The 57,553-nt window shown below is 70.7% G+C and carries 43 protein-coding genes and 5 pseudogenes (1 of these 48 cut by a window edge); 24 read left to right on the top strand and 24 right to left on the bottom strand.

Translation table 11 applies throughout. The features are described from left to right. The 4 genes from B9S58_RS07405 to B9S58_RS07390 all read right to left on the bottom strand — a co-directional run. Positions 1-3,033, bottom strand: the 5' portion of a protein-coding gene (locus B9S58_RS07405; RefSeq protein ID WP_103531318.1) for an ABC transporter ATP-binding protein. Its footprint begins 699 nt before the window's first position; only the first 3,033 of its 3,732 coding nucleotides appear in the window; it begins with the start codon at positions 3,031-3,033; its stop codon lies beyond the left edge, outside the window. A 373-nt stretch (positions 3,034-3,406) separates the two neighbouring features. After that, positions 3,407-5,089, bottom strand: a complete 1,683-nt coding sequence (locus tag B9S58_RS07400; RefSeq protein WP_103531317.1) for a thiamine pyrophosphate-binding protein — start codon at positions 5,087-5,089, stop codon at positions 3,407-3,409. Beyond that, the gene (speB, locus tag B9S58_RS07395) at positions 5,086-6,075 is read right to left on the bottom strand and encodes an agmatinase (RefSeq protein ID WP_103531316.1); all 990 of its coding nucleotides are present in this window, start codon (positions 6,073-6,075) and stop codon (positions 5,086-5,088) included. Before speB ends, B9S58_RS07400 begins: the two co-directional genes overlap by 4 nt. A gap of 150 nt (positions 6,076-6,225) precedes the next feature. Further along, complete coding sequence (locus B9S58_RS07390; protein ID WP_103531315.1) at positions 6,226-7,719, bottom strand: sodium:solute symporter; 1,494 nt, start codon at positions 7,717-7,719, stop codon at positions 6,226-6,228. Between the two features lie 104 nt (positions 7,720-7,823). On the opposite strand from B9S58_RS07390, the gene B9S58_RS07385 reads away from it, so the two are divergent. Together B9S58_RS07385 and B9S58_RS07380 are read left to right on the top strand one after the other, a co-directional pair. Next, complete coding sequence (locus B9S58_RS07385) at positions 7,824-9,470, top strand: PucR family transcriptional regulator (RefSeq protein WP_181009220.1); 1,647 nt, start codon at positions 7,824-7,826, stop codon at positions 9,468-9,470. 299 nt (positions 9,471-9,769) lie between these two features. Then, positions 9,770-9,985: pseudogene (locus B9S58_RS07380) on the top strand (IS110 family transposase); the annotation flags it as partial. Between the two features lie 406 nt (positions 9,986-10,391). Here B9S58_RS07380 and B9S58_RS07375 read toward each other — a convergent pair. Continuing rightward, entirely contained in the window at positions 10,392-12,089 is a 1,698-nt protein-coding gene (locus B9S58_RS07375; protein WP_103531314.1) for a glycoside hydrolase family 6 protein, read from the bottom strand. Positions 12,090-12,882: 793 nt separating this feature from the next. Continuing rightward, positions 12,883-13,200 (bottom strand): hypothetical protein, encoded by a 318-nt coding sequence (locus B9S58_RS37445; protein ID WP_146063473.1) that lies wholly within the window; start codon positions 13,198-13,200, stop codon positions 12,883-12,885. A gap of 307 nt (positions 13,201-13,507) precedes the next feature. Here B9S58_RS37445 and B9S58_RS07365 point away from each other — a divergent pair, with 307 nt between their 5' ends. After that, entirely contained in the window at positions 13,508-14,782 is a 1,275-nt protein-coding gene (locus tag B9S58_RS07365) for an APC family permease (RefSeq protein WP_103531313.1), read from the top strand. Between the two features lie 102 nt (positions 14,783-14,884). Next, positions 14,885-15,208, top strand: coding sequence for a DoxX family protein (locus B9S58_RS38420; RefSeq protein WP_219818870.1), 324 nt, complete (start codon positions 14,885-14,887; stop codon positions 15,206-15,208). 193 nt (positions 15,209-15,401) lie between these two features. Here the strand turns inward: B9S58_RS38420 and B9S58_RS07355 are convergent, their stop codons facing one another. Both B9S58_RS07355 and B9S58_RS37850 read right to left on the bottom strand, forming a co-directional pair. Then, positions 15,402-15,707 carry a PadR family transcriptional regulator gene (locus B9S58_RS07355; RefSeq protein ID WP_103531312.1) on the bottom strand — a complete coding sequence of 102 codons (306 nt, stop codon included), beginning with the start codon at positions 15,705-15,707 and terminating at the stop codon, positions 15,402-15,404. A gap of 132 nt (positions 15,708-15,839) precedes the next feature. After that, positions 15,840-16,580 (bottom strand): Tn3 family transposase, encoded by a 741-nt coding sequence (locus B9S58_RS37850; protein ID WP_181009219.1) that lies wholly within the window; start codon positions 16,578-16,580, stop codon positions 15,840-15,842. Positions 16,581-16,992: 412 nt separating this feature from the next. On the opposite strand from B9S58_RS37850, the gene B9S58_RS07345 reads away from it, so the two are divergent. Both B9S58_RS07345 and B9S58_RS07340 read left to right on the top strand, forming a co-directional pair. Further along, a complete protein-coding gene (locus B9S58_RS07345) occupies positions 16,993-17,670 on the top strand; it encodes a response regulator transcription factor (RefSeq protein ID WP_103531311.1) in 678 nt (225 codons plus the stop codon). Further along, positions 17,667-18,992: a HAMP domain-containing sensor histidine kinase gene (locus B9S58_RS07340; RefSeq protein ID WP_103531310.1), complete on the top strand. Its 1,326-nt coding sequence runs from the start codon at positions 17,667-17,669 to the stop codon at positions 18,990-18,992. The genes B9S58_RS07345 and B9S58_RS07340 overlap by 4 nt, the downstream gene beginning before the upstream one ends. Positions 18,993-19,085: 93 nt before the next feature. On the opposite strand, the gene B9S58_RS37845 is transcribed toward B9S58_RS07340, so the two are convergent. Together B9S58_RS37845 and B9S58_RS07330 are read right to left on the bottom strand one after the other, a co-directional pair. Then, positions 19,086-19,334 carry a peptidoglycan-binding protein gene (locus B9S58_RS37845; RefSeq protein ID WP_181009218.1) on the bottom strand — a complete coding sequence of 83 codons (249 nt, stop codon included), beginning with the start codon at positions 19,332-19,334 and terminating at the stop codon, positions 19,086-19,088. 667 nt (positions 19,335-20,001) lie between these two features. Beyond that, positions 20,002-22,116: a cellulase family glycosylhydrolase gene (locus B9S58_RS07330; protein WP_181009217.1), complete on the bottom strand. Its 2,115-nt coding sequence runs from the start codon at positions 22,114-22,116 to the stop codon at positions 20,002-20,004. A gap of 578 nt (positions 22,117-22,694) precedes the next feature. Here B9S58_RS07330 and B9S58_RS07325 point away from each other — a divergent pair. From B9S58_RS07325 to B9S58_RS07300, 5 genes are all read left to right on the top strand, one after another. Continuing rightward, positions 22,695-23,609: a lytic polysaccharide monooxygenase gene (locus B9S58_RS07325; RefSeq protein WP_258044210.1), complete on the top strand. Its 915-nt coding sequence runs from the start codon at positions 22,695-22,697 to the stop codon at positions 23,607-23,609. A 563-nt stretch (positions 23,610-24,172) separates the two neighbouring features. Next, positions 24,173-24,406 (top strand): hypothetical protein, encoded by a 234-nt coding sequence (locus B9S58_RS07315; protein ID WP_103531308.1) that lies wholly within the window; start codon positions 24,173-24,175, stop codon positions 24,404-24,406. Positions 24,407-24,676: 270 nt separating this feature from the next. Further along, positions 24,677-25,237, top strand: a complete 561-nt coding sequence (locus B9S58_RS07310; RefSeq protein ID WP_258044209.1) for a hypothetical protein — start codon at positions 24,677-24,679, stop codon at positions 25,235-25,237. Positions 25,238-25,556: 319 nt separating this feature from the next. Next, positions 25,557-26,465 carry a trans-aconitate 2-methyltransferase gene (locus B9S58_RS07305; protein ID WP_103531307.1) on the top strand — a complete coding sequence of 303 codons (909 nt, stop codon included), beginning with the start codon at positions 25,557-25,559 and terminating at the stop codon, positions 26,463-26,465. A 156-nt stretch (positions 26,466-26,621) separates the two neighbouring features. Then, positions 26,622-27,539 carry an alpha/beta hydrolase gene (locus B9S58_RS07300; protein WP_103531306.1) on the top strand — a complete coding sequence of 306 codons (918 nt, stop codon included), beginning with the start codon at positions 26,622-26,624 and terminating at the stop codon, positions 27,537-27,539. On the opposite strand, the pseudogene B9S58_RS07295 reads toward B9S58_RS07300, so the two are convergent. Continuing rightward, positions 27,526-28,115: pseudogene (locus B9S58_RS07295) on the bottom strand (GNAT family N-acetyltransferase). The gene B9S58_RS07300 and the pseudogene B9S58_RS07295 sit on opposite strands and share 14 nt — an antisense overlap. 98 nt (positions 28,116-28,213) lie before the next feature. Here B9S58_RS07295 and B9S58_RS07290 point away from each other — a divergent pair. After that, positions 28,214-28,708, top strand: a complete 495-nt coding sequence (locus tag B9S58_RS07290) for a hypothetical protein (RefSeq protein WP_103531305.1) — start codon at positions 28,214-28,216, stop codon at positions 28,706-28,708. 163 nt (positions 28,709-28,871) lie between these two features. On the opposite strand, the gene B9S58_RS07285 is transcribed toward B9S58_RS07290, so the two are convergent. Next, positions 28,872-29,216, bottom strand: a complete 345-nt coding sequence (locus B9S58_RS07285) for a hypothetical protein (RefSeq protein ID WP_103531304.1) — start codon at positions 29,214-29,216, stop codon at positions 28,872-28,874. 133 nt (positions 29,217-29,349) lie between these two features. Here B9S58_RS07285 and B9S58_RS07280 point away from each other — a divergent pair, with 133 nt between their 5' ends. Beyond that, positions 29,350-30,213 carry a helix-turn-helix transcriptional regulator gene (locus tag B9S58_RS07280; protein ID WP_103531303.1) on the top strand — a complete coding sequence of 288 codons (864 nt, stop codon included), beginning with the start codon at positions 29,350-29,352 and terminating at the stop codon, positions 30,211-30,213. Further along, on the top strand, positions 30,143-30,364 hold the full coding sequence (locus B9S58_RS07275; RefSeq protein ID WP_103531302.1) for a DUF397 domain-containing protein: 222 nt from the start codon (positions 30,143-30,145) through the stop codon (positions 30,362-30,364). Before B9S58_RS07280 ends, B9S58_RS07275 begins: the two co-directional genes overlap by 71 nt. 48 nt (positions 30,365-30,412) lie before the next feature. Here B9S58_RS07275 and B9S58_RS07270 read toward each other — a convergent pair whose 3' ends face one another. The 4 genes from B9S58_RS07270 to B9S58_RS07255 form a co-directional block, all read right to left on the bottom strand. Then, positions 30,413-32,800: an excinuclease ABC subunit UvrA gene (locus tag B9S58_RS07270; RefSeq protein WP_103531301.1), complete on the bottom strand. Its 2,388-nt coding sequence runs from the start codon at positions 32,798-32,800 to the stop codon at positions 30,413-30,415. A gap of 111 nt (positions 32,801-32,911) precedes the next feature. Next, complete coding sequence (locus tag B9S58_RS07265) at positions 32,912-33,328, bottom strand: VOC family protein (protein WP_103531342.1); 417 nt, start codon at positions 33,326-33,328, stop codon at positions 32,912-32,914. Positions 33,329-33,338: 10 nt separating this feature from the next. Next, positions 33,339-33,758, bottom strand: a complete 420-nt coding sequence (locus tag B9S58_RS07260) for a helix-turn-helix transcriptional regulator (protein WP_103531300.1) — start codon at positions 33,756-33,758, stop codon at positions 33,339-33,341. Positions 33,759-33,809: 51 nt separating this feature from the next. After that, on the bottom strand, positions 33,810-34,151 hold the full coding sequence (locus B9S58_RS07255) for a DUF5713 family protein (protein ID WP_103531299.1): 342 nt from the start codon (positions 34,149-34,151) through the stop codon (positions 33,810-33,812). A 240-nt stretch (positions 34,152-34,391) separates the two neighbouring features. On the opposite strand from B9S58_RS07255, the gene B9S58_RS07250 reads away from it, so the two are divergent. The 3 genes and pseudogenes from B9S58_RS07250 to B9S58_RS07240 all read left to right on the top strand — a co-directional run bounded on the left by B9S58_RS07250 (position 34,392) and on the right by B9S58_RS07240 (position 37,503). Beyond that, positions 34,392-35,549 carry an acyl-CoA dehydrogenase family protein gene (locus tag B9S58_RS07250; protein WP_097932910.1) on the top strand — a complete coding sequence of 386 codons (1,158 nt, stop codon included), beginning with the start codon at positions 34,392-34,394 and terminating at the stop codon, positions 35,547-35,549. Between the two features lie 17 nt (positions 35,550-35,566). After that, positions 35,567-36,451 (top strand): acyl-CoA thioesterase II, encoded by an 885-nt coding sequence (locus B9S58_RS07245; protein WP_103531298.1) that lies wholly within the window; start codon positions 35,567-35,569, stop codon positions 36,449-36,451. A 78-nt stretch (positions 36,452-36,529) separates the two neighbouring features. Further along, a pseudogene (locus tag B9S58_RS07240) lies at positions 36,530-37,503 on the top strand (cation diffusion facilitator family transporter). A gap of 22 nt (positions 37,504-37,525) precedes the next feature. Here the strand turns inward: B9S58_RS07240 and B9S58_RS07235 are convergent. Together B9S58_RS07235 and B9S58_RS07230 are read right to left on the bottom strand one after the other, a co-directional pair. After that, a pseudogene (locus tag B9S58_RS07235) lies at positions 37,526-37,822 on the bottom strand (YdeI/OmpD-associated family protein); the annotation flags it as partial. Between the two features lie 104 nt (positions 37,823-37,926). After that, the gene (locus tag B9S58_RS07230) at positions 37,927-38,763 is read right to left on the bottom strand and encodes a phosphatase (RefSeq protein ID WP_103531296.1); all 837 of its coding nucleotides are present in this window, start codon (positions 38,761-38,763) and stop codon (positions 37,927-37,929) included. Positions 38,764-39,187: 424 nt separating this feature from the next. Between B9S58_RS07230 and B9S58_RS07225 the strand changes: the two genes are divergently transcribed. Both B9S58_RS07225 and B9S58_RS07220 read left to right on the top strand, forming a co-directional pair. After that, positions 39,188-40,885, top strand: coding sequence for a glycosyltransferase family 2 protein (locus B9S58_RS07225; protein ID WP_103531295.1), 1,698 nt, complete (start codon positions 39,188-39,190; stop codon positions 40,883-40,885). Between the two features lie 23 nt (positions 40,886-40,908). Beyond that, the gene (locus B9S58_RS07220; protein ID WP_103531294.1) at positions 40,909-43,935 is read left to right on the top strand and encodes an acyltransferase family protein; all 3,027 of its coding nucleotides are present in this window, start codon (positions 40,909-40,911) and stop codon (positions 43,933-43,935) included. An 18-nt stretch (positions 43,936-43,953) separates the two neighbouring features. Here the strand turns inward: B9S58_RS07220 and B9S58_RS07215 are convergent, their stop codons facing one another. From B9S58_RS07215 to B9S58_RS07205, 3 genes are all read right to left on the bottom strand, one after another. Then, positions 43,954-45,153, bottom strand: coding sequence for a DUF418 domain-containing protein (locus B9S58_RS07215; protein WP_103531293.1), 1,200 nt, complete (start codon positions 45,151-45,153; stop codon positions 43,954-43,956). Positions 45,154-45,267: 114 nt separating this feature from the next. After that, positions 45,268-45,933 (bottom strand): GPP34 family phosphoprotein, encoded by a 666-nt coding sequence (locus B9S58_RS07210; protein ID WP_103531292.1) that lies wholly within the window; start codon positions 45,931-45,933, stop codon positions 45,268-45,270. Positions 45,934-46,055: 122 nt separating this feature from the next. After that, positions 46,056-46,673, bottom strand: a complete 618-nt coding sequence (locus tag B9S58_RS07205; RefSeq protein ID WP_103531291.1) for a TetR/AcrR family transcriptional regulator — start codon at positions 46,671-46,673, stop codon at positions 46,056-46,058. Between the two features lie 122 nt (positions 46,674-46,795). On the opposite strand from B9S58_RS07205, the gene B9S58_RS07200 reads away from it, so the two are divergent. The 4 genes from B9S58_RS07200 to B9S58_RS07185 are packed head-to-tail and all read left to right on the top strand — an operon-like array spanning position 46,796 to position 52,529. Beyond that, complete coding sequence (locus B9S58_RS07200) at positions 46,796-48,418, top strand: carboxyl transferase domain-containing protein (protein WP_103531290.1); 1,623 nt, start codon at positions 46,796-46,798, stop codon at positions 48,416-48,418. Between the two features lie 7 nt (positions 48,419-48,425). After that, a complete protein-coding gene (locus tag B9S58_RS07195; protein ID WP_103531289.1) occupies positions 48,426-50,387 on the top strand; it encodes an acetyl-CoA carboxylase biotin carboxylase subunit in 1,962 nt (653 codons plus the stop codon). After that, on the top strand, positions 50,384-51,355 hold the full coding sequence (locus B9S58_RS07190) for a hydroxymethylglutaryl-CoA lyase (protein ID WP_103531288.1): 972 nt from the start codon (positions 50,384-50,386) through the stop codon (positions 51,353-51,355). Before B9S58_RS07195 ends, B9S58_RS07190 begins: the two co-directional genes overlap by 4 nt. A gap of 7 nt (positions 51,356-51,362) precedes the next feature. After that, entirely contained in the window at positions 51,363-52,529 is a 1,167-nt protein-coding gene (locus B9S58_RS07185; protein ID WP_103531287.1) for an acyl-CoA dehydrogenase family protein, read from the top strand. A gap of 120 nt (positions 52,530-52,649) precedes the next feature. On the opposite strand, the gene B9S58_RS07180 is transcribed toward B9S58_RS07185, so the two are convergent. The 3 genes from B9S58_RS07180 to B9S58_RS07170 form a co-directional block, all read right to left on the bottom strand. Beyond that, the gene (locus B9S58_RS07180; protein ID WP_146063472.1) at positions 52,650-53,690 is read right to left on the bottom strand and encodes a hypothetical protein; all 1,041 of its coding nucleotides are present in this window, start codon (positions 53,688-53,690) and stop codon (positions 52,650-52,652) included. A 14-nt stretch (positions 53,691-53,704) separates the two neighbouring features. After that, a complete protein-coding gene (locus B9S58_RS07175) occupies positions 53,705-56,053 on the bottom strand; it encodes a DUF6571 family protein (protein ID WP_103531285.1) in 2,349 nt (782 codons plus the stop codon). Positions 56,054-56,126: 73 nt separating this feature from the next. Further along, positions 56,127-56,579: a hypothetical protein gene (locus B9S58_RS07170; RefSeq protein ID WP_103531284.1), complete on the bottom strand. Its 453-nt coding sequence runs from the start codon at positions 56,577-56,579 to the stop codon at positions 56,127-56,129. Between the two features lie 131 nt (positions 56,580-56,710). On the opposite strand from B9S58_RS07170, the pseudogene B9S58_RS07165 reads away from it, so the two are divergent. Beyond that, a pseudogene (locus tag B9S58_RS07165) lies at positions 56,711-57,553 on the top strand (MFS transporter); the annotation flags it as partial.

The raw sequence follows: 57,553 nt of genomic DNA, 5'->3' as shown, positions 1-57,553 counted from the left end.
GAGGGCCTCCTCGTCGGAGCCGTACGCGAAGGAGACGTCCTCGAACGCGATCTCGCCGCGCAGCGAGAGCACGTCGAGCGGCTCTTCCGCGTCGGCGGTCGAGGTGGGCTCGCGCAGGAGCTCCTGGATGCGCCCCAGGGAGACGGTGGCCTGCTGGTAGCCGTCGAAGACCTGGGAGAGCTGCTGGACGGGGGCGAAGAACAGCTCGATGTAGAGGAGGTAGGCGACCAGGGCCCCGGTGGTCAGCGTGCCGTTGTCGATCCGGCCCGCGCCGACGATGATCACGGCGGCGGCGGCGACGGAGGCCAGCAGCTGGACGAACGGGAAGTAGACGGAGATCAGCCACTGGCCGCGCACCCGGGCCTGCCGGTAGTGGTCGCTGCGCTCGGCGAAGCGGGCGGCCCCGTCGTGCTCGCGGCCGAAGGCCTGGACGATGCGGAGGCCGGAGACGGACTCCTGGAGGTCGGCGTTGACGACGCTGATGCGGGTCCGGGCCAGTTCGTACGCCTTGACGCTGCTGCGCCGGAAGAAGACGGTGCCGATGATCAGCACGGGCAGGGTGGCGAAGACGACCAGGGCGAGCTGGACGTCCAGGACGAGCAGCGCGGCCATGATGCCGAAGAAGGTGACCACGGAGACGAACGCGGTGACGAGCCCGGTCTGGAGGAACGTGGAGAGCGCGTCCACGTCCGTCGTCATCCGGGTCATGATCCGGCCGGTCAGCTCGCGCTCGTAGTAGTCGAGGCCGAGGCGCTGGAGCTGGGCGAAGATCTTCAGGCGGAGCGAGTAGAGCACCCGCTCGCCGGTCCGGCCGGTCATCCGGATCTCGCCGGTCTGGGCCACCCACTGGACGAGCACGACGACGAGCGCGATCGCGGAGGCCGCCCACACCGCACCGGTCGAGAGCTGGGTGACGCCCTCGTCGATGCCGTGCCGGATCAGGACCGGCAGCAGCAGACCCATGCCGGCGTCGACGGCGACGAGGCCGAGGCTGATCAGCAGCGCCGCGCCGAAGCCGCGCAGCAGCCGGCGCAGCCCGTAGGAGTCCTCCGCGCGCACGGCGGCGGCCTCGTCGACCTCGGGGGTGTCCGTGGCGGGCGGCAGGGCCTCGACCTGGGCGAGCAGTTCGGGCGTCGCGGGCGTACCGGCGACGGTGGTGTCCCGCTCCTCCTCCTCGCGGATCCACAGCGCGGGGGTGATGCCGCGCTCCGCGTCGAACTCGGCGCCCAGCTCCTCCTGGAGGGCGCGGTCGGCCTCGGGGTCGGCCTCGGTGCGCGGCGGCCGGTGGCCGGGCGAGGTGCCGCCGAGCTCGTCGGGGTCGGTGAGCAGGCGGCGGTAGAGCGCGGAGGTGCGCTCCAGCTCCTCGTGGGTGCCGACCGCGGCGAGCTTCCCGCCGTCCAGGACGGCGATGCGGTCGGCTAGCTGGAGGGTGGAGCGGCGGTGGGCGATGAGCAGGGTGGTGCGGCCCGCCATGACCTGCTTGAGGGCCTCGTGGATCTCGTGCTCGACGCGGGCGTCGACGGCGGAGGTCGCGTCGTCGAGGAGGAGGAGCCGGGGGTCGGTGAGGATGGCGCGGGCGAGGGCGACGCGCTGACGCTGGCCGCCGGAGAGGGTGAGCCCGTGCTCGCCGACGGTGGTGTCGTACCCCTTCGGCAGGTCGGCGATGAACCGGTCGGCCTGGGCGGCGCGGCCGGCCTGCTCGATCTGCTCCTGGGTGGCGTCGGGGAAGCCGTAGGCGATGTTGGCGCGGACGGTGTCGGAGAACAGGAAGCTGTCCTCGGGGACGAGCCCGATGGCGGAGCGCAGGGACGCCTGGGTGAGCTCGCGGACGTCGTGGCCGCCGATGAGGACGGCCCCGTGGGACACGTCGTAGAAGCGGGGCAGCAAGAGCGAGACGGTGGACTTGCCGCTGCCGGACGCGCCGACGACGGCGACGGTCTCGCCGGGTTCGACGGTGAGCGAGAAGCCGTCCAGGACCGGCCGCACATCGTCGTAACCGAACCGTACGTCGTCGAACTCGATGCCCGCCGGGGCGTCGGCGGGCAGCTCCTTGGTGCCGTCCCGCATCGAGGGTTCGGTGTCGATGAGCTCCAGGACGCGTTCCACGCCGGCGCGGGCCTGCTGGCCGACGGTGAGGACCATGGCGAGCATCCGGACCGGGCCGACGAGCTGGGCGAGGTAGGTGGAGAAGGCGACGAACGTGCCGAGGGTGATCTCGCCCCGGGTGGCCAGCCAGCCGCCGAGGGCGAGCATGGCGACCTGGCCGAGGGCGGGCACGGCCTGGAGGGCGGGGGTGTAGCGGGAGTTCAGCCGGACGGTGCGCAGCCGCCCGGCGAACAGCCGGCGGCCGACCTCGCGGAGCTTGCCGGTCTCCTGGTCCTCCTGGCCGAAGCCCTTGACGACCCGGACCCCGGAAACGGCCCCGTCGACGACTCCGGCGACGGCGGCGGCCTGGCTCTGGGCGTACCAGGTGGCGGGGAAGAGACGGGTGCGGGAGCGGCGGGCGATGAACCAGAGGGCGGGGGCGACGGCGAGGGCGACGAGGGTCAGGGGCAGCGAGAGCCACGCCATGATCACCAGGGAGATGAGGAAGAGCAGCATGTTCCCGATGGTCATCGGGAGCATGAACAGCAGCCCCTGGATCAGCTGGAGATCGCTGGTGGCCCGGCCGACGACCTGCCCGGTGGACAGCTCGTCCTGACGCTTCCCGTCGAGCCGGGTGATCGTCGCGTACATGTCCGTACGCAGGTCGTGCTGAACGTCCAGGGCGAGCCGGCCGCCGTAGTACCGGCGGATGTAGGTCGCTATGTAGACGAGGACGGCCGCGCCGATGAGCAGCCCGGTCCAGACCGCGAGGGAACGGGTGTGGTCGGTGACCACGTCGTCGATGATCACCTTGGTGATGAGCGGTACGAGGGCCATGACGGCCATACCGGCGAGCGACGAGCCGAGGGCGAGCACGACGTTGCGCCGGTACCGCCACGCGTACCCGGTCAGCCGCCGGCCCCACCCCTGTTGCTCTGCGCCCGTCACGCGTTGCCTCCCGTTTCGGCCTGTCCGCCGGCCTGTCCGCTGATCCAGCTGTTCCACCTGGTCTACCGGAAGGCACCAACGCCCGGGGCGGCGGATTTCATCCCGCCGCGGCGAAGGGGGCGGCAACCGGGGCCGATGGCCGGGGGTGTGCGGGACCGGGGTCCTGGGACCGGTTCGGGCCCGGCCGGGTGGGCAGTCGTCCGCGCCACCGACCGGGGCCAGGGCCCGCCGCCGCGGTGGTCTTCCGGCAGCTGCCGGGCCTCCTGCCGCTCCGCCGGGAGCTGCCAGGGGAGATCCGGGACCCGGCGGAGCGGGCCCGGGTCCCCCGGCCCGGCCCGCCGCTACGGCCCCCGCCGCTACGGACGCACGGCGCTTACAGATGCGTCGGCTCGAACATCCGCAGCAGCGCCGGGAGCACCACGACGGACGGCCCGGGGGCAGCCAGTGCCTTGCTCAGATCCCCGGCGAGGGACTCCGGTGTCGTACGGACCGCGGGAACGCCGAAGGACTCGGCGAGCGCGACGAAGTCCGGGCGGGACAGCTCGGTGGCGGTGGCCTCGCCGAAGGCTCCCGTCATGTACTCGCGGAGGATGCCGTAGCCGCCGTCGTCGACGATCAGCCAGGTCAGCGGCAGGTCGTACTGGCGGGCGGTGGCCAGTTCCGCGATGGAGTACATCGCGCCCCCGTCGCCGGAGACCGCGAGCACGGGCTTCGTCGGATCGGCGGCGGCCGCGCCGATGGCCGCCGGGAAGCCGTAACCGAGGCCGCCCGCGCCCTGGGCGGAGTGCATGGTGTTGGGGCGGCGGGCGTCGAACGCGGACCAGGCCCAGTACGCCAGGATCGTCATGTCCCAGAAGCTGGGCGCGGCGTCGGGGAGCGCCTCGCGGACGGCGTCGAGGACCTGCTGCTCCAGGGTGAGTTCCTGGGCGTCGATCCGGACCCGTACCTTCTCCAGCACCGTGACTACGCGCTCCGCCGCCCCGGCGTCCTCGCGGGGCCCGACGGCCTCCAGGAGGTCGGCCAGCGCCTCGCGGGCGTCGGAGTGGATACCGAGGGCGGGGTGGTTGGACTCCAGCTTCCCGGCGTCAGCCTCGATCTGGATCACCCGGCCGCGCGGCCGGAAGGTGTGGTAGTTCGAAGAGAGTTCGCCGAGTCCCGAGCCGACGACGAGCAGGACGTCCGCGTCCTCCAGGAAGTCGGTGGTGTGCCGGTCCTCCAGCCAGGAGCGCAGCGACAGCGGGTGCTCCCAGGGGAAGGCACCCTTGCCGCCGAAGGTCGTCACGACGGGGGCGTCGATCTTCTCGGCCAGCGCGAGGAGTTTGCCGGAGGCGTCGGAACGGACGACTCCGCCGCCGGCGATGACCGCCGGGCGTTCGGCGTTCGACAGCAGGTGCGCGGCGGCGACCGTCAGCTCGGGGCGCGGGTAGAGCTCGCGCGGGGTGGCGTCCATGGCGCTGACGACCGGCAGGGTGGTCTCCGCCAGCAGCACGTCCTGCGGGATCTCCACCCAGACCGGCCCGTGTGGGGCGGTCAGCGCGGACTCCCAGGCGGCGGCGATCGCGGACGGGATCTGCGAGGCGGACCGCACGGTGTGGACGGACTTCACGATGTCGCGGACGGAGGCCTGCTGGTCGCGCAGCTCGTGGAGATAGCCGTGCCGCCCGCCGCCGAGCCCCGCCGCGGGGATCTGGCTGGAGATCGCGAGGACGGGCGCGGAGCCGGCGGCGGCCTCCTGGAGCGCGGCGAGCGAGGTGAGCGCGCCGGGCCCGGTGGAGAGCAGCAGGGGCGCCACCTCTCCGGTGATCCGGCCGTACGCGTCGGCGGCGAAGCCCGCGTTGTTCTCGACGCGGAGTCCGACGTACGAGAGGGAGGAGCGGCGCAGCGCGTCGAACATGCCCAGTGCGTGCTGTCCGGGCAGCCCGAAGACGGTGGTCGCGCCCAGCCCCTGGAGGGACTCGACGACGAGGTCGCCACCGTTGCGGCCGGGCGGCGGATTCAGTGCGGCGGCGGCCTGGGCGGCGGTGAGCCGCGGCCGGTCGTCGTGGTCGTGGCTCACTTGGCGTCCTCGGCTTCCTTTGCTTCCTTCTGCGCCGCGATCTGCCGGGACATGATCGTCGTCAGTTCGTACGCGGCGTGGGAGGCGGCCACGGAGGTGATCTCGGCGTGGTCGTACGCGGGGGCGACCTCGACCAGGTCGGCGGAGACCAGGTGGCAGGAGGAGAGTCCGCGCAGGATCTCCAGCAGCTCGCGGGAGGTGAGGCCGCCGGCCTCGGGGGTGCCGGTGCCGGGGGCGTGCGCCGGGTCCAGTACGTCGATGTCGATGGAGATGTAGAGCGGCCGGTCGCCGATCCGCTGGCGGAGCTGGTCGGCGATCTCGTCGACACCGCGCCGCATGACGTCGGCGGAGGTGACGATGCCGAAGCCCATCTTCTCGTCGTCGGTCAGGTCCTGCTTGCCGTAGAGCGGGCCGCGGGTGCCGACGTGGGAGAGGGCGGAGGTGTCGAGGATGCCCTCCTCGACGGCCCGGCGGAACGGGGTGCCGTGGGTGTACTCGGCGCCGAAGTAGGTGTCCCAGGTGTCCAGGTGCGCGTCGAAGTGGAGCAGGGCGACGGGCCCGTGCTTCTTGGCGACGGAGCGCAGGAGCGGCAGGGCGATGGTGTGGTCGCCGCCGAGGGTCATCAGGCGTGCGCCGGTGCCCAGCAGGTCGTCGGCCGCGCCCTCGATGGTCTCGACGGCCTCGTTGATGTTGAACGGGTTCGCCGCGATGTCCCCGGCGTCGGCGACCTGCGCGAGGGCGAACGGGGATGCGTCCTGGGCCGGGTTGTACGGGCGCAGCAGCCGGGACGCCTCACGGATGGCGTTGCCGCCGAAGCGGGCGCCGGGCCGGTAGGAGACCCCGGTGTCGAAGGGCACGCCGACGACGGCGACGTCGGTACGGCCGACCTCGTCGAGCCGGGGCAGCCGGGCGAACGTCGCGGGCCCGGCGTACCGCGGGACGCGGGAGGAGTCGATGGGGCCGCGCGGCGTATCGGTGCTGCTCATGGGGGGTGCCTTTCGTTCGATTACGTACGGTTCAAGTGTGCGGGCTTCTCAGTCCGGCCGGCGACGTTCAAGCCCGTGCGGCCGGGTCAAGCCCGTCCGGCGATTGAGGACCTCTTGAGGCCGGCCAGATCCAGCCCGGGGGTTGCGTCCTCAAACGCCGGACGGGCTGAGGTGATCCGGCGAGCCGGGGTGGGCCGGGGCCTCCGGGGCGGGCTCGCCGCGCCCCGTCAACCGTTCGCGCCACGCGGCCAGCACGGCCGCATCCGTCGGCGGCGTGGCCAGCGAGACGACGACGTACACGGCCAGCGACGCCAGCAGCCCGTAGTAGATCGGCTGATTGGCGAGGATCCCGTAGTGCCACATCAGCCCGATGACCGCGACACCCCCCACGGCCACCGCCGACAGCGCCCCGGCCGCCGTGCCGCGTCGCCACAGCAGCCCGCCGATGATCGGCACGAGCAGCCCGCCGACCAGCAGGTTGTAGGCCACGGTCAGCGCTTCCACCACATCGTTCAGTGCGATGGCGATCAGGATGACGGCGATGCCCATGATCAGGATGAACGCCCGGTTCCCCTTGACCTCGTCATGCGGCTCGTCACCGGCGCCGCGCCCGACGACCCCCCGCAACCGCGACCAGATGTCGTTGTTGGCGACGGTGGCGCAGGCGATCAGCGCCCCGGAGGACGTCGACATCACGGCGGCCAGCGCGGCGGCGAGCACGAGCCCGCGCACCCCCACCGGCAGTTCGTCCGTGACGATCGTCGCGAAGGCGGAGTCGGCACTGGCCAGGTCCGGGTACATCACCTTGGCGGCGGTGCCGATGACGGCCCCGGCGATGGCGTAGACGAGGCAGTACGTACCGGCGACCGTCCCGCCCCAGCGCGCCGTCGTGTCGCTGCGCGCGGTGAAGACGCGCTGCCAGATGTCCTGCCCGATGAGCATGCCGAAGGTGTAGATCAGGACGTAGGTGAAGACCGTCTCGCCGCCGATGCCGAGCGGGTCGAAGTACTCGGTCGGCAGCTGGGCCTTCATCTCGCTGAAGCCGCCCGCCTTGACGACGGCGACGGGCAGCAGGATCAGCAGGATTCCGATGGTCTTGACGACGAACTGGACCATGTCGGTCAGGGTGATCGACCACATGCCGCCGAGCGTCGAGTAGGCGACGACGATGGCGCCGCCGAGGACGATGGCGACGGTGCGGTTCACGTCGAAGAGGACGTCGAAGATGGTGGCGTACGCGATGGTGGAGGTGACCGCGAGCATCAGCGTGTAGGCCCACATGACGACGCCGGAGATGATCCCGGCCCGTCCGCCGTAGCGGAGGTCGAGCATCTCGGAGACGGTGTAGACCTTCAGACGGGCGATCCGCGCCGAGAAGAAGACGGAGAGCACGAGGAGCCCGAGGCCGATGGTGAAGACCATCCACGCGCCGGAGAGCCCGTACTGGTAGCCGAGGCCGACGCCCCCGATGGTGGAGGCGCCGCCGAGGACGATGGCGGCGATGGTGCCGGAGTACATGGCGGGCCCGAGACGGCGTCCGGCGACCAGGAACTCACTCTTGGACTTGGCGCGGCGCATGCCCCACCAGCCCATGGCCAGCATGCCGGCCAGGTAGACGACGATCACGGCGTAGTCGACAGCCATGGGCTTCCCTCCGTCTCGCGCAAACAGATGTAGGTGCGAGGAAGACGGTAGGTGGCCGAAAGCCGACGCTGAAGTGTACGTTTCCTCCACTCTCACGACCTCGAATGGATGAACCGTCCATGCCGATGCCTTCCGAGGGCAGCACACCGTCCTCCCCCTCCTCCGCACCCGGCCCGCCGACCCCGCCCATCCCGCTGGCGGAGCTGCTGGCGAGCAAGGACCTGGGCCTGCGCCGGATCGCGGGCCCGGCCGAGGCCGAGCTGCTCTGGGTGCACACCTCGGAGATGGCGGACCCGTATCCGTACCTCCTCGGCGGCGAGCTGCTGCTGAGCGCCGGAGTGCTGCTGACGGACCCGGACCACTACGTCGGCCGACTGGTGGAGGCGGGGGCGGCGGCGCTGGGGTTCGGGGTGCGCCCGGTGCACGAGACGGTGCCCGGGGTGCTGATCGAGGCGTGCGACCGGCGGGGCCTGCCGCTGCTGGAGGTGCCGCCGAAGACCCCGTTCACGGCGATCGCGCGGGCGGTGTGGCGGCTGATGGCTCAGGCGCGCCACCGCGAGCTGCGCCGGGTGACCCGCGCCCAGCAGGCCCTTGCGACGGCGGCGGCCCGCCCCGACCCCGTACCGGCGGTCCTGCACCAGCTCGCGGCGCAGCTCGGCGGCCGGGCGGTGCTGCTGACGGCACGGGGCGAGGAGGTCCACGCGGCGGGCCGCGATCCGGCCGAGGAGACCGACGCGGCGGGCCGCCCCCCGGAGACGACGGGGGCCCTGACCCGCCTGGCGCGTGTGGTGGCCCGCGAACGCCCCGCCTCCCCCGCATCGGCCACCGACACCCACGGCGGCACGCACCTGGCCGCCTACGCGCTGGGCGGCGCCGAGGGCCTGGTCCTGACGCTGGCGACCCGGCGACGGGAGTCCGGCGACCACACGGTGGCGGGCATCGCGGTGGTCCTGCTGTCGCTGCTGGCGGCCCCGCACCAGGGCGCGGACGCGGCGGGCCGTTCGGCGGCCCTGGTCCGCATGCTGCTGGGCGCCGACCCGGCCGAGGTGGCCCCGCTGCTCGGCGCCACCGGCCCCTGGACGGTCATCCACGCCCGCCGCACGGACGGCACCCCGGCGGACGCCCTGTCGGCCGGGTCCCTGGGCGCGTCGCTGGGCACGGCGCTGGTGGACGCGGGTCGCGGGGGCGGCGAGGCGGTACGGCTGCTGCTGCCGGGCGAAGCGGTACGGCGACAGCCGGGCGCGAAAGCGGAACGGCCGCTGCCGGAGGTCGGGGGAGAGCCGGTACGACGACAACCGGGCACGGCACCGAAGAGCGAGCCGGTACGGCCGCTGCCGGAGGCCGACAGGATCACCCCGCAGCCCGGCTGGACGCTCGGCGCGTCCGCCCCCACCCCCGTCACCGCGCTCGACGCCGCCGACGCCCTGGCCGCCCGCGCCCTGGCCCATGCGCAGGCGACCCGCGCCCCGCTGGCGGTGGACACCCCCGTGGGCGGCCTCGCCGCCCTGGTCCCGCCCGAACAGGCTGCGGCCCACGCCCGCGCCCTCCTCGCCCCGCTCACCGCACCGCTGGCCGACACCCTGCGCTGCTGGCTCTCCCTGCACGGCAACTGGGGCCGTACGGCGGTGGCGCTCGGCGTCCACCGCAACACCGTGCGCCAACGCATCGGGCGGTGCGGGGAGTTGCTGGACGCGGACCTGGCCGACATGGACGTACGGGCGGAGCTGTGGTTCGCGCTGCGGCAGGGGTGAGCAGCGGAGGAGCACCCCAGCGCGTGCCCCAGGGAGCCCGCCCACCGGTCTGCCGCAGTGACCCGACATCCCGCCTCAGCGCACCGGCGGCAGCCGGTTCTCCGAACCCGACGCACGTGACTTCGACGCGCCGGCTGCCGGGGGAGCGTCGCCCCCCTGCCCCTGCCGTAGCGGAAAGTCCCGCAACCCCTCGGCGAGGCTGCCCCGCGCCGCCCGCCGCCTCGGATCACGGCGGCCACGTGCTCCTGCGTCAGCGACGGGGCGTGCGGAGGTGAATGAACCGCCCCGGTTGAGTCGGTGGCGGAGACCGCCAGGCCAACCGTGCGCTGCACACAATTGTGCTGGTCCGCATGCGTCACGACCCGCGCACCCGGGACTACGTCGCACGGCGCACTCTGGAAGGACTCAAGACGAAGGACATCTTCAGATGCCTCAAGCGGTTCGTCGCGCGCGAGGTCTACCACCACCTCACCAGCGAGTTCAGCGGCGCAACCGACCCTTCTCCCACAGCTTGACGATCCATAGAAGCTTCAGAGTCAAGCTCAGCGTCCGGGTGATTCGTATGCCGGCTGTCACCGCGGTTTCCCGGCGAGGGAGTGCGGACATCGGCTGCCAGCATCCATGGTCCGGCGTCGAGCGGTCGCGGGCGGCGTGCCGGTCCCCGGAGAAGGCCATCGAGCCCCCGAGGGGACCACCGCCGCCACCCCGGACCCCGTCTCCGGTCGCAGCCATCCAGAGCAGCGACCGGAGACGGCACTTCGTACTCCCGCGCCAATCACCTGTCCGGTGCGCCGACATCGCTCCGGCGACACCGGCACCGTGGCTCGACCCACCACGAACCGAAGTGCGCGACCGGTGGAGGCGCTCACGAAGTCCCGGAAGATCGCCTCGGCGCCGGCTGGCCCCCGGCGGGCAGAAGTACTATGTCAGCGGCGGGTAGGAGTTTTGCATCAGCTCCTGGAACTGGGCGGAGAACCAGTGACCGGAGATCGGGGCGTCAGGGAACGCCCCCGACATGCTGTTCCCATTCCGGGGGTTGCCGTTGTACGTCGGGTCACACATCCGGTCGAAGCCCTTGCCCTCGTTGTTCGGGATGGCCTTGCTCGACCCGTCGGATTCACCCGGGGGCTTCATCCACACGTAGGCGTCAATGCCGGGTTCGGGGGATGCCTGGGGCCGCTCGCCGAGACCGGCGCCCTTCTGATTGCACCAGTTTCCGACGTGGATGCGGCGGTCGTAGCGGCCACCGTCGACGTAGGTATCCACCGACGTCTTGGCGCCGGGAGCGCTGGGCCTGGCCGAGCCGCCCCACCCGTTGCGGGAAGTATCGATCAGCATCCCGATCTTCGAGTCGAAGCCCGTAGACACGAGCTGCTGCCGGAACGCCTGGGTGAACGACAACTCGTCGACGTATCGGTTCCAGTCGACCCACTTCGACTGACGCACGGGCTTGCCGCTCACCTGTTCGTCGATGGAGAAGTGGTCCTCCGTCAGCGCACTGTAGTTGGCGGTGTTCGTGATAAACCCGTGTACGTCGGCCACGGTGGCGCCCTCAGCGGTCGCAGCCTGCTTGAACAGGTCTGCCGAGGCACCGAAGTTGTCGTCCCAGCCGATCCAGCCGTGATGGGCCGCGTCCACGTAGTTGTAGACGTTGGGTATGTCGCCGAGCTTGCTCAGGGCGTAGCCAACCCCCTTCACGTAGTTGCCATTGGCCTTCATCGTGTCGCATTCGGGCGTCGCGGTGGGCCGACTGCCCGTGTTGGTGATCAGGTTGGGAAGGGAGTCGATCTCGATCGTGGTCACGATGCGCAGGCCGACGTACTTGGGGTCGGCGAGGATGCCGGCGATCGGGTCGATGTACTCCGTCTTGTACCGGTCGATCTCGGTCGGGCCGAGTTCGCCGTTGGAGGCCAGGGCGGCACAGTCCCGACCGGGCAGGTTGTAGACGACGAGTTGGATGACGAGCTCTCCGTCACCCTTCTGCTTGACGGCGGCGTCGAGGTGGTCGCGCAGGCCCATGCCTCCGTCCACCCCTCCGATGGCGGCGATACGGTCCAGCCAGACTCCGGTGGGCTGGTCGGCGATGCGCTCACCACCCGGCTCGGCTGCGGCCTTCGCCGACCACTCGGGGTTCACGTAGACCTCGGCGCCGTCGTAGGGGTTGTCCAGCCGGCTGCCCGTGGGCGGATCCGTTGGGCCGCCGGAGTCGACGTTGCAGGTGACGCCGTCGAGGCTGAAGGTGCTAGGGATGTTGTTGCTACCGCTATAGCTCCCCTGGAAGCCGAAGCTTACCGAGCCACCGGTGCCGAGGTTGCCGTTGTAGGACTCGTTGGTGGCTGTGACATCAGCCCCCGACTGAACGACGTTGGCGTTCCAGCCGTTGACGACCCTCTCGCTGCCAGCATAGGACCACTTCACCGCCCAGGATGACTTCGGGGCCGTGTTGTTGGTGATCGTGACCGATGCGATGAAGCCGTTGTTCCAGTGGTCCTGCACCTGGTAGTCCACCGTGCAGGGGACGCCGGATGCGCCGGCGCCGCCGGGTACGGCGAACGCTGTCCCCGTGGCGCCGGCGACCAACGCCATAGCAGAGAGGAGTGCGGATTTCGTGCGGCTCATGAGTGGAGGTCTCCCATGGTTGGATTCGTGCTGTCGACCGAGCGGATGTGCGCCGAGCCCAAGTGCCCCGTGCGGCCCAGCCGCCAGTGGGGGCGCATGGGTGGTTAGCGCCTGGGGCGCAGCGTGGAAGCGCTCCCACATCGCAAGGTAGAGCACCGCGTACACCCGGAGCCAGAGAGTGTTCCCACCTCGATTGTTAACGCAGTGTCATGCCGGCAACACCGCTCCCTTCGGCGTTCCGGACGTCCGCCACGCGCCGATGCTCCACTCCCCCACCAGAGAAGCCATGGGTCCGCGCACAGCCGACTCCGCCTGGTCGACAGCGGACACGCCTGCTGACGGTTCGAAGAGCACAGGCCGTGGGCGGGAAACCATGCCGAGTGTTTACTGAGGCTGAACTCGTGGAGTTGTGGGGGCTGCCGGCTCGTGGGCCTTCGCTCCTGCATACTGAGCACACGAGACGTTTCTGAGGATCAGAGAGCGGACATCTCGTTGGGGTGTCGCCGAGATGCTGACCAAAGGGGCAATGAGTTGATGTTCGAGCCGTGATGGCCGCTCAGCTCTCCGGTTCAACCCCCGCGAGGATGCGCTAGACGGTGGCGCCCGAGGGTCGCTTGCCCTGGTTCTTGCCCGAGGCGATGACAAGCTCGCGGGCGATCTCGGGTACGGGCACACCGTTGACCCGCAGGCTGCGGGCGTAGTCGGCCGTGTCGTCGTCGACGACTCTCGGGCGCCCGCCGCGACAGCCACGCCCGCGGGCGGACGCCTGGCCTTCGAGAGACTCCTCCCGGATCTACTCCCGCTCGGACTCCGCCACACCGGCGAGGAACGCGAACAGGGCGGCGCCGTGCCCGGACGGGTCGTAGACGCCTTGGAGGGGACCGGTGAGCTGCCCTGCACAGCGCGTAGCCCACCCTCGTGGGCTACGCGATGACCTCGGGCACGGCAGCGTCGATGGCCAGGCCATCCCCCGTGCGCGGCCGGGACCGCGGTCGGCGGGGTTCTTCACCTCCAGCTCGGCATGGAGCTGGGGGACGATCGTGCAGCGCGGGGTGTGGTACTTCGGGGTGACCTTGCCGCCTCCGGTGCGGCAGGTGCTTCCGGCGGGCACCACAGGTGGGGAAGTCGAACTGCTCGACGGCCGCGGCCGGTTCGGCGGGCTGAGGAATCTCGCAGAACCTATCGCGAAGGGCCTTGTGTGAATGCCGTTTCGCGAGAGGTTGCGAGAACGAGGATCAGAGGCAAACAGGACACGATCCGGCAGGGATCTCCGGTCTCTCAGGGCTGTTCATTTCTGCGAGCACCAAGCGTGCATCCATGGCCCGGAGTGCGGGTCCGCGGCCGGATAGGGGCTCAGATATCGTCTCCCGATATCGGAGCACGAAACGTATGCGACTGTGCCGTCGAGGGAGTGGGCCATGAGCAAGCCATCGACCGCCGCCGGGGTGCCGGACGAGCTGAGCCGTCGGCTGGGAGTGCCGGATGCCGTGGTGATCGGCCTGGGGTCGATGATCGGCGCGGGGATCTTCGCCGCGCTCGCCCCGGCCGCACGGTCGGCCGGCTCCGGACTGCTGATCGGCCTGGTCCTTGCCGCGGTGGTCGCCTACTGCAATGCCACGTCCTCCGCCCGGCTCGCGGCCCGCTACCCCACGTCGGGCGGCACGTACGTGTACGGCCGGATGCGGCTCGGCGACTTCTGGGGCTACCTGGCGGGCTGGGCGTTCGTGGTGGGTAAGACCGCCTCCTGCGCGGCGATGGCCCTCACCGTCGGCTTGTACGTGTGGCCGGGCCAGGCCCATGCGGTCGCGGTCGCGGCGGTGGTGGCGCTGACCGCGATCAACTACACCGGGGTGCAGAAGTCCGCGTGGCTGACCCGGATCATCGTGGCGGTGGCCCTGGCGGTGCTCGCCGCCGTCGTGGTCGCCGCACTCACCTCCTCGGCCTCGGACACGACCCGGCTCGGCATCAGGGACGACGCGACCTTCTTCGGGGCGCTCCAGGCAGCGGGGCTGCTGTTCTTCGCCTTCGCCGGGTACGCGCGCATCGCGACCCTGGGCGAGGAGGTCCGCGACCCCGCCCGCACCATTCCCCGGGCCATCCCGGCCGCGCTGTGCATCACCCTGGTCATCTACGCCCTCGTCGCCGTCGCCGTTCTGACCGTCCTCGGCCCCAAGGGGCTGGCGGAGGCTGCCGCGCCGCTGTCGGACGCGGCCAGGGCCGCGGGCGCCGACTGGCTCGTCCCGGTCGTGCGCGTCGGTGCCGCCGTGGCCGCGCTCGGTTCGCTGCTGGCCCTGCTCCTCGGCGTCTCCCGCACCACGCTGGCCATGGCCCGCGACCGGCACCTGCCACACACCCTGGCGGCGGTGCACCCGAAGTTCAAGGTGCCGCACCGCGCCGAGCTTGTCGTCGGCGTGGTGGTGGCGGTGGTCGCGGCAACGGCCGATGTGCGCGGGGCGATCGGGTTCTCCTCCTTCGGTGTCCTCGTCTACTACGCCGTCGCCAACGCCTCCGCCTGGACCCTCTCCCTGGACGAGCGGCGCCCGGCGCGTGTCGTCCCGGCCGTTGGGCTGGGCGGCTGCCTCGTCCTGGCTTTCGCTCTCCCGGCGTCCTCGGTGATCTGGGGGACCGCGGTCCTGGCCCTCGGCGCCGCGGCCTACAGGGTGCGCCGCATGATGCCCACACACAGTTCCTAGGAAGACTCGCCCTCGTCGACCGGCCGGAATGCCGCTGGCGACCTCCTAACTCGCGGGACGATATCGAGAACCGATACGCCTTGCGACGGGAGGTGCACCCTCATGACGCAGCCCAGTACGTGGCAGGCGATGCCGACCGCCACCAGCGCGCCCGCGGCCACGGTCTCCATCCGCCTCTACATCCGCGCTGTCTTCTACTCCGAGGGCATCTTGACGTTCCTCCGCCCTGACGCGCAGGGTACCGGCAGGTTCGCCAAGGCCTGCATCCCCGCCCTCGGCTTCATCGCAGCCCTCGACGGCTTCTCCGAGATCGTCTGCGGCCTGCTCATCCTGGCGGGGCGGCTCACCCGGCTCGCTGCCGTCCCGACGATCGTGGACATGGCCGGTGCGCTGCTGATCACCAAGCTGCGGATCCTGGGGGGGTGACGCCCGGCTGTTCGCGGGCAAGTCAGGCTGGTGGGACTTCGCCCACGAATCGCGCACCGACATCGTCCAGCTGTGCGGCAGCCTCTCCTGCTGCTCGCTGGTGCTGGCGCCTACTCGCTCGACGCCCGCCTGGCCCGCACCACCCACGCCCAAGCCGCTGCGGCCGCCGCGGCGGCCCGATGACCCACCGGACCTACGGGGCTTCGTCGCCCAGGACCTCGCGGGCGAGCTCCTTCAGCGCCTGCCGGTCCTCGGCCAGGGCCTGCTTTCCGGCCTCGGTCGCCTCGTAGACGCGCCGGGTGCGGCCGTCGACCACCCGCTGCTCGGAGGTCAACAGGCCGTCGGCCTCCAGCCGGTGCAGCGTCGGATACAGGGTACCGGGGCTGATCTGGTAGCCGTGGGAGGCCAGTTCCTCGGTCATCCACGCGCCGTGGATCCCCTCCTCGGCCGCGTGATGCAGGATGTGCAGCCGCACCGCGCCCCGCTGAAACTCCCGCACCCTGGCCACCTCCGGCAGTGACGAAACCGATATCGGCATCCGATCCTACGCCGCACCAGACTTCGTCCGATGCCTCCCGCTACGGCTTCGAGCCCAGGTTCACCACGGCCACCTGATCTCTCGGTCTGTGGGCTACGCCTGCTGGAGGGGGCGCTTGGGCAGCGTGCGGGCGAGCGCGTCCCCGGCCTGCCGCTGGGTGCGTGCTGACCGTGGTGCACTCCCGCAGCCGGGCGTGAGTGGCGTACACGGTCTCGGAGACGGTCTGTTCGTCGTGGTGGGGGGAAGCGGGCCCCGAGGTACTCGATGACGCGGTCGAGGGAGTGCTCGCTGTTCCATCACGGGCTCGCTCGCAGATATCGGCATCTGATGTCGACCCGCGATAGTGAAGCCGACGGCCGGATCCTGGTCGCGGAACGGGGCGAAGACGAGGTCCAGCTTCGAGTCGTACGCCTCGGACTGGATGCCGAGTTCGTGTGTGGAGTATTCGCCGAACCGGTTGATGTGCTCGGTCGGGTACGGCGAGATGCGGGCCAGGTCATCCTGCTCGGTCGTCCAGCCCTCTTCCAGCAGTTGCCGCACGATCTCGGCGATGTCCAGGGCGTTGTGGAAGATCACCACGTTCGTGAGCAACACGTTGAACTTCATCGCCTTCTCCTGCTCGACCGGGTCGTTGTCCACGATGACCCCTCGGTTGCCGAAGCCGATCCACTGCGAGAAGCCGTTGAACGCTTCCTTGTTGTTCGTCGCTGCGGTCACCCGTCGGCGAAGCGCCGGATCACAGAGGTACCGCAGCAGCTGGACGGTGCGGATCACGCGGCCGACCTCGCGGAAGACGGCGTAGGTAGCGTTCTCCTTGGAGTCCGGCGCAGCCACTTGAACAGTGTGGACGAGGAGATCGCCCCCTCCCGTACAGAGGCCGCCACCTTCTCCAGCGCAATGCCGGCCGGCCGGTTCTTCGCCGCGGCCGCCTTGCTGATCGACCGCTCGACGATCCGCCGGACCGCCGGAGCTCAAGGCAGACGCGGTCGCCCTGTAGGAGTCGCCGCCGGAGAGCGATGACCAGCAGCCACCGATCCGGTATTCAGCCCCGAGACCCTGCGGAACTGGGTCCGGGCAGCCGGAGCACACCATCCCCGGGCACTGCGGACGCAGGAACCGGGCCAGCCGCCGGCCCCGCTGCAGGATGAGAACGTGGTTCTGCGAAAGACGGCCCGCGAGCACGTAGATGGCTGGGCGGTCGCCGCCACGGATCCTGTGGGGTGGCAGCCTGCCGTACGGTGATCGCATGACCACGGTTCTCATCGTCGAGGACGACATACTCGTCCGTGAAGCGCTCGCCCGTGCGCTGACCTATGCAGGCTACCGCGTGACCTCGGTGGGCACGGCGATGGAACTCATGCGCAGGCTCGTCCCACCCTTGCCGGGCCTGGTTGTTCTTGATCTGGGTCTGCCCGACCTCGATGGCGGCCAGGCGCTGAAGATGATGAGGGCCGTCAGCCGAATCCCGGTCATCATCGCCACGGCGCGCAGCGACGAGTCCGAGATCGTACAGCTGCTGCGCGATGGCGCTGACGACTACTTGGTCAAGCCGTTCTCCGGTGAACAGCTCGCTGCTCGGGTACTGGCGGTGCTGCGCCGTGCCGGCCAAGCTCCGCCCGACACCTTACGCGTGGGGGAGCTGTCCATAGACCTGAGGAGCCGCCTGGTGACACTGGGCACGGTGGCCGTCGGCCTCAATCGACGGGAGTTCGACCTTCTCGCCTACCTGGCCCAGCGCCAAGGGGCTGTGGTCACGCGCCGAGAACTTCTGAACGAGGTCTGGCGGGGCTGCGATGTGTACGACCGAACGATAGACGTGCACGTCTACTGGCTCAGGCGCAAACTGGCGCGGAGCGGGGGCGCGCGCGACTACGTGGAAACTGTCAGGGGTGTGGGGCTGAGACTCGTGGAGCCGACGGCATGACCCTGCGTGCGTGGCAGCTGGGCCTGTCCCTCGGAATTGCGCTGCTCACCACGCTCGCTTTCGCACTCCCCCTCGGATACGCCGCCCGGCAGCAGGCAGAGAACCGTGCCCAGCAGAGGGCGGAGCGCCGGGCTGCTGTGCTGGTGACGGTCCTTGCGGCCACCCGTGAGTCTCGCGCGGTGCGCACGGCGTGGCGCAGCACCGGGGAGGACGCGGTTTCGACGTGCGTCCGCCTGCCCGAGGGACCGGAAGTGGGGCACTGCCGTCTCGACGCCGAAGCAGCGCGTCGGGCCACTGCCGGTACCCGATCGGTTCGTATACGCGATGCGGCCGGCCGGGAGCTGCTCCTGCTGTCTCTGCGCACACCAGAGGGCCGTACGGCCTACGTGGAATCGCTCGTGCGGGAGGAGGAGAGGAGCCACCGTGTAGCCGCCGTATGGACCGTGCTTGCGGCCGCCGTCGCGTCGCTGACCCTGATCTCCGTTGTGAGCACGGATCACATGGCACGACGTCTGGTGCGCTCCTCCGCCGATCTTGTTCGTGCGGCCTCCACCGTGGGCCGGGGCGAGCTAGGGGTGCGCGTTCACATCGGCGGTCCGCAGGAGGTCCGCAAGGTCGCCTTGGCCTTCAACACGATGACCGACCGTATCGCCAGTCTGATGCAAGCGGAGCGGGAGTTCTCCGCAGACCTGTCGCACCGGCTTCGCACCCCGCTGACAGCTCTGACGCTGGAACTGGATCTGGTCCAGGAGCCCGTGGCGGGGCGCCTTCGGGCAGCGGTGAGCGCGCTCGACCAGCAGATCACCCATCTCATCGGCCGCACCCGTGAGGGAGGGCGTGACACTCCCAACGCAGCCGGACACCAAGCCGATCTCACCGCGGTCGTGGGGGCCCGCATGGCCTTCTGGGTGACTCTGGCACGGGCACAGGGCCGAAGGTGCGAGGTATCCGTGGGCCCGGTACCGCTTGCGGTTCGCGTGCCAGAGGAGGACCTTGCCTCCGCACTGGACGCGCTGCTGGGCAACGTCTTCCGCCACACCCCACCCGGCACCGGATGCGCCGTGTACGCCGGACTGCTCGACGGTGTCCCCACCTTGGCGGTCGAGGACTCGGGGCCGGGGTTCTCCGCCCCCGAGGCCGCCGCGGTCCGCGGCCACAGCGGGGCGATGTCGAGCGGCCTGGGCCTGGACATCGCGGCCAGGGCCGCCGTGGAGGCAGGAGGGCGGCTGGTGGTCGGGACGAGCCGTTGGGGCGGCGCACGGGTTGTTCTGCGGCTGGGCGACGCACGGTGCGACGGGCCCGGTCGTCGCGGGAGCCCGTGACCCGGCAGGGCACCCGGCCTCGCCGCTTTCAGGCTTCACGCGAGAACTCCCCGGCAGGAGTGGTCGTTCCAACTGCCGTGCCCAGTGGGCCGGTCAGGTCTCCGACTCCAGGGCGGCCCTGGTATCCGGTCCGTAGACTCCTGAGGGGTCCGTGCTGATGCCCCGCATGGCCTGGTAGTTCTGCACCGCCGCCTCGGTGGGCTGTCCGTAGGAGCCGTCCAGGGGCGCCGTTGTGATACCGACTGTCCTCAGCCGTCGCTGCAGTTCGAGAACAGCGCTGCCCTGATCGCCGGGAGCCAACACCACCGACGCGCTCGTCGGCTTCAGCGGTTGCGGTCCCATCGATACGGACGCGCTGACCGACGGCGTGCTGGGCGGTTCCCCCGCGCGGGACCGCGGAGAGGGGGGAGTCGACACCGGTGCCGGTGACTCGGCGACCGGTTCCTCCCGCTTCTGCGGCCCCTGTCCGGGCTCCGATTCGGGAGCTTCAGGTGTTCCGGATCGGCGAGCCTCGGAAGGGGGAGGCGACATGGAGGGACTGGAGGCGGCGCCCGGCGGCAGGAGATCCGCGGGCTGGTACGGCTCGACCGCGCGCGTGACCATGTGGAACAGGGCAGCCGTCAGCAGTCCGAGCAACGCGACCACGGCAGCGGCCCACAGCCGGTTGATGCTCCCGCGCCCTGCCTGAGCGGCTGGCCTTACGCGTCGGTGCCTTGGAATCGGAGCCTCCCCCTCAACGAATTTTCCCTGCGAGCACGTGACATGGACCGGTCGGTCCGCGGGGTGATCGCTCGGTCTCATGTCCTCTGCTGGCGCGGCGGTTCCGCGGAGCCGGGTCCGCCGAAGTCCATTCTCCGCCCAGAAGGGCATGTCGGTCCCCCGTGTCGATCTTGCCAGCGCACCCAGTTCCTCTTCCCCCGAGGGCACCCGGCTGGGAAGAGAGCAACCAGGCGGGGCGGCACGCCTCTCGATGGGGCCGGTACGAGGGCCGACCCCACCGAGTCAGGGCTCAGCGGGGCTCTTCGCCCCACGCGAGGCTTCCCGCGATGTAGGCGGTGACCCGTGGTGCCTCACTGTAGGGGCCCGAGTCTCCGCCACTGTGGTCGTCGGTCTCGTCGAAGTTCGACCAGTCGGCCTTGCTCGCCCTCAGCTGAATGTCTCCGGTGCCGCGGCCGGGCTCCAGTGATCCACCGGTGAAGGAGACCTCCAGATAGGAATTGGCGCCTTCGAGTGGCTCGCTCAACCGCACCACCCTCAGCCGCAGGCCGGAGCAGCCCAGGGCGGCGTAGTCGCACCACGCGTTGACGACCGGTCCACCGTCGCTCGTGAACCAATAGCGAGCGGTGATGCCGGAGAGATCGACCGGCTGATCGCTGCTGTTCACGATGCGCAGGTGGGGACGCAGGGCGTTGTCCCCCGGGGCTGCGTCGCCGCTGCGGTGCAGTACCGTCAGCTCGCCACTGGGTGTACCGGGCTCCTCGGTCCACACGGTGAGCGGTACCGACTGCGACGACACGTTCCCGGCCGCGTCACGGGCTCGTACCGTGTAACGGTAGTGCATTCCCGCGGCAAGGCCGCGATCGGTGTAGGAGGTCTCGCGCACCGGGCCTGCGACTCGCCGGCCGTCGCGGTAGACGTCATAGCCCGTGACACGGACGTTGTCGGAGGCGGCCTGCCAGGTCAGCGTGACCTTGTTGGTGGTGGTGGCCGCCGAGAGGCGGGACGGGGCCGAGGGGTCCTGCGTGTCCGGTTCGGGCGTCTCGCCCCGCGCCTCGGAGAGGCTGATTCCCGTGGTGCTGTGCTCTCCGCCTAGGCGTACTTGGTGGTCGAGGCTCACGAACTTCCCGTCCTGCTGCCACAGCACGGGCTTGAGGAAGGCGTACTTCTCCTCGTCCCACGTCCTCCAGTCGTCCTGGAGCAGGCCCCCGGTGTCGCCGGAGTTGGGATTGAGACACCAGAAGGTGTGGTGCAGTCCCTCGTCGGAGATGAGCCCGCGCAGCGCCTTCATCCACTTCTCATTGGGGCCGCCGTCCAGGAAGCCGCCCCATTCGCCGATCAGCAGGGGGGCGGTGTTCTCCTTGTGGAGATAGAGCCAGTTCGGATCCCAGACGTCGCGCTCGAGGGTCTGGCGGTTCCAGTCGCCTTGGAACCAGGGCTGCTGGTACACAAGCGGCCCGTAGTCGTGGGGGGAGTAGACGAGCTGGTCCTGGTCGGTCCCGAGGTCCACAGGGTGATCGCGCGCTCCGCGCAGGTTCCCTCCCCACCAGTTGCTGTGGAAAGCGCGAGGGTCGCCGGAGCCCCAGCCGATACCGTCCTTGGGGTAGATCTCGATGCCCTCGCAAAGTACGAGTACCCGAGGATTGACGGCCAGAATGCGCCGACCCGCCGTCTCGCAGGTGTGCTTGAAGTTGTCTGTGTCGGTGCTGCCGTCCCACTTGGCGCGCGGGGACTCGTTGAACCTTCCGTGTGGTTCGTTCTTGACGTCCATCGCGAGGATGGTGTCGTCGTCCCGGTAGCGGGTGGTCACCCACTCCCATGCCTGGTAAAACCTCTCAGGAGTGATGGAGCCCTTCCACCAAACGGGATACACGTGGCCGGAATTGTCCGCCTCGGCGCTGTGCACGTCGAGCATGACCTTGAGGCCGTACTGCTCGCACAAGCCAAGCCAGTGGTCGAAAATCTCCAGGGTGCTCATGCCGGCAAGCACGGGGTTGACGGCGGTGTTGATGCCGGAAGCGGGGGCGAGGCCGCCCGATCTCCACTCGAGTAGCAGCTGGGTCGAGATCGGCACGCGAACCATGTTGATGCCCCGCTCGGCCATCTGCCGTGTGACGACCTCTAGGTTGGCGGTCCACAGCCCATGGAAAACGCGCTCCGAGGTGTTGAAGCCAAACCAGTTGACGCCGGTGAGACGCACGGGCTTGCCGGCCTCGTCGACGATCTGGTTCCCCTGCGTGTGCAACCAGTCCGCTTGGGAGGCGGCTGAATCCGGGGCCCGTACTGGCGCGGCTGATGCGGCCGGGACCAGGGCGGGCGCCACGGCGACCACCAGACCAAGGAGCAGGGATGCCGCCGCAGTCCACCAGCGCCGTGCCGGTGCCGCTTCGCGGAATACTAAAGACATGGGGGCTCGCTCTCTCGTGATGTTTGGACGGCGGTCGGGAGGGCGGCCCACAACGCCCGAGAGGGCCGATGGAGCCAGCGATGGTCGCCGTATCGGAACTGAGCGGTGACCCGGCGGCGCAGGTCGTGAGAATCGACCACCGAGGTCAATCCGCATGTATGGGAGCGCTCCCAGCAATCAGGGGAGGAGGCAGGAACGCCCTGCTCCCGCCGGACCGGCGGGAGGCGAGTTCTCGGATGCGGGTGGTGCGACGACATAAAGCCAGCCTGCACGGTCGATGTCAAGAGGTGCGGCGACAGCCGGCACGGGCGGCGTGCAGGAGCAGGATGACTCAGGCGTCACCCCTTGACACGGCATCAGGACGAGCTCACCATGGCCGAATGTGGGAGCGCTCCCACCCCAGAGGACCCGCCCCGGGCATCAGAGTCCCTGCTTCATACACCGACCTGTCCGCGCCCGTTGAGCGCTACCGAGGCAACCTCTTCGACTCCGAACGGAGGAACACCGAAGTGAATCGACGTGCGACCTGGACCGTACCGGGCCTCGCTCTCCTGTCCCTACTCATGATGCTTCTTCCCGTGCAGCAAGCCGACGCGCACGGCGCGATGATTTCTCCCGCCAGCCGGACCTACGCCTGCTACCTGGATGGGCTGCGCCCAAGCGGGGAGATCGACCCAGTCAACACGGCGTGCGCCGACGCGGTGGCCGTCTCAGGGACACAGGCGCTGTACGACTGGTACGGCGTGCTTCGCTCAGACGGTGCCGGACGCACTCGCGGCTTCATACCCGATGGGCAACTGTGCAGCGGCGGTTCATCCAAATACGCCGGTCTGGACCTTCCCAGTGGCCACTGGCCCGTGCAGGCACTGCTCGCCGGGAGCGACTACGAGTTCACGTACGCCGCGTGGGTGCCGCACCCGGGCCGCTTCCGGATCTACATCACCAGACAGGGATTCGATCCAACCCGCCCGCTGCACTGGGACGACCTGCAGTCGGAACCCTTCCTCACTGCCGACCCTCAGCCGCCGCTCACCGACGGAACCTATCGCCTGCGCGGCAGCCTGCCCGAGGGGCTGAGCGGCCGTCACGTCGTCTACAGCGTCTGGGAGAGGTCCGACAGCACAGAGACGTTCTACAACTGCTCCGACGTTGTACTCGGCAACGACGAGACTCCGCCTCCGCCTCCGCCGGAGCCAGCCGACTGCTCCGCATCGGTGGCCGTGACACACAGCTGGCCGGGGGGCCACCAGGGAAGCGTTTCGGTCACCAACAACGGCACTCGCAGGATGACGGGTTGGGCTGTTCAGTGGACGATGCCTGACAATGCGAGGCTGGTTGAGGGCTGGAACGGCTCCTTCATGGCGACGGGGCACACGGCCATGGTGCATGCTCCGGAGTGGAACAGAAGCCTGGACCCAGGCGAGTCGGCCACGGCCGGATTCACAGGGGCGTCAGATGATGTGCCTGCCTTCACCGACATACGCTGCTTCTGAGGCGCGCCTCTCTGGTGACACGGCCGTCGCCGAGCGATGCAGGCATCGAGACACACGGCCTCGGCGCCCAAGCCCGACTCGTACGACCCGGAGCTCGACATCGACTCACCCCGCTGCGCGAGCAGGACCTCACCGCCGCCGGCCTCTGCCAGGCCACTTGACCGACCGACCCAGAGGCCTCGGTCCACGGCTCCCGCTGTCAGCCGAGCCGCGAAGCATGCGGGGCGGTAAGAAGCGTACCGACTCCGAGAGCCCGTAGTTTCGGGGCCCGATATCGGATACGCCATCGGCGGCTTCGCCCTCGCCCACGACGACGTAGCGGTCGCTCAGCTTCACACGAAGTCGCCCGCGCAGCACGTAGAGCCACTTGTACCCTGCGTGGACCCGCAGGTGCGGCTCTTCGACGTGCGCGGGGATAACCATCTGGTAGGCGCGCGGCTCTCCCTGATGGCGCGACAACGGAATCAGTTGCCGGCCGTCTCTCGTGGTGGGGCGCTGCGGCACACGGGGGTCATGTATACGAGGTACGGCGACGCCCGGTCCCGCACGGCGCGGTCCTGAAGATGGTGGGCGCGGGCGAGAACCCCGGGAACGGACTGGTTACCGTCGACCGGCAAGGCGCCACGGATGTACCCGGGGTGTGGGCGGCGGGGAACGTCGTCCATCCGCGTGCCCAGGTCGTCGCCGCTGCGGGCGCGGGAGCGACCGCCGGCATCGGCATGGCCGGCTGGCTTATCGAGCAGGAGCGGTCCTCCGCCGTCCCGGACCAGCACCGTGGCGCCGGAGGGGTGCGCTGATGACCAGTGACACCGCGGTGACATCCCGAAAGCCGACGTCCGACGGCCTGCCCGCCGGTGTGTACGTGCTCGGCTTCAGTCTCTTCGCCATGGGCACCGCCGAGTTGCTGCTGGCTGGCGTCCTGCCGGAGGCGGGCTTCTGGGTGGTCGTGGCCCCTGACGCCCGCCGGGATCTTCGGGGGTCTGCTCCGCCTGCCCGCGGCCGAGTCGGGCCACGCCCGGCTCACCCGACCGAGCCTGTCGCGGGAGATCTCCATCCTGCGGCGACCGATGCTCTGGGGCCTGTTCGCGGTCACCATCCCGACCACCGCGGCCTACATGATCACCTTCAGCTACCTGGCCGCCATGCCGGAAGAGATCACCGCCCTGCCCGAGGTCTGGATCCAGGCGATCCTCGCTCTCTTCGGGATCAGCGCCCTCATCGGTCTGTCCACCGGCGGCCGTATCTCCGACCAGCGCCCTCACCTCGCACTTCTGGCCGGGGCGTCGGCGATCGTGATCCTCTCGGCCGTCACGGTCGTCGCGATCGAGCACGTCTGGGCGGTGGTTACCACAGTCGTTCTGATCAGCATCGCCGCGTTCGTGGTGAACCCGGCCATCTACGGGCGCGTCTTCACCGGCGCAGCCGACGCACCGACCCTGGCCGGCGCCGCTACCGTGTCGGCGTTCCAACTGGGTATCAGCATCACGCCCGCCCTGGCCGCCGTCTCCCTCACCCGGGGCGGGGCTCTCAACTCGGTGTGCCTGATCGGAGCCGCCCTCGGTGCGGCTGCTGCGTCGCTGATCCTCCTTGACCGGGCACGCCAGGCCCGAGCGGCTGCCAGCGGCTGACCTGCTTCCTCAGCGAGATCGGGGCCAGGAACAAGGAGTCCGTGCGCGCGGACCGTCCGGGAGCACATCTCCAGGACGAGCCCCGGCCGGGACCACCGCACAGGAGGGACCGGTGCGGCGGTCGCCGTGACGGCGAGCAGGACGAAGCCTCCGAAGCGGTACGGAATCAAGAGGTGCTCATGGGCCGTCCTCCGGATGCGGCCCGCCGGTTGCCTGGAGATCGACTGCGAGTTGCCTGCGCGGTCGGCTCCAGCGCCATCTTCTTGCGTTGTCGGCAAGAAAGAATGCGCCAGCAGCAGGAGGTCGTACGCTCGATCGCATGGCTCACGCACACCAGCACCAGCACCAGCACCAGCACGGAAAGCTTTCCGCGCATGCCCACGATCACACCCACGCTTCCGACAGCACCCCGAACGGCCTTCCCGAGATCCTCGACCTCGACGCCGCCCTCTTCGCGCCTCACCTGACCGCGCTCACCGGGCGTATCGCCTGTCTGGCCGGTGACGACGTCCGGCACGTCGTCGACCTCGGCTCGGGTACCGGGACCGGCACGTTCGCCCTGCTGGATCAGTTCCCGACCGCCCGCGTGACCGCCGTCGACAGCTCCCCCGCGATGCTGGAGCGGCTCGCCTCGGCGGCCCGCGACCGGGGGCTGGTCGACCGTGTGCGCACACTGGAGGCCGACGCCGGTGCCGGGCTGCCGGGAGTGGTCGACGCCGACCTCGTCTGGGCGTCGGCCTCCCTGCACCATCTGGACGACCCCGGGACCGCTCTGGCCGGCATCCGCGCCGCACTGCGCCCCGGAGGGCTGCTGGCCGTCGCGGAGGTGGACGGGATGCCGTCCTTCCTGCCCGAGGACGGGGAGCCGGGCAAGCTGGAGGCCCGCTGCCGCGCGGCACTCGACGGCCTGCACGCCCAGCGGTTGCCGCACCGGGGCGCCGACTGGGGCTCCCTGCTGATGACCGCCGGCTTCTCCGTCGAGCAGGAGCGCGCCGAGCCGTGGGAGCTGCGCGCCCCGCTGCCCGAGGGGGCGGGCCGGTACGCCTTCCTGGTCTTCGAGCGGATCCGCGGCTCGCTCGACGGGCGCGTCGGCGCCGACGACCTGGCCGCGCTCGACCGGCTCATCGGCGGCGGGCCCGAGGACGTACGCCACCGCGGAGACCTCGTCGTACGGTCCCTGCGCCGAACCTGGATGGCCCGCCCCGTCGAGCAAGGCATGAAGGCATAAGGAGGCAGGCCGCCGAGATCTCCCTGGCCGCCCGGCACTCGCGGCGCCGGGCCCAGCTGCGGACAACGAACCCGATCGAGCCGATCGTCCGAGCGCCTGCCCGGTCGGCGGCGCCGATAGCATCCGGCTGAGACCCGAGCGGATGAGGAGCGGCCCATGCGATTCGCCCTGGAAGCACTGTTGGCGGACGTGCCCGCCGAACAGATCGCCGCGGCACGGGACTTCTACCGGTCGCGAGTGGCAGGCCGTGGGCCTGCCGACTTCGCGGAGCTGGAGGAGGCACGGGCGAAGAAGCCCGCGCCCCGTTCCGTCGTTCCACCACCCCTCGAAGAGACGGTCGAAGTCGCCGGGCTACGCGTCCCGGTCCGCATCTCCCTGCCCACCGAGGGCCCGCCCCGGGGCGTCCACCTAGGCATCCACGGCGGCGGGTTCTACTTGGGCACCGCCGCCCAGGGCGACGAACGCCATCGCGCGCTCGCGGACGCCCTGCAGATCGCCGTCATCGCCGTCGACTACCGGCTCGCGCCCGAGCACCCCTGGCCGGCCGCCCCCGACGACTGCGAAGCGGTGGCGCTCTGGCTCGTCGAGGAGGCCGAGGCCCGTTTCGGGACCTCGCGGCTCGCGATCGGCGGAAGCTCGGCCGGAGCCACCCTCGCTCTGGCGACCATGCTCCGGCTGCGGGACCGGGGCGTCGTCGACCGGTTCGCCGGGGCCGCGCTCCGCTTCGGCACCTACGACCTGAGCGCACGGACTCCGGGCGGCCGTCGCATCGCGGACGAGTACTTCATCCAGGCCTACGTCGGCCATGCGGCGGACCGCACTCTTCCCGACATCTCCCCTCTCTACGCCGACCTGAGCGGGCTTCCCCCGGCACTCCTGGTCGTGGGCAGCGAGGACGTGCTGCTGGAGGACAACCTGACGCTGGCAGGTCGGTTGTCGGCGGCGGGCAACGACGTCGAACTCCGCGTCTACCCCGCCTCGCCCCACGGCTTCACCGGCCACCCCACCGCCCTGGCCGCGACGGCGCTCGACGGCATCAACTCCTGGCTGCGCGACAGGATCAGTCTCCCCTGACCCGGGCGTGCAGATGCATGTCGTGCCGGCCGTCGTCTGCACGGCCGCGTCGCGCTTGGTGCCCTCCAGTCGGTAGCCGGCCTTGGCGGCGACCCGGCACGAGGCGTGGTTACGCGTCGAGTGGTCCAACTCCAGGCGGTAGAAGCCGATGCCGTCCAGGGCCCACGCGCTGAGCACCGCGAGCGCCCGGGAGGCCACCCCCGCCCCGCGGGCGTCCGGGAGCACCCAGTACGCCACGTTCGCGACGCCGTCATCGAAGTCCAGGCGGCGCAGCGCCATCCGGCCGAGCACTTCACCTCCGCCGCCGTCGCGGGCGACGGCCCAGTGGCAGCCCTTCTCGCGCTCCCAGTCCTGACGGTACGCGGCGAACCACTCCTGGACCTCGGCCTCGGTCGAGGGGCGGTGCGTGTGCCAGCGGCGGGTCTCCTCATCCTCGTACGCGGAGAGGAACTCCGCCGCGTCGGCCCGCTCCCACGGTCGCAGCAGCAGACCGTCGTCAGCCGCGAGCACAGGTTGCGGGGTCCCGGCGAGGCAGCCCGAGGGCATCGCGGGCAACGTTGAGAGAACGCGGTTCATAGGCCCATGATCGCCCGCCGGTGAACCCGTAGGTCAAGGTCACGGGCCCGCCCATTACTCGACTGACAGGAGGTCGGCCCCCTCCCTACGCTCAGCGCATGAACATCTTCGACGGCGGTGACGGCCGGTACCTGGAGATGGCCAACAGCGGCACGGCGGTCTTCGTGGACGTCCTGATGCTCGCCGTGTCCACCCTGGCCCGCGAGCCCTGGGACTTCCGCTTCGCCGCCCTGCTGACGCTCCAGGACCAGAGTGTGATGGGGCGCGGGGTGGTCGGCTTCGACCTGGCGGACCTCGATTGGGGGGACACGCCTCAGGAGCGGGCCGCGGCGAAGGACTTCCTGCTGCGCGTCCTCGATCTGGCGCTGACCCGCCACCGGTGGGAGGAGCTGACGTACGAACCGCCCCGGGCCGAGGGTTACCTGCGTACGTACCGGGCGATGGCGGAGGCGTTCGACCCCGCGACGGCAAAGGCGGGTGCGGATGTCCTGCCCGGGCCGCAGAACGCCGCGATGGCCTCGTGCGTACGTCACCGGGTGCTGGACGGGCTGCCGTACTGGGATGTGTGCGTGTTCTGCTCGGCCGGAGCCTGAAACGCCCGTACGACCAGTGATCCCCCCGTCCGGTGACAATCCCCGCCATGCGCGCCGGACGGCTCATCTCCCTCCTCCTGCCGCTCCAGAACCGGGGCCGCATGACAGCCCACGAACTGGCCGACCTCAACGACGGAGAGCCCGCCGTGCGGCCCGTACCGCCTCAGGGCCGCAGTAGGACCAGCCCCGGACCCGACGGGTGACCCGGCTCGAAGGCGTCGGGAATCCCCAGCCTCAGGCCCCGGCTCCGGGCGACGCGATGTACGTCCCGTAGGGAGTGCGCCAGAGCGGCGGCGACGTGGCGGAGCTGGACGGCGGTGGACCGGTCGTCCTCGACCATGTCGTCGGCGTGGTCGAGGAGTTCGTATGCCATGCCGAGTTGCATGGCCTCGACCTTGTCGGCCTCACGCGAGACCTTGCCGTCGCCGTTGCCGACGACGTAACACGGCCTGCCTGCCGTTCCGGCCCAGGGGAGCAGGCGGACGGTGTCCAGCGGTTGTTCTTTCATGAGGGCGTCAACTCCGTGAGCAGTGGGGGTGAATTCTTCGCTGCGTAGCGATCCACTCACAGAGTGCGAGCGGTGCGGCTAGGCTCGCCAGGGGGTTCGGGGTGACATCGCGCTCGTCGCACGGGAGTTGGCTGTGAGTAACACCTATGGCACATGGTTGAAGGCTCAGCGGGAAGCAGCCGGGCTGACACAGCAGCAACTTGCGGACATGGCGATCATGACGCGGTCGCATATCTCGCACATCGAGGCGGGGCGTCGCATGCCGAGCGAGGAGGATGCCCGACGACTGGATACGGCGCTGGGCACGGGCAATGTGCTCACGAGCTTCCGGCCGGGAGCGGAGGATGACGGAGTTCTCGCGGACTACTTCGGCGGGGCGCGGCATCTCGAACAGCAGGCGACGATGATCCGCGAGTTCGCCCTGTCATTTCTCCCGGGCATCCTCCAGACCGAGGCGTACGCACGTGCCGTCCTCGGCATGGCGTTCCCACCGGTGAGCCCGACGGAGTGTGACAAGGCCGTCGTCGCACGGCTGAATCGCGCAAAGATCTTCCAAAGCGCGAAGCCACCTGTGGTCTGGGCGATCTTGGACGAAGCGTCGCTCCGGCGTCCGATCGGTGGACCGAAGGTCATGGCGGAGCAGCTGGACCACATCGTCGAGCTCACCGAAGCGAAGCTCATCCGCACGCACGTGCTTCCCATGTCGATCGGGTTCCACTCGTTGCTGGAAAGCATGCTGACGTTGATGTGGTTCGATGACCAGCCGCCAGTCGCCTACAGCGAAGGAGTGCGGGTAGGGAAGTTGCACGACTCGCCAGCCGTAGTCGAGGCACTTCAGAGCCGTTACGCTCTTTCACTGAGCGACTCTCTGTCACGAGACGACTCTTTGGCAGTGGTGAAGGCAACAGCGAAGGGCTACAGAGAACATGGCCAGGCGGAACATCCCGACCAACTTCTCGCCCACCCGCTGGCGCAAGTCCTCCTACAGCGGCAGTGAGTCAGGCAGCTGCCTCGAAGTCCAGGACCACCACCCCACCGCCGTCCCCGTCCGCGACTCCAAGGTCCCCGGCGGGCCCGCCCTGCTCATCCCCGCCGCCGGCTGGACGTCCTTCGTGGACGCGCTCAAGGGCGGCGCCCTCTCCGCCTGACCCGGAGGTCGGACGGAGAGGCCCAGCAGGCGGCCCGAAGGCGCGGCCTCACTCCCCCACGTACTCCGCCAGGTGCTCGCCCGTCAGCGTCGAGCGAGCCGCGACCAGGTCGGCCGGGGTGCCCTCGAAGACGATCCGGCCGCCGTCGTGGCCCGCGCCGGGGCCGAGGTCGATGATCCAGTCGGCGTGGGCCATGACCGCCTGGTGGTGTTCGATGACGATCACCGACTTTCCGGAGTCGACCAGGCGGTCCAGCAGGCCGAGGAGCTGCTCGACGTCCGCGAGGTGCAGGCCGGTGGTCGGTTCGTCGAGGACGTAGATTCCGCCCTTGTCGCCCATGTGCGTCGCCAGCTTCAGGCGTTGGCGTTCGCCGCCGGACAGGGTGGTGAGCGGCTGGCCGAGGCTCAGGTAGCCGAGGCCGACGTCCGCGAGGCGGTCCAGGATCTTGTGTGCGGCCGGGATGGCCGCCTCGCCGGAGCCGAAGAACTCCTCGGCCTCGGCGACCGACATCGCGAGGACCTCGCTGATGTCGCGGCCGCCGAGGTGGTAGTCCAGTACCGAGGCCTGGAACCGCTTGCCCTCGCAGTCCTCGCAGGGATTGGAGACGCTGGCCATCATGCCGAGGTCGGTGAAGATGACACCCGCACCGTTGCACGTGGGGCAGGCACCCTCGGAGTTGGCGCTGAACAGGGCGGGCTTGACGCCGTTGGCCTTGGCGAAGGCCTTGCGGATGGGTTCGAGAAGGCCCGTGTACGTCGCCGGGTTGCTGCGGCGCGAACCGCGGATGGGGCTCTGGTCGATCGAGATGACGTTCTCGCCCGCCGGGATCGACCCGTGGACGAGGGAGCTCTTTCCGGAACCGGCGACGCCGGTGATGACGGTGAGCACACCGAGCGGGATGTCGACGTCGACGTCACGGAGGTTGTGGGAGGTCGCGCCGCGGATCTCCAGCGCGTCGGTGGACTTGCGCGCCTCGTCCTTGAGGGCGGCCCGGTCGTCGAGGTGGCGGCCGGTGACGGTGTCGGAGGCGCGGAGTCCTTCCAGGGTGCCTTCGAAGCAGACCGTGCCGCCCGCCGTACCGGCCCCGGGGCCGAGGTCGACCACGTGGTCGGCGATGGCGATGGCCTCGGGCTTGTGCTCCACGACCAGGACCGTGTTGCCCTTGTCGCGCAGGCGCAGCAGCAGATCGTTCATGCGCTGGATGTCGTGCGGGTGCAGGCCGATGGTGGGCTCGTCGAAGACGTACGTGACGTCGGTGAGGGAGGAGCCGAGGTGGCGGATCATCTTGACGCGCTGGGCCTCGCCGCCGGACAGCGTGCCCGAGGGCCGGTCCAGGGCGAGGTAGCCGAGACCGATCTCGACGAAGGAGTCCAGGGTCTGCTGGAGGGCTTCGAGGAGCGGGGCGACCGAGGGTTCGTCCAGGCCTCGGACCCATTCCGCGAGGTCACGGATCTCCATCGCGCAGGCGTCGGCGATGGAGATCTTCTTGATCTTCGAGGAGCGGGCGCCCTCGGTGAGCCGCGTTCCCTCGCACTCGGGGCAGGTGGTGAAGGTGACCGCCCGGTCGACGAACTCCCGGATGTGGGGCTGCATCGACTCGCGGTCCTTGGAGAGGAACGACTTCTGGATCTTGGGGATCAGCCCTTCGAAGGTGAGGTTCGCGCCCTCGACCTTCACCTTGGTCGGCTCCCGGTAGAGGAAGTCCTGCATCTCCTTCTTCGTGAACTTGGCGATCGGCTTGTCGGGGTCGAGGAAGCCGGACTCCGCGTACGTCCGCACGGTCCACCAGCTGTCCGACTTCCAGCCGGGGATGGTGAACGCGCCCTCGGCGATCGACTTGGAGTCGTCGTAGAGCTGGGTGAGGTCGATGTCGGAGACCGATCCGCGGCCCTCGCAGCGGGGGCACATGCCGCCGGTGCGGCTGAAGGTCGCCTTGACCGCCTTCTTGCCGCCGCGCTCGACGGTGATCGCGCCGCTCGCCGTCACCGAGGGAACGTTGAAGGCGAACGCACCGGGCGGGCCGATGTGCGGCTTTCCGAGCCGGCTGAAGAGGATGCGGAGCATGGCGTTGGCGTCGGTGGCGGTGCCGACCGTGGAACGGGGGTCACTGCCCATCCGCTGCTGGTCGACGATGATCGCGGTCGTCAGCCCGTCCAGCACATCGACGTCGGGCCGCGCCTGTGTGGGCATGAAACCCTGGACGAAGGCGCTGTAGGTCTCGTTGATCAGCCGCTGGGACTCCGCCGCGATGGTGCTGAACACCAGCGAGCTCTTGCCCGAGCCGGAGACTCCGGTGAACACCGTCAGCCGGCGCTTCGGTAGCTCGATGCTGACGTCCTTGAGGTTGTTCTCCCGCGCACCGTGCACGCGGATCAGGTCGTGGCTGTCGGCGGCGTGCGGCGCGGGCGGCTGCTGGGTCTTCGTTCTCGGAGCCATGCTCGTCGTCTCTCCATTTACTGGTGCGCGGAGCCTGTTGGTGCGCGGAGCCTACTGGTCGTACGTGAGGGCCGGGGCCCGTATCGGGCCCCGGCCCCAGTGGGGCGGGTGTTACTTCTTGCCGGCCTGGGTGATGCGCAGCATGTTGCCGGAGGGGTCCCGGAAGGCGCAGTCGCGGACGCCGTACGGCTGGTCGATCGGCTCCTGGAGCACCTCGCCGCCCGCGGCGCGGACCTTCTCGAAGGCGGCGTCCACATCCTCGGCGGAGAGGATGACGCCGCGGAGCATGCCCTTGGCGAGCAGCTCGGCCATGGTCTGACGGTCGGCGGCCGGGGCGTTCGGGTCCGCGAGCGGGGGTTCGAGGACGATCTCCACGTCCGGCTGCGCAGGGGACCCGACGGTCACCCAGCGCATGCCTTCGAATCCGACATCGTTGCGCACCTCCATTCCCAGGGCGTCGCGGTAGAAGGCGAGCGCCTTGTCGTGGTCGTCGACGGCGATGAAGCACTGAGAGAGGTTGATGTTCATGCGTTTCACGCTACGGGCGGGCGGGGGGATTGGCTTCTCCATTCCTGACCGGTCGCGTGAGCATCTTGGCGACGCACGCCGGGATGGTCTCGCCCGCGTCGTGGGGGCGGGCCCGGTAGGCGCTCGGGCTCTCCCCGACCAGCTCCGTGAAGCGGGAGCTGAACGAGCCCAGCGACGTACAGCCGACGGCGAAGCAGACGTCCGTGACCGACAGGTCTCCCCGGCGCAGCAGGGCCTTGGCCCGCTCGATGCGGCGGGTCATAAGATAGCTGTACGGGGTCTCGCCGAAGGCGGCGCGGAAGCTGCGGGAGAAGTGGCCGGGCGACATCAGGGCGGCGCGGGCCAGCGAAGGGACGTCGAGCGGCTCGGCGTACTCGCGGTCCATGCGGTCACGGGCCCGACGCAGCCGGGCCAGATCCTCCAGCCTCACTTCTTCACCCTCCCACGGCGGCCGGCGCCCGGCGCTTCATCCCCGAACCCGTCACCACTCGCGCTCGGCGATCAGCTCCTCCGGGTCCGCGTCCGTGAAGCCGTACGCCGTCGCGATGATCCAGAAGGCCTCGCCTATCTCCTCGCGGGCGACCGTCTCCAGCTCGCTGCCCGCCGCCTCGAACTCCGCCTCCAGGTCGTTGAAGGCCTCGGTCGCCACCGCGGTCAGCGCGTACAGGGCGGTGAGGTCCGCGGGGTTCTCGGCCTCGATCCGCTCGCACAGGGCGCGCAAGACCGCCGTGCCCTTGTCCAGGACGTGGTCCGGGAAGTAGTCGTCCTCGTACAGCAGGGCCAGGAACGCGTGCCCCGCCAACTGCTCGTTCGTGATCGCCATGGTGGTCCCCCCATAGGTTCCGTGCGTCCATACGTTCTGTCGCCGCTGTTCCCGATACTCCCCCACACCACTGACAATCGGGCCCGGCCGCTGGTCCCCACCGGCTTCCGCGTGCCGAGCATCACCCTGGACAGCGACCACAACCGGCGGGTAACTTCGAAGGGAGTCTGAGCAAGCGCTTAGGCAGCACCATAAGTTCCGCGCATTCCGCGAATCGACTGCCGACCTAGGAGGCATCCCGTGCGCCGTACGGTATTCAACGAGGACCACGAGGCGTTCCGGGAGACCATCCGCGCCTTCATCGCGGCCGAGGTCGTGCCGGTCTACGACGAGTGGTTCGCCGCGGGCCAGGTGCCGCGCGACTTCTACCTCAAGCTCGGTGAGCTGGGCATCTTCGGCATCGAGGTCGACGAGGAGTACGGCGGCGCGGGCATCGACTCGCACAAGTACGAGGCCGTCATCTACGAGGAGACCGCCCGCGCGGGTGTCTCCTTCGGCGGCTCCGGTGTGCACACTCTGCTCGGCCTGCCCTACGTGAAGATGCTCGCCACCGGCGAGCAGAAGAAGCGCTGGCTGCCGAAGTTCGCCACCGGTGAGGAGATGTGGGCCCTCGCGATGACCGAGCCGGGCACCGGCTCCGACGTCGCGGGCATGAAGACCACCGCCAAGCTCTCCGAGGACGGCACGCACTACGTCCTCAACGGCGCGAAGACCTTCATCACCGGCGGCGTGCACGCCGACCGCGTCATCGTCTGCGCCCGCACCGCCGCCCCGCGCGAGGACGACCGCCGCTTCGGCATCTCCCTCTTCGCCGTCGACACCAAGTCCGCGGGCTACTCCGTCGGCCGCAAGCTCGACAAGCTGGGCCTGAAGACCTCCGACACCGCCGAGCTGGCGTTCGTCGACGTCAAGGTCCCGGCCGAGGACCTCCTCGGCGAGGAGAACAAGGGCTTCGGCTACCTCGGCACCAACCTGGCCTCCGAGCGCTGGGGCATCGCCTTCGGCGCGTACGCCCAGGCCGCGGCCGCCGTCCGCTTCGCCTCGGACTACGTGCGGGAGCGCACGGTCTTCGGCAAGACGGTCGCCTCGTTCCAGAACACCAAGTTCGAGCTGGCCGCGTGCCAGGCCGAGGTCGACGCGGCCCAGGCCGTCGCCGACCGCGCGCTGGAGGCCCTGGACGCCGGTGAGCTGACGGCGGCCGAGGCCGCCTCCGCGAAGCTGTTCTGCACCGAGGTCGCCCACCGCGTCATCGACCGCTGCCTCCAGCTGCACGGCGGCTACGGCTTCATGAACGAGTACCCGATCGCCCGCCTGTACGCGGACAACCGGGTCAACCGCATCTACGGCGGCACCAGCGAGGTCATGAAGTCGATCATCGCCAAGTCCATGGGCCTGTAAGGGGATACCGTCCCTCCATGAACGAGAGTCCCGATCCCCTGCTCGATCTGCTCCACCTGCTCGACCTGGAGCAGATCGAGCGGGACATCTTCCGGGGCGTGAGCCGCAGCGCGCTCGTGCCCCGGGTGTTCGGCGGCCAGGTAGCGGCCCAGGCGCTCGTCGCCGCGGGCCGCACCGTCCCGGCCGACCGGGCCGCCCACTCCCTCCACTCGTACTTCCTGCGGGCCGGCGACCCCGGCGCACCCATCGTCTACAGCGTCGACCGGATCCGCGACGGGCGGTCCTTCACCACCCGTCGCGTCGTCGCCGTCCAGCACGGGCAGCCGATCTTCCACCTCTCGGCGTCATTCCAGACGTACGAGGAGGGGATGGAGCACCAGGCACCCATGCCCGCCGCCCCGGACCCGGATTCCCTGCCGACGGCCGCCGAGATGCTGCCCCGGTACGCGGACCGCTTCAGCGATCCCGGTGTCGTGGACCGGCTGATCGAGGCGCGGGCCGCGGTGGACCTGCGGTACGTGGACGCGCCGCCGTTCGGCACGGTGGGCGAGGCGCGCGAACCCCGTTCGCAGGTGTGGTTCCGGACGAACGGCAAGCTCGCCGACGACCCGCTGCTGCACGTCTGCCTGGCCACGTACGTCTCCGACATGACCCTGCTCGACTCGGTGCTGCTCGCCCACGGGCGGGGCGGCTGGGCGGTCGGGGACGTGGTCGGCGCGAGCCTGGACCACGCGATGTGGTTCCACCGGCCGTTCCGGGCGGACGAATGGCTGCTGTACGACCAGGAGTCGCCCTCCGCGTCCGGCGGGCGCGGACTGGGCCAGGCCCGTATCTACACCGCCGACGGGCAGCTGGCGATCACCGTCATCCAGGAGGGCGTCGTCCGCGTTCCCCGGGATTGACGCGTTCCTCAGGGATGACGCGTCCCCCCGGTGGGGATGAGCACCACCCGAAGTGGCATTTCGGACATACTCCCCACCATGAGCGACGTGAAAACGGAGAGCGAAGCTGATGGCGGGAGTCCACCTTCACGGTGATCGTGGCGGCCGTCGCCAACCTCGGCATCGCCGTGGCGAAGGCCGCCGCCGGGCTGATCAGCGGCTCCAGCGCGATGCTCTCCGAGGCGGCCCACTCGGTCGCCGACACCGTCACCGAGGTCATGCTCCTCACCGCGCTCAAGCGGAGCGGGAAGCCGGCCGACGAGGCCCATCCCCTCGGCTACGGCTCCGAGCGCTACATCTGGGCGATGCTCGCCTCCATCGCCACCTTCGTCGGCGGGGCCGTCTTCTCCGTCTACGACGGGGTGCACACCCTGGTCGCGGGCGTGGAGCTGGGCGATCCGCTCATCTCCTACATCGTCCTCGGCGTCGCCTTCCTGCTGGAGAGCTACTCGCTGCGCACCGGAGTCAAGCAGGTGCGGCGCGAGGCATCACGACTGCGGGTGCCGGACGCGTACTACCTGCGGCACACCCCGGACACGGCGGTGAAGGCCGTCGTCATGGAGGACTCGGCCGCCCTGATCGGGCTCCTGCTGGCGGCGGGCGGGCTGCTGGGCGGGCAGCTCTCGGGCTCGGGGGTCTGGGTCGGGATCGCGTCCTGCCTGATCGGGCTGCTGCTCGTGTACGTGGCATGGGTGCTGGGCCGCTCCAACGCGCAGCTGCTCATCGGGCGGCCCCTGCCCCCGGCCATGCGGTCCGGGGTGCGTGAGGAGCTGCTGTCGGTACCGCACATCGTGGACGTACTGGAACTGACCACGCTCATCCAGGGGCCGGCCGAGATCCTGATCGCCGCGAAGATCGACTTCCGGGACATGGCCACCGCCTCGGAGGTCGAGTGGGCCTGCGAGGAGGCGGAGGCGCAGTTGCGCGAGCGGTTCCCCTCGGTCCGGCGGGTCTATCTGGATCCGACGCCGGGGCGGGCGCAGCGGCTGCGGCAGCAGTCCCCCGGCTCCTGAGGACTGACCGGGTCAGCTCCGCCACCGCCTTCGCGATCCGCCGCTCCCGCGTCTCCTGCGCCTTCGCGCCCTCGATCGACGTGACGTGCGCCTTCTGCCGGCTGGGTGAGAGTGCGGCGAACGCCTCCGCGGCCCCCGGCGCGGCCGTAAGCGCCGCCGCGAAGTCCTCGGGCGGCTCCACCGTGCGGGGCACGGTGTCGAGGGTCAGTTCCACCTCGATGGCGTCGCCGCCGCCGATGCCGGTCTCCTTGCGCTTGTCGGAGCTGAACGGGATGAGGTAACGCCCGCCCATCGGGGCGATCGTCGTGCTGAACTTCATGGCCCTGCCCCTTCGTCCGCGTCAGTGCCCGTGCCCATGCCCGTGTCCGTGCTGGTGTCAGTAAACACATCCGCCGGGCCCGAAACTCATCGCCGCACCCTCCCTTACGCGGCGGGCTCCTCCACGGACTCCACGGGTCCCGCGGACTCCGCAGGCTCTTCCTCCAGCAGCCCCGCCGCGTGCAGCAGGTAGTCCGTCATCGGGTCGTAGAAACGCGGGTCGGTGACGTGGTCGTCCAGCGGGACCGTGACCTGGAGGGTGCCCTCCGACTCACCGAGGAAGAGGGCCGGGTCGTTGCAGTCCGCGTAACCGATCGCATCCAGCCCCCGCTGTCCCGCGCAGCCCGCCCAGCCGTGGTCGGCGACGACCAGGTCGGGCAGCGGGCGGCCCAGGTGGGCCATGGCGTCCAGGATGGCGGCCATCGGGGCCGGGGAGTGGGTGTGCCAGAGGGTCGCCCCGCGTTCCAGCATCGCGACGTCGGCGAACTGGAAGACCATGCCCTCGTCCGCCATCAGCCCGGACGGGATGCGGACGATCTCGCAGCCCGCGCGGCGCAGCGCGTCCGCCGTCTGCCGGTGCACGTCCAGCATGCCGCCGGGGTGCCCGGTGGCGAAGAGGACGCGCTCGCGGCCGTCGGCGGCCTTGCGGAGGCGGGCCGCCATCCGCTCCAGGGCGTCGACCGTCAGCTCGGGGTCGATGGTGTCCTGGCCCTGCCGGTGCGCGGGGTCGTCGTTGACGCCGCAGCGCTCGGCCATCACGGCGAGCACGTCCTGCTCGTCGGTCCAGCGGTCGCCGAGCTCCAGGCCCAGCCAGTAGTGGCGGTCGCCGTTGGCGAGCTTGCGGTAGTGGGAGAGGTTGTTGTCGCGTGGCGTGGCGACGTCCCCCGCGATACGCGTACGGACGAGGTGGTCGACGAGGGCGGCACGGCTGGGTATCGGCATGGGCCCATTGTGCCGTCCGGTGTGGGGGGCGTGCCCGGTGTCTTGCCCGGCGGACGGGGCGTGCCTGTTTCCCGCACGGTTCCCTGCCCGGCGGACAGCCGGCTTCCGGCCGGGGACCCCGGCACGGCGGACGGACAGCCGTCCGGTCCGGCGTCGGACCGGCGTCGGACCGGCGTCGGACCGGCGTCGGACCGGCGTCGGTCCGGCAAGTCTTCCGGGACTGTTCACCCTCGCGTGACCTGCTTCTTCCCCCGTCGGACGGGCACCGGGCTCGAATGGAACCACCCAGAGGTCTGGACCAATTGAGTCGCGCCAAACCCGTGTCCGATTCCGTTCGTTGCAGCCCTCCAGGGTGATTGGTCTATACCTATGGCATTAGGGTGGGCCACCTGAAACGGGCACATACACAGCCGTGGGGGGCTTTATGACCGTGCATCACCTTCCGCAACCTCCGTCCGACGACGAGCTCTACTGGTACTTCGGGCCGCAACGCCGGTGGGTGCTGGTGAGCAGCTCGCTGGCCTTCGTGTTCACGGCGGCGACGATGCTCACCTTCGCGCTGCGGACCCCGGCGCTGTGGGCGTTCCTCGCGATCCTCGGGCTGAACGTCGTGGCCCTGCTCCTGTCCTCCGTCAACAGCCTCCGTCAGCGCCGGCTGACCCGGGCGTCGCACGAGGTGCTCGTCCGCGCCTGGCGGCCCGCCGCGCTGCCGGGCGTGGACCTCTACCTGCCGACCTGTGGCGAGCCGCTGCCCGTCCTCGCCAACGCCTACCGCGCGGTCGCCGCCCTCGACTGGCCCGACGCACTCACCGTCTGGGTGCTGGACGACGCCGACCGGGCCGAGGTGGCGGCCCTGGCGGCCGAGCACGGCTACCGGTACGTCGTACGTCCCGACCGGGGGCACCTGAAGAAGGCGGGAAACCTCAACCACGCCCTCACCCTGTCCACCGCCGAGTTCATCGCGATCCTGGACGCGGACTTCGCGCCCCGTCCGGACTTCCTGCGCCATCTGGTCCCGTATCTCGCGGACCCCGCCGTCGGGATCGTGCAGAGCCCGCAGTGCTTCGACACCGACGCGGGCATGGACTGGATCCAGCGCGCCGCCGGGGCCGCGCAGGAGTGGTTCTTCCGCTGGATCCAGCCTTCGCGGGACGCCAGCGACGCCGCGATCTGCTGCGGCAGCAACGCCGTCTACCGGCGCTCCGCGATCGACCTGGCGGGCGGCTTCGCCCGACTCGACCACAGCGAGGACCTGTACACCGGACTCGCCCTGCACGATCGGGGTTTCCGCACCCAGTACGTCCCCGTCCTGGTCGCCAAGGGCACCTCACCGGACACCGTCACCTCGTTCGTCAACCAGCAGTACCGGTGGGCGATGGGCAACCTGCACCTCCTCGGCACCCCGGTGCTGAAGCGGATGGGCGCGCCCTGGCGGATGCGGCTGTGCTTCTACGAAGGCGTCGTCGGCTACCTGACCACGGCCGTGAACACCTTCGCCGCGCCGCTGCCGCCGCTGGTGATGATGTTCTGGTACCCGGACCACGTCCGGCCCTGGCACGTCCTGCCGCTCCTCGCCCCGCTGTGGCTGTGGCACGTGCTGCTGCCCCGGGTCAGCCGGACCCGGTGGCGGGTGGAGGTGATCCGCGCCAACGTCCTCACCAGCGTGGCCGCCGCCACCGCGTTCTGGCACAGCCTGCGGGGTCGCAGCGCCGCCTGGGTGCCCACCGGAGCGCAGAACAAGGAACCGCGGAGCAAGGGGAGTTCGGGGTCGATGGCCCGGCGGGTGGTCGGCGTCTCGCTGGGCTGGCTGGTCCTGTCCAACGGGGCCGCCGCGGCCGGCCTCGCGCTGGCCGTGGCCCGTAACGGCTGGGAGCCCAACTGGGGCCTCGGCCTCTACCTCCTGGTCCAGTTGCAGATCAACCTGCCGCTGATCCGCGACCTGTCGACCGAGCTGCGTCCGTCCGCGAGGTCCGGGGAGCCGCTCGCCGAAGCCCTGCCCCGGACCCGTACGGGTGTGCTGCCCCGCCGCTGGCCCGAGGCCCTCGCCGCCTCCGCCGTCCTCCTGCTCACCGGCCTGCTCGCCTCCGGGTGGGTCAACCCGATGCTCCCGTGGCTGAGTTGAGCCGTCCCGAAAGGCGCCACCCGATGCCCTTCCTCCTCGCCCACGGCCCCCGCCGTAAGCGATCCGCTCCCCCGCCCGCCACACCCCCGCCCCGTGCGGGCCGCTCGGGCGGCGAATCCGGGCCCAGCCCGCACCGGTCCACGTTCCGGCCCGACATCGAGGGGCTGCGCGCGGTCGCCGTCCTCGCGGTCCTGGCCTTCCACGCCCAGATCCCGGGGACCGCGGGCGGCTTCGTCGGCGTGGACGTCTTCTTCGTCATCTCCGGCTACCTGATCACCGGGCTCCTGGTCCGGGAGGCGATCACCACCGGCCGGATCCGGCTCGGCGACTTCTTCTCCCGCCGGGCCCGCCGGCTGCTGCCCTCCGCCGCCGTCGTCCTCGCGGCGGTCGCGGTCGCCGGGGCGTGGCTGACCGTACCGCTGCTCCGCACCGGCCTGGAGCAGGACGTCCTCGCGGCAGCGCTGTCCGTGGCCAACTGGCGGTTCATCTCCCAGCAGACCGACTACCTGGCCGCCGGGCACGACCAGAGTCCGCTGCTGCACTTCTGGTCGCTCGCCGTCGAGGAGCAGTTCTACCTGGTCTGGGCCCCGCTGCTGGCGGTGACCGTGCTGTTCGCCGCCCGTGCGGTGCGCCGGGGGCGGGCCGTGCGCGCGGTCGTGGCGCTCGCCACCGCCGCCGCGGCCGTCGCCTCGTTCGCGCTGTCCCTGCACTGGACGCGGGACTCCGTCTCGCTCGCGTACCTCGGAACGCCCTCGCGGGTCTGGCAGTTCGCCGTCGGCGCGCTGCTCGCGCTGCTGCCCTGGCATCTGCTGCGCGGGCCGCGTCCACTGCGGCTGGCCTGCGGGTGGGCGGGGGCTGCGGCGATCGTCTGGTGCGTCGTGTCGTACGACGCGTCGACCCCGTACCCCGGATACGCGGCGCTCGTCCCCACTCTGGGCACGGCCGCCGTCATCCTCGCCGCGATCCCCGGCCGGGGCGAGCGCGATGCCCAAGGGGCCCTCGGGGTCGGCCGGTTGCTGGCGGGGCGGGGCCCTCGGGCGGTCGGGCGGCTCTCGTACAACCTCTATCTGTGGCACTGGCCGGTGCTGGTGCTCGCCGAGGCCCGTCTCGGGGCGCTCGGCTGGCCCGCGAAGACGGCGCTGACCCTGGCGGCCGTGCTGCCCGCCCTCGCCACCATGCGCTGGGTCGAGCAGCCGCTGCGCCGCAGCCGTACGGTGTCCGAACTCCCGCGCCGGGGGCTGGCGGTGGGGATCTCCGCCATCGTCCTGCCGGTCGCGCTCGCGCTGGTCGTCGGCACCACGACCCTGCATCTGATGGGTCCCGCCACCCCGGTAGATGTCAAGGGTCTCCCGCCGGGTGCCGCCGCCGGGCCGTCGCTGCTCGCCCGGACCGACGGCTCCGCGCTCGCGGACGGACTGCTGGTGCCGGGCCCCGCCCAGGCGCGCGAGGACTTCCCGCCGGACGGGGCCTGCCAGGTCGCCCCTGCGGTGTCCCGCAGCCCGGAATGCCTGTTCGGGGCGGTGGACAGCCCGGACCGGGTCGTGCTGCTCGGCGACTCGCACGCCGGCCAGTGGTTCTCGCCGCTGCTCGCGCTGGCCTCCCAGCGCGGCTGGGCTCTCCAGGAGCTGGTGAAGCAGGGCTGCCCGTTGCCGGAACTGACGGTGAAGAACCCCCAGTTGGGGCGTGCCTACCGGGAGTGCGACAGCTGGCGGGCCGACGCCCTGGACCGCCTGCGTACGGGGCCGAAGCCCCGGCTCATCGTGATCGCCTCGCTCAACCGGTACACCGCCGACGAGAAGCTCCTGACCACCGCGTGGGAGAAGACGCTGAAGCCGCTGCGGGCGATAGGCGTCCCGATCGTGTACATCGAGGACACCCCCGTACCGGGGACGGACATTCCCGCGTGCGTCTCCGGTGCTCCGGACGACGCCGCCGCCTGCGCGTTCGGCCGGGCGGACGCGGTTCCGGCCGACCCGCTGGCGCGGCGGATCGCGTCGGGTGCGGTGCCTGGCGTGCGGTCCGTCAGCGTGAACCCGGTGCTGTGCCCGGGCGACGGGCCGACCTGCCCCGCGGTACGGGACCGGATCCTGCTCTACCGGGACGACGCCCATCTGACGAACGTGGCGGCCATCGTGCTGACCCCCCGGCTGGAGCGGCTGCTGACGGAGTCGGGCGCGCTGCCCCCGGCCGGCGGCCCCGCCCCCGCTCCCACGCCACCTGCCGCACCCGGCAAGGACGGCTGGACCGAGCTGCTGCGGGACGACTTCGACGGACCGGCGAACAGCCGCCCCTCCCCCGCGAACTGGCAGTACGACCTCGGCACCTGCTACCCGGGCTGCCCGGCCCCGCAGTGGGGCACCGGCGAGATCGAGACCATGACCGACTCGACCGACAACGTGCGACTGGACGGGAAGGGCGTACTGGAGATCGTCCCCATCCGGCGGAACGGGAAGTGGAGTTCGGGGCGGATCACCACCGTGCGGTCCGACTTCGCGCCGCCGCCCGGCGGGGTGCTGCGGATCGAGGCGTCGATCGCGCTGCCGGACGTGACGGGGCCGAAGGCGGCGGGCTACTGGCCCGCGTTCTGGACCCTGGGCGCCTCGCTGCGCGACGGGTACACCGGCTGGCCGGGGGTCGGCGAGCTGGACGTGATGGAGTCCGTCAACGGCCGGGACACCGTCTTCGGCTCGATGCACTGCGGGGTCCTGGACGGCGGCCCGTGCGAGGAGCCCGTGGGGCTGACGTCGGGTCCGCAGGAGTGCGCGGACTGCCGTACGGCGTTCCGCACGTACGCCGTCGAGGTCGACCTCTCCCCCGGTGCCGAGGAGGTGCGCTGGTATCTGGGCGACCGGGTGTACCACCGGGTGCGGGCCGACACGATGGACGCCGGGACCTGGGAGCGGGCCGTGGACCACGGGGTGTTCCTGATCCTGAACGTGGCGATCGGCGGCAAGCTGCCGGAGGCGGACGGCGCGACAGCCGGACCGGCCACGGAGCCGGGCCATCCGATGCGGGTCGACCACGTCCGGGTCTCGACGAAGGCGGGCTGACCCGGAAGAAGGCCCTCTTCAGGCGCGAGGTGCCGGTCGGCCCCACAACGTGACGGCCCGCAGCAGCCGTTCGACGGGGCCGAACCGGTGGCGCCTCATCAGCCACGCGGAGGCGGCGAGTTGGCACCCGTAGAAGAGCAACGCGCCGCCCAGCACGGCCGCCGCCCCGGCCCGGCCGTACAGGGCCGCCCCGTAGCCGGTGAAGACGAGCGCCATCACGAGGGACTGCGTCAGGTAGTTGGTGAGTGCCATACGGCCCGCGGGGGCCAGCCGGGCGGCGAGGCGGGCGCCGCCCGGCGTGGTGAACCAGAGGAGCAGGCCGCTCGCGTACGCGGCACTGAGCGCCGGCGCGGTGAGCATGCCGACGACGAACATCGGGATCTCCCAGCGGGCGCCCAGCGGACCCACCGTGCCCGCCGCCATCAGCGCCCCGCCGGGCAGCCCGACGGCCAGACCCCCTACGAGGATCCGGCGCAGCCGGGCCGCCCGGTCCGGGGTGTCGGTGAGGAGGCGGCGGCGGCCCGCCACGAACCCGGCCAGGAACGCGGCGACGACCATGCCGCCCACCATGAACAGTCCGGCCAGCACCTCCGGCCAGGCACCGAGGTTGGCCCGGATCACCTCGCCCGCGCCGCCCCGGTACGCGGCGGCCAGCTCGGCGCGCGCGGCGGCGGCCGTGCCGTCGTCACCGGAGTCCACCAGGGCGACGGCCGCCCCGAGGAGGAGGTAGAGCGCGGCCAGCACCCCGTACACCCAGAGCGCGGTACGCCACATCCTGCCCGGGTCGGCGGAGCGCGCCGCGAACAGGACCAGGCCGAGGACGGCGTACGTGGCGAGGATGTCGCCGGGATACAGCAGCGCCGCGTGCAGGATCCCGAGCACGAACAGGCCGAGCAGGCGGCGCAGCATCCTCGGCGCGAAGGCGGCGCCGTCGCGTTCGGCGGCACCCATCTGCAGGGTGAAGCTGTAGCCGAAGAGGAACGAGAACAGCAGATAGAACTTGGTCTGCACGAACATCATGACGAGCCAGTACGCGACCTGGTCCACGCCGCTGGTGTGCGGTCCGCCGCCGCGCTGCCCGTCGAGGCCCGCCATCACCAGGACGTTGGCGAGGAAGACGCCGCAGAGAGCGAAGCCGCGCAGCGCGTCGACCTCGACGATGCGGCGGGGCCGGGGCGCCGCGGCCGTGGGATCGGTGGTCTCCGGGCTTCGCAGCACGCGTCCCTCGCGGTTCGGTCGGTGTCGGTATCTGTGACGGTATCTGTGCCGGTATCCGCGGTCCGCAGGCCGCGGTCCGTTTCCGTGTCCGTCGCCCCGGGCACTCCGGACGTTCTACGACACCACGGTGAGGACCGTCACCACGCCCACCGCGGCGATCGCCGCCTGAAGGTCGCGGATCGCCTCGCTCACGCTCACGCCCGCCCAGTGGCCTTCGGCGATCCGGGCCATGCGCGGGGCGACCTGCTTCTTCGGCAGACCGGGGAACGTCTGGGGATGCATGCCCGTGGCGTGCAGCAGGGCGACGAGCGCGCTGGTGCGGGCGTCCGGCCCGGCTCCGTGCAGCACCACGGCGGCCAGCCGGGCGCGCAGCTCCCGTTCGACGGTGCCGTCGGCCTCCGGGTAGCGGCGCACCGGGAAGACGCCGAGGGCCCGGTGCCTCTCCTCGGTCACCAGGCCGCGGGCGACGAGGCTCGCCACGACGTCCTGCGAGCCCTTGGCGTGCTCCCGGGTCAGCCAGTCGGCCACTTTGCGGCTGGTGGACGTCCCGTGGACCCAGCGCGCCAGCCGGTCGAGCCGGCCGTCCAGGAGCGGGTCGCCCGTCGGGGTCGGGTCGTGGACCTCGACGCGGCCGCCCCTCACCGTGACGCGGCCCGCCATCACCAGCTCCAGGAGCATGCCCGCCGCCACGCCCCAGCGGGCCGCGGTCTCCCCCTTCGCCGCGCCGGTCGCGTCGTCCAGCGACAGCAGCATGATCTCTTCGCCCAGTGAGACGGTCATGGCGGGCTCCCCGATTCGTTGCGTGTTGACCGGAAAGACGTGAGGACCCCGTCCGGGGTTGCCCGGGAGCCGAGGTTGTCCACGAACGGAATCAGGAGCGGCCCAGGATACGAAACCGCTGCTCAGGAGGGCTCTGCGGCGGCGAAGGCGCCCCGGGCCAGCCGGTGGAGCAGGGCGGCGGTCGCCGCGCGGCCGGGCAGGGCCTCGGGGCGGGCCAGGTGCGGAGTGGAGTTCAGCAGGCCGAAGACGGCGTGCACAGTGACGCGGGCCCGGTTCTCGGCCAGCGCCGGATAGCGGGCGCGGACGACACCGACCCAGACCTCGACGTACTCGCGCTGGAGCCGCCGCACCCGCTTGCGGTCCGTGTCGCGCAGCCGGTCCAGCTCGCGGTCGTGGAGGGTGATCAGGGGACGGTCGTCGAGGGCGAAGTCGATATGGCCCTCGATGAGCGCGTCCAGGAGCGCATCCGGGGAGTCGCCGCCCCGGGCGGCGTCCTCCGCGACCCGCAGCCGTCCGCCCTCCAGCAGGCGTTCGCTGATGCCCACCAGGAGCTCGGCGAGCATCGCGTCCTTGCCGGGGAAGTGGCGGTAGAGGCCGGGACCGCTGATTCCGACGGCGGCGCCTATCTCGTCGACGCCGACACCGTGGAAGCCGCGCTCGGCGAAGAGGCGGGCGGCCTCCCGGAGGATCTGCTCGCGGCGGGTGGGAGCCGCGACGCGGGCGGCGGCATGGGTGCTCATGAGCATTCATTCTAGACAGGGCCGTTAGCGCTCGTTAACCTGAGGGGACGCGTTAACGCTCATTAACAGCCGACCATCGTCAACGGTCAACTATCGCGGTACGGGCAAGGGGGCTCGACACGATGCAGCAGGCACCTGTCCTGGCGAGCGCGGCCGATCCCGCCTCGGAGGCCTGGCAGGCCAACGAGGCGGCTCATCGCGCGCTCTCCGACGAGCTGGCGGGACGCCTCGCCACGGTGCGGCTGGGCGGGGGTGAGAAAGCGCGGGCCCGCCACGAGGCGCGCGGCAAGCTGCTCCCCCGGGACCGGGTGGACGCCCTTCTCGACCCGGGCTCGCCGTTCCTGGAGCTGGCCCCGCTGGCGGCCGAGGGGCTGTACGGGGGCGCGGCCCCGGCGGCCGGGGTGATCGCCGGGATCGGGCGGGTATCCGGCCGGGAGTGCGTGATCGTCGCCAATGACGCGACCGTCAAGGGCGGCACGTACTACCCGATGACGGTGAAGAAGCACCTGCGGGCGCAGGAGGTGGCGCTGGAGAACCGGCTCCCCTGCCTGTACCTGGTCGACTCCGGCGGCGCGTTCCTGCCGATGCAGGACGAGGTCTTCCCCGACCGGGACCACTTCGGGCGGATCTTCTACAACCAGGCCCGGATGTCCGGCGCGGGCATCCCACAGATCGCCGCGGTCCTGGGTTCCTGCACGGCGGGCGGGGCGTACGTCCCGGCGATGAGCGACGAGGCCGTCATCGTCCGCGACCAGGGCACGATCTTCCTCGGCGGCCCGCCGCTGGTGAAGGCCGCGACCGGCGAGGTCGTCACGGCGGAGGAGCTGGGCGGCGGCGAGGTCCACTCCCGTACGTCGGGGGTCACCGACCATCTCGCGGAGGACGACGCGCACGCCCTGCGGATCGTCCGGAACATCGTCGCGACCCTCCCGGACCGCGCCCCGCTCCCCTGGTCGGTCGAGCCGGCCGAGGAGCCGAAGGTGGACCCGGCGGGGCTGTACGGCGCGGTGCCGGTGGATTCCCGCACCCCGTACGACGTACGCGAGGTGATCGCCCGGGTGGTGGACGGCTCGCGGTTCCAGGAGTTCAAGGCGGAGTACGGCACGACGCTGATCACCGGCTTCGCCCGGATCCACGGCCACCCGGTCGGGATCGTCGCGAACAACGGGATCCTGTTCTCCGAGTCGGCCCAGAAGGGCGCGCACTTCATCGAGCTGTGCGATCAGCGCGGCATCCCGCTCGTCTTCCTCCAGAACATCTCCGGCTTCATGGTCGGCCGGGACTACGAGGCGGGCGGCATCGCCAAGCACGGCGCGAAGATGGTCACGGCCGTGGCCTGCACCCGCGTGCCGAAGCTGACGGTCGTCGTCGGCGGTTCGTACGGCGCGGGCAACTACTCCATGTGCGGCCGGGCGTATTCGCCGCGCTTCCTGTGGATGTGGCCGAACGCCAAGATCTCGGTGATGGGCGGCGAGCAGGCCGCGTCGGTCCTCGCCACCGTCAAGCGCGACCAGCTCGGTGACGACTGGAGCGCCGAGGACGAGGAAGCGTTCAAGGCCCCGGTCCGCGCCCAGTACGAGACCCAGGGCAACGCGTACTACGCCACCGCCCGGCTCTGGGACGACGGCGTGATCGACCCCGTGGACACCCGCCAGGTGCTGGGTCTCGCGCTCACCGCCTGCGCCAATGCCCCGCTGCCCCAGAAGGACCCGGCCGGGCCCGCCTTCGGCGTCTTCCGGATGTGAGGAACAGATGACGATGTTCGACACCGTTCTGGTCGCCAACCGCGGCGAGATCGCGGTCCGGGTGATCCGGACCCTGCGGGAGCAGGGGGTGCGCTCGGTCGCGGTCTTCAGCGACGCGGACGCGGACGCCCGGCACGTACGGGAGGCGGACACGGCGGTACGGATCGGCCCGCCGGCCGCGTCGGAGAGCTATCTCTCGGTGCCCGCGCTGCTGGAGGCGGCCCGCCGCACCGGCGCGCAGGCGGTCCACCCCGGCTACGGCTTCCTCGCGGAGAACGCCGCCTTCGCCGCCGCCTGCGCGGACGCGGGCCTGGTCTTCATCGGCCCGCCCGCCTCCGCGATCTCCCTCATGGGCGACAAGATCCGGGCCAAGGAGACGGTCGCGGCGGCCGGGGTCCCGGTGGTCCCGGGCTCGTCCGGAAGCGGCCTGACCGACGCCCAGCTGGAGGACGCGGCGAGGGAGATCGGCATGCCGGTCCTCCTGAAGCCCTCGGCGGGCGGCGGCGGCAAGGGCATGCGCCTGGTCCGCGACGCGGCGGTGCTCGCGGAGGAGATCGCGGCGGCGAGGCGCGAGGCCCGCGCCTCCTTCGGCGACGACACGCTGCTCGTGGAGCGGTGGATCGACCGGCCGCGCCACATCGAGATCCAGGTGCTGGCCGACACCCACGGCAACGTGATCCACCTCGGCGAGCGCGAGTGCTCGCTCCAGCGCCGCCACCAGAAGATCATCGAGGAGGCGCCGAGCGTTCTGCTCACTCCGGAGACCCGGGCGGCGATGGGCGAGGCGGCCGTGCAGGCGGCGCGTTCGTGCGGGTACGCGGGCGCGGGCACGGTGGAGTTCATCGTGCCGGGCGACGACCCGGCCTCGTACTACTTCATGGAGATGAACACCCGCCTCCAGGTCGAGCACCCGGTCACCGAGCTGATCACGGGACTTGACCTGGTGGAGTGGCAGCTGCGGGTGGCGTCGGGCGAGCGGCTCCCGTACGTACAGCAGGACATCGAGCTGAACGGCTGGGCGATCGAGGCCCGGATCTGCGCCGAGGACCCGTCCCGGGGCTTCCTGCCCTCGGGCGGTACGGTGCTGGCGCTGCGCGAGCCGCAGGGCGGCGGGGTGCGGACGGACTCGGGGCTCAGCGAGGGCGTGCCGGTGGGCAGCCTGTACGACCCGATGCTGTCGAAGGTCATCGCGTACGGCCCCGACCGCGCGACCGCCCTGCGCAAGCTGCGGGCCGCCCTCGCCGACACGGTGATCCTGGGGGTCCCGACCAACGCGGGCTTCCTGCGCCGGCTGCTGGCCCACCCGGACGTGGTCTCCGGCGACCTGGACACCGGTCTTGTGGAGCGCGAGGCGGAGAGCCTGGTGCCGGACGGGGTGCCGGACGAGGTGTACGCGGCGGCCGCGGCGGTCCGCCGGGAGGCGCTGGAGCCGAGGCCGGACGCGGGCGGCTGGACGGACCCGTTCTCGGTGCCGAACGGCTGGCGGACGGGGGGTGTGCCGGCGCCACTGGTGTTCCCGCTGCGGGTGTCGGGCGTGGACCCGGTGACGTACGGGGCCCCGGCGGGCGCGGTGGTCGCCCCCGACCTCGTCACGGTCGAACTCGACGGCACGGTGGGCCGCTTCCACCGCTCCGGCGACTGGCTCGGCCGGGACGGCGACACCTGGCACGTCCAGGACCACGACCCGGTGGAGGCGTCCCTGAGCGGGGCGGGCCGGAGCGGGCTGGACACACTGGCGGCCCCGATGCCGGGCACGGTCACGGTGGTGAAGGTGGCCGTCGGGGACGAGGTCGAGGCGGGTCAGAGCCTGCTCGTGGTGGAGGCGATGAAGATGGAGCACGTGATCTCGGCCCCGCACGCGGGGACCGTGACCGAGCTGGACGTCACGGCGGGCGCGACGGTGGCGATGGACCAGGTCCTGGCGGTAGTGGCCCCTGCCGCAGCCGCTTCGGCTCAGGAGGACGCATGAGCACACGCACGCTCCCCATGAAGGTCCCGGCACCCGGCCTGCCGGCCCGGGTCCGCATCCACGAAGTAGGCGCACGGGACGGCCTCCAGAACGAGAAGGAGATCGTCCCGACGGAGGTGAAGGCGGAGTTCATCCGCCGCCTGGCGGTGGCCGGCCTGACCACCATCGAGGCGACGAGCTTCGTGCACCCCAAGTGGGTGCCCCAACTTGCCGACGCGGAAGCCCTGTTCCCTCTCCTCGGGGAGATCGCGGACGTGGGTGACGTCTCCCTCCCGGTCCTCGTGCCGAACGAACGCGGACTGGACCGGGCGCTGGCGCTCGGGGCCCGGTCGATCGCGGTGTTCGGCTCGGCGACGGAGACGTTCGCCGCGCGCAACCTGAACCGGACGGTCGACGAGTCCCTCGCCATGTTCGAGCCGGTGGTGGCCCGCGCCAAGGCGGACAGGGCCCATGTGCGCGGGTACCTGTCGATGTGCTTCGGCGACCCGTGGGAAGGCGCGGTGCCGGTGGCACAGGTGGTCAGGGTCGCGAAGGCGCTGATGGACCTGGGCTGCGACGAGCTGTCGCTGGGCGACACGATCGGGGTGGCGACGCCGGGCCACGTAACGGCCCTGCTGACCGCCCTGAACGAGTCGGGTGTGACGACGGCCGCCGTCGGCGTGCACTTCCACGACACGTACGGCCAGGCGCTGTCCAACACCCTGGCGGCGCTCCAGCACGGCGTGAGCACGGTCGACGCCTCGGCGGGCGGCCTGGGCGGCTGCCCGTACGCGAAGAGCGCCACGGGCAACCTCGCCACCGAGGACCTCGTGTGGATGCTCGACGGCCTCGGCATCGAGACCGGCGTCGATCTCGACGAGTTGACCGCCACCAGCGCCTGGCTGGCAGAACACCTGGGCCGGCCGAGCCCGTCCCGCACGGTCCGCGCCCTGGCCCCTTCCTCTTCTCCCGCCTCCCACAAGGAGTGAGTTACCCATGTCCCTGGACCACCGGCTGACCGCCGAGCACGAGGAACTGCGCCGCACGGTCGAGGCGTTCGCGCACGACGTGGTCGCGCCGAAGATCGGCGACTTCTACGAGCGCCATGAATTCCCGTACGAGATCGTGCGCGAGATGGGCCGGATGGGCCTGTTCGGGCTGCCGTTCCCAGAGGAGTACGGCGGCATGGGCGGCGACTACCTGGCGCTCGGGATCGCCCTGGAGGAGCTGGCCCGGGTCGACTCCTCGGTGGCGATCACCCTGGAGGCCGGGGTCTCGCTGGGTGCGATGCCGCTCCACCTCTTCGGCACGGAGGAGCAGAAGCGCCGGTGGCTCCCGAAGCTGTGTGCGGGCGAGGCGTTGGGCGCGTTCGGCCTGACCGAGCCGGACGGCGGGTCGGACGCGGGAGGCACGCGGACGACGGCGGTGCTGGACGAGGCGACGAAGGAATGGGTGATCAACGGCTCCAAGTGCTTCATCACCAATTCCGGTACGGACATCACCGAGTTGGTCACGGTCACGGCGGTGACCGGCCGCAAGGAGGACGGCCGCCCCCTGATCTCCGCGATCATCGTCCCCTCCGGCACCCCCGGCTTCACGGTCGCCGCCCCCTACTCGAAGGTCGGCTGGAACGCCTCGGACACCCGGGAGCTGTCCTTCTCCGACGTCCGCGTCCCGGCGGCGAACCTCCTGGGCGAACAGGGCCGGGGTTACGCGCAGTTCCTGCGGATCCTGGACGAGGGCCGGGTCGCGATCTCGGCCCTGGCGACGGGCCTGGCGCAGGGCTGCGTGGACGAGTCGGTGAGGTACGCGGCCGAGCGCCACGCCTTCGGCAAGCCGATCGGTGCGAACCAGGCGATCCAGTTCAAGATCGCAGACATGGAGATGCGCGCCCACATGGCCCGCGTGGGCTGGCGCGACGCGGCTTCGCGGCTGGTGGCGGGCGAGCCGTTCAAGAAGGAGGCGGCGATCGCGAAGCTGTACTCCTCGACGGTCGCGGTGGACAACGCCCGCGAGGCGACGCAGATCCACGGCGGCTACGGCTTCATGAACGAGTACCCGGTGGCGCGGATGTGGCGCGACTCGAAGATCCTGGAGATCGGCGAGGGGACGAGCGAGGTGCAGCGGATGCTGATCGCGCGGGAGTTGGGGCTGCCGGGATGAGCCGCCGCCCGATGCTCCGACAACCGTCTCGGCCGCCACGGAACATTCCGTGGCGGCCGGTCAAGCACGATGAGCGCCGGGGTTGCCTGCCGGAGGGCGCTGGCCCATCAGCCCCGCCGATCAGTCAGCGCGCTTGCAGTCCAGCTTCTTCGCCACCGCGTCGGTGAAGGCGCGGAAGGGATCGTTCCAGCGCTCTCCCGGAACCTTGTTGTCCAGCAACAGGCCCTCGTAGGCGTCGTTGCGTTCCATGGACACATACGCGGTCCCGTCCGCGCATTCCAGCAGCGCGGACCCGTCCTGCTCCGCGACTGCCGGATCCCGGCCCGCGAACTTCGTCAGGGTCCGGTCCTGGCTGAGGGCGAAGGTCAGTTGCGGGTCGGTCGGCCCGTCGAGGTCGAGCGTGCAGGCCCACGCAGTGGCGCCCGCCTCCGTGAAGCGCTCGCCGCCCGGGGCGGCTCCACTGCCGAAGAACGTGGACTCGGGCAGCCTGAAACCCTTCAGCCCGCATGCGTTCGCCGTGTCGGTACGGCCAGCCCCACCCTTCTCCGCAGGCCCTTGGATACGGACCGGGTGGGAGAGCTCCGGTGCCGCGCAACCGACGTCCCGGGCGATCTGCCGGGCCGTGTGTACGGCGGTAGCGGCCAGTGCCTGCCGGTCCGCGGCCCCGTTGCTCACTTCCAGTTCGAGCACCGGTGAGGCGTTGGCGCCCGACGACGGGATCTTGTCCCAGCAGGCAGCCGGAAGCATGACCCAGGCCCGGGTGTCGTCGACCGCGCCGGCTGCGCCGTCGGCCAGGTAGGACATGGCCGCCGGGTCCTTCCACAGCCGGGTCCGGAACGGGAAGGTGGTGTCCGGGCGGGTCAGGTCGACGGTGAGGCGTGCCTGATCGCCGCCGATGATCTTGCTGCTGCGCTGGACGACGCAGTCGAAGCCATAGGCGTTGTCGGACACCTTCTCCGGCTCCGCCGACGCGAGGGTGAGCCGACCGGGCCCGTCCAGTACGGCTCCCACGTCGTCGGCGGACACCGCACCGGCACAGAAGTCTTCCCGCCCGAGCAGGTCGGTGTTCCACCAGGCGAACAGCCCTGCTCCGGCGACGACGACGGCACAGGTCAGCGCAGGGATCGTCCTGGTGCGCACCCGAGTTGTTCGCCCGGTCATGGTCGTCACTCCTATTACTTGCGTTCGCGCAGGGCGTCGTAGGCGAGCTCACGCCCGCCCATGTAGCTCTGCCGCGCCTCGCGCTGCGTGGCGCCGATGTCGTCGGTGGACTGGTTGTTCAGCGTGCCCCAGTCCTTGAAGTACTCGTCCAGTTGCTGTTCCGCCGCGTCGTTGCTGGAGCTGATCCGTTCGCGGGCGAGCAGCCCCTCCTCCGCGGTGACGGCCTTGAGCCATTCGTTCGCAACCCCGTCGACGGTCCGCTGAGCCAGGTCACCGACCACGGGGAGCCCGGTGATCATGCCTCCCACCAGGTGGTAACCGTACACACGCTTGTCACCCGCCTCGCTGAGCGCGGCGTCCCGCGCCCCGAGATCGAGATCACCGCCGACCGCGTTGACCGCGCCGTACACCTCGCCCTGCTTCGCCGCCCGGTTCTTGATGCCTTCCAGGCTGTCGAAGTTCTCCGACGAGAGCTGTTCGGACATGTACATCTGTTGTCCCTCACGGATGAGGAAATAGTTCTCCGAGTCCTCGGAGACCCCTCGCATCATCCTCAGGACGCTGCTCCTGCTGTTCTGGATCTGCGAGCCGTCGCCCTCCGCGAGCGCCCCCTCCTTGCCCGTTCTGCCCCCCGGCCCGTCGCCGGCCAGGATATCGACGGTGTCGGGCGAGTACGAGGCCATGGCTCGGGCGAGCGGTCCGCGCAAGTTGGCATGGTCGTCCTTCGAGAGAGTCTCGACGGCCTTGCCGACCCGGTCCTTGTCGTCGCCCTGGCCCTGGGCGTCGCCGTACTCCAGGAGGTTGATCGTGTCGTGCATGATCCGGGCCTGGGCCTCGGAGTGCCGCCCCAGTTCGGTGCCGGGCGACCTCGCCTCCTGTCCGGTGGTCGCCGCCTCCAGCGCGAGGCCGAGGCCGGCCCGTACGTCCCCGTCGAACGTGTCGGACCCGGTCGTCTGGAAGTTGCCCCGCCAGTTGGTGGTGTTCGTGGTGTCCCAGACGTCGCCGCGGTCTCGCAGCAGGTACGTCAGCCGGTCCTTGTCGCTGTCCGCAGCCGGGTCGAGATAGCCGGTGGCGGCCTCCGGGTCCTTGCCCATGACCGAGAGCGCACCGTCGACGGGGTCGTTGGCGAACCAGCCGTCCTCCTTGCCCTCGAAGGAACCGTGCAGGTCCCAGATGTCCTTGTCCTTGCTCTCGGCCTCGATCATGTCGTCCGTGATGTCGGCAAGGAACTGGGGCGAATAGCCGTCGCCCTGCTGCATGAGGGTGACAAGGCTCTGATACCCGCGCGCCTGCTGGCCGTGACCGACGCCCACGGCGATCTTGTCGCCGACGACTTCCAGGTCGTACTGCTTCACGCCCGCCTTCTGCATGCCCTCACGCCAGTTGTTGTAGAAGTCGGCCTCGTCCGTCTTCTTCCACTCGGCGAAATTCTCCTGGTAGCCCTTGGCGCCGTACCGGAGGGGCTTGCCCTGGTCGTCCTTGAGTACCGGCACTCGGGTAGCGCCCGCCAAGGTGTCGGCCAGGCCCTTCTGCAGACCCAGGTAGTCCTTCTTGCCGGCCTTGTCGTCGACGTGAGCCAGGTCCAGGAGCCTGTTCTCCAGCTTGAGCGTGTCCTCGGGCCCCAGGGAGTTCAGCAGCGTCTGGCTGTACTTCGGGTCGTCCGCGTTGTCACGGTTCAGACGATCCCAGTTGGCTCGCTCCGTCGCCGAGAGCTTGCCGCCGTCGAGGACGGTGTCCGCGTAGGACTTCGCCTCACGCGCCTCGTAGACCTCGATGTCTCCGACAGCGGTGCTGTTGAAGCCGTGAGCCGTGCCCGGCAAGGCCTTCTCCAGCCCCGTCTTGACCCCGGCGGCCTTCCTCAGAGCGAGCTTCGCCCCCTGGTCGGCGTCGTCGACCGCTTGCACCGCTTCCTTGATGCGCCGGGTCCAGGTCGCCTCGGCCTGCCGTCGCTTGGTGACGTAGTCCTGGTAGTCCGGGTCATTGCGGTACTGCTCGATCTTGCTGAAGTCGTACGTCGCCCTGCCGTGGGAATCGACGGACATGTGGTCCTCGACCGCCTTGGCGACGGTGTCGGTGACCACCTTGCGCAGCGTGACGAACTGGGTGTGGGCATCACGGAGCAGGGAAGCGATGGCCTTGGCCTCGGTCTGTGCGCCCTGGAGCTGTGCGCGGGTGGCCTTGAACTGCGCGCTGGCGGATGCTGCTGTCAGCCCATGCCATCCACCGTCAGTGGCGACCGGCTGGACCTTGCTCTTGTACAGGTCCTCGACATCCTTGAATGCCTTGGCCATCGCGTCCCACTTACCGGCTGCGGTGGTCAGCGTGTCCAGCTTCGTCGTGACGACGTCCTGATAGGTCAGCATGCCTGCCCTCATGTGCTCTGTACTGCTGTGGTACCGCCCTGGTCATGCCACGCCCCGCGTGGCAGTTCCCGGTCTACTCAGTGCCTGGGGCGAACGGACCGTGGACCGGAGGCGTCGACGGAACCGGGGCGTCGTAGACCGGCGGGGCGTGAAGGCCGGTTCCGTGGAGACCCGGCAGCTGGGGTCCACCGAGTCCGCGCAGGCGGCCGCCCGTGTCCAGGTCGTTGAGGAGGAAGTTCTGCTTGGCGCCCAGAAGAGCGTTCTTGTCGTTGGCCAGCCGTCCCTGGAGGCTCTTCACCTGCAGGCCCCACTCCTCGAGCGCGTCCTTGAGCCCGGTCGCCGTCGCCCAGCCCTTGAACGCGGTCACCGCGCTGTCGCTCGATTCATCGGCGGTCACTCCCGCCGTCCCCGCCGCAGGCTGGATCCTGGTGCTCAGCGCGTTCGCGGCCGCGGCCTTGCCCGAGTCGTTCGTCTTCAGGTCGGCCTGCCCGCCGCCGCCCGGCCCACCCACGCCGTTGAGGCGCATAGCCGCTTCGTTTTTGTGCGCGGCCCATTCCTGCTCGAACGACACCGATTCCCCCTAGCGGATCAGCTGATCGGATCAGCTCGCCACCCTACGGATGGGGTTTGCAGCCGCACAACCCGCCCCGTCGCCACCCCCCGCAACGACGCACCGGGAAGGGCGTCGACCTGGCCGGAGCGGTCACCGTCACCGCCGGGATCCTGCTCCTCGCCCTCGGCGTCGAGCGGGCCACGCACGCCCCGGCCGGCTGGACCGTCATCACGATCGGCGCGGCCCTGCTCCTCTTCCTCGCGTTCGTCCTCATCGAGCGCGCCTCGTCCTCACCGCTGGTGCGCCTGGACATCTTCCGCAGCGGGTCACTGGTCCGCGCCAATGTGTCGGGGCTGCTGTTCGCCGCGGGGTTCTTCGGCTTCCAGTTCATCGCCGTGCTCTACCTCCAGGAATTGCGCGGCTGGTCGTCCCTGCGGACCAGCTTCGCGCTGATCGTCATCGGCGTGGACGCGGTCCTCTCGCCGCTCCTCACCCCGAAGCTGGTGGCCCGGTTCGGCAACGCCCGGATCATCTTCGGCGGGCTGCTCGTCGCGTCGCTGTCGTACGCGCTGTTCCTGCCGATTGCCACGGACTGGACGTACGCGGCGATGTTCCCGGGCCTGCTCCTCCTGGGTGTGTCCTTCTCCCTGGTCTACGGGCCGCTGACCATCGTGGCCACCGACGGCATCGCCGAGGAGGAGCAGGGTGTGGCGGGCGGACTGCTCTACACGTCTTTCCAGTTCGGTGCCGCACTGGGGCTGTCCGCCATGGCTGCCGTCAACGTCACCGCCACGGCCGGGACTTCACCGGCCGCTCTGCTCGACGGGTACCGGGCGGCCCCGGTCGTCCCGCCGGCCGCCGCCCTGATCGCCACCGCCGTCAGCGCGTTCGGTCTCCGCGCCCGGCGTTCTGCGTCCGTGTGGGCGGAGAGCCGGACGGCCCTTCTC

The sequence above is a fragment of the Streptomyces sp. SM11 genome (assembly GCF_002910905.1).
In the GTDB taxonomy this organism is placed as follows: Bacteria; Actinomycetota; Actinomycetes; order Streptomycetales; family Streptomycetaceae; genus Streptomyces.
The sequence above is the reverse complement of the archived record's forward strand: the minus strand, read 5'-3'. Positions and strand labels throughout refer to the sequence as shown.

Excerpts from the sequence above, each read along its gene's own strand:
- speB (WP_103531316.1), bottom strand. The coding sequence starts at position 6,075 with ATGAGCAGCACCGATACGCCGCGCGGCCCCATCGACTCCTCCCGCGTC.
- B9S58_RS07390 (WP_103531315.1), bottom strand. The coding sequence starts at position 7,719 with ATGGCTGTCGACTACGCCGTGATCGTCGTCTACCTGGCCGGCATGCTG.
- B9S58_RS07385 (WP_181009220.1), top strand. The coding sequence starts at position 7,824 with ATGGATGAACCGTCCATGCCGATGCCTTCCGAGGGCAGCACACCGTCC.
- B9S58_RS07375 (WP_103531314.1), bottom strand. The coding sequence starts at position 12,089 with ATGAGCCGCACGAAATCCGCACTCCTCTCTGCTATGGCGTTGGTCGCC.
- B9S58_RS07365 (WP_103531313.1), top strand. The coding sequence starts at position 13,508 with ATGAGCAAGCCATCGACCGCCGCCGGGGTGCCGGACGAGCTGAGCCGT.
- B9S58_RS38420 (WP_219818870.1), top strand. The coding sequence starts at position 14,885 with ATGACGCAGCCCAGTACGTGGCAGGCGATGCCGACCGCCACCAGCGCG.
- B9S58_RS07345 (WP_103531311.1), top strand. The coding sequence starts at position 16,993 with ATGACCACGGTTCTCATCGTCGAGGACGACATACTCGTCCGTGAAGCG.
- B9S58_RS07340 (WP_103531310.1), top strand. The coding sequence starts at position 17,667 with ATGACCCTGCGTGCGTGGCAGCTGGGCCTGTCCCTCGGAATTGCGCTG.
- B9S58_RS37845 (WP_181009218.1), bottom strand. The coding sequence starts at position 19,334 with ATGGGACCGCAACCGCTGAAGCCGACGAGCGCGTCGGTGGTGTTGGCT.
- B9S58_RS07330 (WP_181009217.1), bottom strand. The coding sequence starts at position 22,116 with ATGTCTTTAGTATTCCGCGAAGCGGCACCGGCACGGCGCTGGTGGACT.
- B9S58_RS07315 (WP_103531308.1), top strand. The coding sequence starts at position 24,173 with ATGGTGGGCGCGGGCGAGAACCCCGGGAACGGACTGGTTACCGTCGAC.
- B9S58_RS07310 (WP_258044209.1), top strand. The coding sequence starts at position 24,677 with ATGCTCTGGGGCCTGTTCGCGGTCACCATCCCGACCACCGCGGCCTAC.
- B9S58_RS07305 (WP_103531307.1), top strand. The coding sequence starts at position 25,557 with ATGGCTCACGCACACCAGCACCAGCACCAGCACCAGCACGGAAAGCTT.
- B9S58_RS07300 (WP_103531306.1), top strand. The coding sequence starts at position 26,622 with ATGCGATTCGCCCTGGAAGCACTGTTGGCGGACGTGCCCGCCGAACAG.
- B9S58_RS07290 (WP_103531305.1), top strand. The coding sequence starts at position 28,214 with ATGAACATCTTCGACGGCGGTGACGGCCGGTACCTGGAGATGGCCAAC.
- B9S58_RS07285 (WP_103531304.1), bottom strand. The coding sequence starts at position 29,216 with ATGAAAGAACAACCGCTGGACACCGTCCGCCTGCTCCCCTGGGCCGGA.
- B9S58_RS07275 (WP_103531302.1), top strand. The coding sequence starts at position 30,143 with ATGGCCAGGCGGAACATCCCGACCAACTTCTCGCCCACCCGCTGGCGC.
- B9S58_RS07270 (WP_103531301.1), bottom strand. The coding sequence starts at position 32,800 with ATGGCTCCGAGAACGAAGACCCAGCAGCCGCCCGCGCCGCACGCCGCC.
- B9S58_RS07265 (WP_103531342.1), bottom strand. The coding sequence starts at position 33,328 with ATGAACATCAACCTCTCTCAGTGCTTCATCGCCGTCGACGACCACGAC.
- B9S58_RS07255 (WP_103531299.1), bottom strand. The coding sequence starts at position 34,151 with ATGGCGATCACGAACGAGCAGTTGGCGGGGCACGCGTTCCTGGCCCTG.
- B9S58_RS07245 (WP_103531298.1), top strand. The coding sequence starts at position 35,567 with ATGAACGAGAGTCCCGATCCCCTGCTCGATCTGCTCCACCTGCTCGAC.
- B9S58_RS07230 (WP_103531296.1), bottom strand. The coding sequence starts at position 38,763 with ATGCCGATACCCAGCCGTGCCGCCCTCGTCGACCACCTCGTCCGTACG.
- B9S58_RS07225 (WP_103531295.1), top strand. The coding sequence starts at position 39,188 with ATGACCGTGCATCACCTTCCGCAACCTCCGTCCGACGACGAGCTCTAC.
- B9S58_RS07220 (WP_103531294.1), top strand. The coding sequence starts at position 40,909 with ATGCCCTTCCTCCTCGCCCACGGCCCCCGCCGTAAGCGATCCGCTCCC.
- B9S58_RS07210 (WP_103531292.1), bottom strand. The coding sequence starts at position 45,933 with ATGACCGTCTCACTGGGCGAAGAGATCATGCTGCTGTCGCTGGACGAC.
- B9S58_RS07205 (WP_103531291.1), bottom strand. The coding sequence starts at position 46,673 with ATGAGCACCCATGCCGCCGCCCGCGTCGCGGCTCCCACCCGCCGCGAG.
- B9S58_RS07200 (WP_103531290.1), top strand. The coding sequence starts at position 46,796 with ATGCAGCAGGCACCTGTCCTGGCGAGCGCGGCCGATCCCGCCTCGGAG.
- B9S58_RS07195 (WP_103531289.1), top strand. The coding sequence starts at position 48,426 with ATGACGATGTTCGACACCGTTCTGGTCGCCAACCGCGGCGAGATCGCG.
- B9S58_RS07190 (WP_103531288.1), top strand. The coding sequence starts at position 50,384 with ATGAGCACACGCACGCTCCCCATGAAGGTCCCGGCACCCGGCCTGCCG.
- B9S58_RS07185 (WP_103531287.1), top strand. The coding sequence starts at position 51,363 with ATGTCCCTGGACCACCGGCTGACCGCCGAGCACGAGGAACTGCGCCGC.
- B9S58_RS07180 (WP_146063472.1), bottom strand. The coding sequence starts at position 53,690 with ATGACCGGGCGAACAACTCGGGTGCGCACCAGGACGATCCCTGCGCTG.
- B9S58_RS07175 (WP_103531285.1), bottom strand. The coding sequence starts at position 56,053 with ATGCTGACCTATCAGGACGTCGTCACGACGAAGCTGGACACGCTGACC.
- B9S58_RS07170 (WP_103531284.1), bottom strand. The coding sequence starts at position 56,579 with ATGCGCCTCAACGGCGTGGGTGGGCCGGGCGGCGGCGGGCAGGCCGAC.